At 66.9% G+C, this 43,425-nt stretch carries 38 protein-coding genes and 2 tRNA genes; 12 read left to right on the forward strand and 28 right to left on the reverse strand.

Annotation, left to right across the window (positions count from 1 at the left end; all coding sequences use genetic code 11):
• Positions 1–126: 126 nt before the first annotated feature.
• Entirely contained in the window at positions 127–1,026 is a 900-nt protein-coding gene (locus D7Y61_RS05425; RefSeq protein ID WP_180865435.1) for a LysR family transcriptional regulator, read from the reverse strand.
• Between the two features lie 99 nt (positions 1,027–1,125).
• On the opposite strand from D7Y61_RS05425, the gene D7Y61_RS05430 reads away from it, so the two are divergent.
• Positions 1,126–1,872: a sulfite exporter TauE/SafE family protein gene (locus D7Y61_RS05430; protein ID WP_107433349.1), complete on the forward strand. Its 747-nt coding sequence runs from the start codon at positions 1,126–1,128 to the stop codon at positions 1,870–1,872.
• Between the two features lie 78 nt (positions 1,873–1,950).
• Here the strand turns inward: D7Y61_RS05430 and D7Y61_RS05435 are convergent.
• Positions 1,951–2,035 (reverse strand) — tRNA-Leu (locus D7Y61_RS05435).
• Between the two features lie 163 nt (positions 2,036–2,198).
• Positions 2,199–2,283, reverse strand: a tRNA-Leu gene (locus D7Y61_RS05440).
• A gap of 254 nt (positions 2,284–2,537) precedes the next feature.
• Here D7Y61_RS05440 and rnr point away from each other — a divergent pair.
• From rnr to rlmB, 3 genes are all read left to right on the forward strand, one after another.
• Positions 2,538–4,877: a ribonuclease R gene (rnr, locus tag D7Y61_RS05445; RefSeq protein ID WP_430543698.1), complete on the forward strand. Its 2,340-nt coding sequence runs from the start codon at positions 2,538–2,540 to the stop codon at positions 4,875–4,877.
• Between the two features lie 153 nt (positions 4,878–5,030).
• Positions 5,031–5,513, forward strand: a complete 483-nt coding sequence (locus tag D7Y61_RS05450; RefSeq protein WP_180865437.1) for a GFA family protein — start codon at positions 5,031–5,033, stop codon at positions 5,511–5,513.
• Positions 5,514–5,667: 154 nt separating this feature from the next.
• Positions 5,668–6,411, forward strand: a complete 744-nt coding sequence (rlmB, locus tag D7Y61_RS05455) for a 23S rRNA (guanosine(2251)-2'-O)-methyltransferase RlmB (RefSeq protein WP_180865438.1) — start codon at positions 5,668–5,670, stop codon at positions 6,409–6,411.
• A 172-nt stretch (positions 6,412–6,583) separates the two neighbouring features.
• Here the strand turns inward: rlmB and D7Y61_RS05460 are convergent, their stop codons facing one another.
• Genes D7Y61_RS05460 through D7Y61_RS05470 form a run of 3 tightly spaced genes read right to left on the reverse strand, consistent with a single transcriptional unit; the run spans position 6,584 to position 11,219 of the window.
• Entirely contained in the window at positions 6,584–8,023 is a 1,440-nt protein-coding gene (locus tag D7Y61_RS05460) for an efflux transporter outer membrane subunit (RefSeq protein ID WP_180865439.1), read from the reverse strand.
• Positions 8,020–9,978, reverse strand: a complete 1,959-nt coding sequence (locus D7Y61_RS05465; protein ID WP_180865440.1) for a MacB family efflux pump subunit — start codon at positions 9,976–9,978, stop codon at positions 8,020–8,022. Before D7Y61_RS05465 ends, D7Y61_RS05460 begins: the two co-directional genes overlap by 4 nt.
• Complete coding sequence (locus tag D7Y61_RS05470) at positions 9,975–11,219, reverse strand: efflux RND transporter periplasmic adaptor subunit (RefSeq protein ID WP_180865441.1); 1,245 nt, start codon at positions 11,217–11,219, stop codon at positions 9,975–9,977. Before D7Y61_RS05470 ends, D7Y61_RS05465 begins: the two co-directional genes overlap by 4 nt.
• Before the next feature lie 204 nt (positions 11,220–11,423).
• On the opposite strand from D7Y61_RS05470, the gene D7Y61_RS05475 reads away from it, so the two are divergent.
• The 3 genes from D7Y61_RS05475 (at position 11,424) to D7Y61_RS05485 (ending at position 16,781) form a co-directional block, all read left to right on the forward strand.
• Positions 11,424–12,152, forward strand: a complete 729-nt coding sequence (locus D7Y61_RS05475) for a response regulator (RefSeq protein WP_180865442.1) — start codon at positions 11,424–11,426, stop codon at positions 12,150–12,152.
• Positions 12,153–12,158: 6 nt separating this feature from the next.
• Positions 12,159–13,568 carry an ATP-binding protein gene (locus D7Y61_RS05480; RefSeq protein WP_180865443.1) on the forward strand — a complete coding sequence of 470 codons (1,410 nt, stop codon included), beginning with the start codon at positions 12,159–12,161 and terminating at the stop codon, positions 13,566–13,568.
• 177 nt (positions 13,569–13,745) lie between these two features.
• A complete protein-coding gene (locus D7Y61_RS05485; protein WP_180865444.1) occupies positions 13,746–16,781 on the forward strand; it encodes a ligand-binding sensor domain-containing diguanylate cyclase in 3,036 nt (1,011 codons plus the stop codon).
• Between the two features lie 40 nt (positions 16,782–16,821).
• Here D7Y61_RS05485 and rnt read toward each other — a convergent pair whose 3' ends face one another.
• The 15 genes from rnt to D7Y61_RS05560 all read right to left on the reverse strand — a co-directional run bounded on the left by rnt (position 16,822) and on the right by D7Y61_RS05560 (position 30,011).
• Positions 16,822–17,472, reverse strand: a complete 651-nt coding sequence (gene rnt, locus D7Y61_RS05490) for a ribonuclease T (protein WP_014036542.1) — start codon at positions 17,470–17,472, stop codon at positions 16,822–16,824.
• Between the two features lie 169 nt (positions 17,473–17,641).
• Positions 17,642–18,136, reverse strand: a complete 495-nt coding sequence (locus D7Y61_RS05495) for an HvfX family Cu-binding RiPP maturation protein (RefSeq protein WP_180865445.1) — start codon at positions 18,134–18,136, stop codon at positions 17,642–17,644.
• A 25-nt stretch (positions 18,137–18,161) separates the two neighbouring features.
• The gene (locus D7Y61_RS05500; protein ID WP_180865446.1) at positions 18,162–18,917 is read right to left on the reverse strand and encodes an HvfC family RiPP maturation protein; all 756 of its coding nucleotides are present in this window, start codon (positions 18,915–18,917) and stop codon (positions 18,162–18,164) included.
• The gene (locus D7Y61_RS05505) at positions 18,910–19,785 is read right to left on the reverse strand and encodes an HvfB family MNIO-type RiPP peptide maturase (RefSeq protein ID WP_180865447.1); all 876 of its coding nucleotides are present in this window, start codon (positions 19,783–19,785) and stop codon (positions 18,910–18,912) included. The genes D7Y61_RS05500 and D7Y61_RS05505 overlap by 8 nt, the downstream gene beginning before the upstream one ends.
• Positions 19,772–20,128, reverse strand: coding sequence for a hypothetical protein (locus D7Y61_RS05510; RefSeq protein ID WP_180865448.1), 357 nt, complete (start codon positions 20,126–20,128; stop codon positions 19,772–19,774). Before D7Y61_RS05510 ends, D7Y61_RS05505 begins: the two co-directional genes overlap by 14 nt.
• Before the next feature lie 258 nt (positions 20,129–20,386).
• A complete protein-coding gene (gene phoU / locus D7Y61_RS05515; protein ID WP_180865449.1) occupies positions 20,387–21,094 on the reverse strand; it encodes a phosphate signaling complex protein PhoU in 708 nt (235 codons plus the stop codon).
• A 76-nt stretch (positions 21,095–21,170) separates the two neighbouring features.
• Positions 21,171–22,001 carry a phosphate ABC transporter ATP-binding protein PstB gene (gene pstB / locus D7Y61_RS05520; protein ID WP_180865450.1) on the reverse strand — a complete coding sequence of 277 codons (831 nt, stop codon included), beginning with the start codon at positions 21,999–22,001 and terminating at the stop codon, positions 21,171–21,173.
• A gap of 19 nt (positions 22,002–22,020) precedes the next feature.
• Positions 22,021–22,884 (reverse strand): phosphate ABC transporter permease PstA, encoded by an 864-nt coding sequence (gene pstA / locus D7Y61_RS05525; protein WP_180865451.1) that lies wholly within the window; start codon positions 22,882–22,884, stop codon positions 22,021–22,023.
• Positions 22,884–23,852, reverse strand: coding sequence for a phosphate ABC transporter permease subunit PstC (gene pstC / locus D7Y61_RS05530; RefSeq protein ID WP_180865452.1), 969 nt, complete (start codon positions 23,850–23,852; stop codon positions 22,884–22,886). The genes pstA and pstC overlap by 1 nt, the downstream gene beginning before the upstream one ends.
• Positions 23,853–23,930: 78 nt before the next feature.
• Entirely contained in the window at positions 23,931–25,019 is a 1,089-nt protein-coding gene (pstS, locus tag D7Y61_RS05535) for a phosphate ABC transporter substrate-binding protein PstS (RefSeq protein WP_100471789.1), read from the reverse strand.
• A gap of 507 nt (positions 25,020–25,526) precedes the next feature.
• Entirely contained in the window at positions 25,527–26,543 is a 1,017-nt protein-coding gene (pstS, locus tag D7Y61_RS05540; RefSeq protein WP_180865453.1) for a phosphate ABC transporter substrate-binding protein PstS, read from the reverse strand.
• Positions 26,544–26,773: 230 nt separating this feature from the next.
• The gene (locus D7Y61_RS05545; RefSeq protein ID WP_180865454.1) at positions 26,774–27,985 is read right to left on the reverse strand and encodes an OprO/OprP family phosphate-selective porin; all 1,212 of its coding nucleotides are present in this window, start codon (positions 27,983–27,985) and stop codon (positions 26,774–26,776) included.
• A gap of 196 nt (positions 27,986–28,181) precedes the next feature.
• Entirely contained in the window at positions 28,182–28,871 is a 690-nt protein-coding gene (nth, locus tag D7Y61_RS05550) for an endonuclease III (protein ID WP_180865455.1), read from the reverse strand.
• Entirely contained in the window at positions 28,871–29,224 is a 354-nt protein-coding gene (locus D7Y61_RS05555) for a hypothetical protein (protein ID WP_180865456.1), read from the reverse strand. The genes nth and D7Y61_RS05555 overlap by 1 nt, the downstream gene beginning before the upstream one ends.
• Positions 29,225–29,228: 4 nt before the next feature.
• Entirely contained in the window at positions 29,229–30,011 is a 783-nt protein-coding gene (locus tag D7Y61_RS05560) for an enoyl-CoA hydratase-related protein (RefSeq protein WP_180865457.1), read from the reverse strand.
• A 167-nt stretch (positions 30,012–30,178) separates the two neighbouring features.
• On the opposite strand from D7Y61_RS05560, the gene D7Y61_RS05565 reads away from it, so the two are divergent.
• The 3 genes from D7Y61_RS05565 (at position 30,179) to D7Y61_RS05575 (ending at position 32,841) form a co-directional block, all read left to right on the forward strand.
• Positions 30,179–30,880, forward strand: coding sequence for an FKBP-type peptidyl-prolyl cis-trans isomerase N-terminal domain-containing protein (locus D7Y61_RS05565; RefSeq protein ID WP_180865458.1), 702 nt, complete (start codon positions 30,179–30,181; stop codon positions 30,878–30,880).
• A gap of 258 nt (positions 30,881–31,138) precedes the next feature.
• The gene (locus D7Y61_RS05570; RefSeq protein WP_180865459.1) at positions 31,139–31,942 is read left to right on the forward strand and encodes a CoA pyrophosphatase; all 804 of its coding nucleotides are present in this window, start codon (positions 31,139–31,141) and stop codon (positions 31,940–31,942) included.
• Positions 31,939–32,841, forward strand: a complete 903-nt coding sequence (locus D7Y61_RS05575; RefSeq protein ID WP_180865460.1) for a sulfurtransferase — start codon at positions 31,939–31,941, stop codon at positions 32,839–32,841. Before D7Y61_RS05570 ends, D7Y61_RS05575 begins: the two co-directional genes overlap by 4 nt.
• A gap of 290 nt (positions 32,842–33,131) precedes the next feature.
• Here D7Y61_RS05575 and D7Y61_RS05580 read toward each other — a convergent pair whose 3' ends face one another.
• The gene (locus D7Y61_RS05580) at positions 33,132–33,698 is read right to left on the reverse strand and encodes an N-acetylmuramoyl-L-alanine amidase (protein ID WP_180865461.1); all 567 of its coding nucleotides are present in this window, start codon (positions 33,696–33,698) and stop codon (positions 33,132–33,134) included.
• Between the two features lie 72 nt (positions 33,699–33,770).
• Here D7Y61_RS05580 and D7Y61_RS05585 point away from each other — a divergent pair, with 72 nt between their 5' ends.
• Both D7Y61_RS05585 and rlmKL read left to right on the forward strand, forming a co-directional pair.
• Positions 33,771–34,298: a hypothetical protein gene (locus D7Y61_RS05585; RefSeq protein ID WP_180865462.1), complete on the forward strand. Its 528-nt coding sequence runs from the start codon at positions 33,771–33,773 to the stop codon at positions 34,296–34,298.
• 145 nt (positions 34,299–34,443) lie between these two features.
• Positions 34,444–36,582, forward strand: a complete 2,139-nt coding sequence (gene rlmKL / locus D7Y61_RS05590; RefSeq protein WP_180865463.1) for a bifunctional 23S rRNA (guanine(2069)-N(7))-methyltransferase RlmK/23S rRNA (guanine(2445)-N(2))-methyltransferase RlmL — start codon at positions 34,444–34,446, stop codon at positions 36,580–36,582.
• 120 nt (positions 36,583–36,702) lie between these two features.
• Here the strand turns inward: rlmKL and D7Y61_RS05595 are convergent, their stop codons facing one another.
• From D7Y61_RS05595 to D7Y61_RS05620, 6 genes are all read right to left on the reverse strand, one after another.
• Entirely contained in the window at positions 36,703–37,176 is a 474-nt protein-coding gene (locus D7Y61_RS05595) for a hypothetical protein (protein WP_180865464.1), read from the reverse strand.
• Positions 37,177–37,199: 23 nt separating this feature from the next.
• Entirely contained in the window at positions 37,200–37,529 is a 330-nt protein-coding gene (locus tag D7Y61_RS05600) for a DUF3325 domain-containing protein (RefSeq protein WP_180865465.1), read from the reverse strand.
• Positions 37,526–39,163, reverse strand: coding sequence for a PepSY-associated TM helix domain-containing protein (locus D7Y61_RS05605; RefSeq protein ID WP_180865466.1), 1,638 nt, complete (start codon positions 39,161–39,163; stop codon positions 37,526–37,528). Before D7Y61_RS05605 ends, D7Y61_RS05600 begins: the two co-directional genes overlap by 4 nt.
• Complete coding sequence (locus tag D7Y61_RS05610) at positions 39,160–39,474, reverse strand: DUF3649 domain-containing protein (protein WP_180865467.1); 315 nt, start codon at positions 39,472–39,474, stop codon at positions 39,160–39,162. The genes D7Y61_RS05605 and D7Y61_RS05610 overlap by 4 nt, the downstream gene beginning before the upstream one ends.
• 106 nt (positions 39,475–39,580) lie before the next feature.
• Positions 39,581–41,806, reverse strand: a complete 2,226-nt coding sequence (locus D7Y61_RS05615; RefSeq protein ID WP_180865468.1) for a TonB-dependent siderophore receptor — start codon at positions 41,804–41,806, stop codon at positions 39,581–39,583.
• Positions 41,807–42,090: 284 nt separating this feature from the next.
• The gene (locus D7Y61_RS05620; protein WP_180865469.1) at positions 42,091–43,377 is read right to left on the reverse strand and encodes a DUF445 domain-containing protein; all 1,287 of its coding nucleotides are present in this window, start codon (positions 43,375–43,377) and stop codon (positions 42,091–42,093) included.
• Between the last annotated feature and the right edge of the window lie 48 nt (positions 43,378–43,425).

Genomic DNA, 43,425 nt, shown 5'->3' on the forward strand with positions numbered 1-43,425 from the left:
GGAGAGGACTCGAACCTCCACGGTTTTACCCGCTAGTACCTGAAACTAGTGCGTCTACCAATTCCGCCACCTGGGCGACTCAGGAGACGAATTGTGCGGTACGGCAGAGGATGTGTCAACAACATTTCACACCTTTTTCTGCGGTTGCACGCCCAGGTGAAGCAGCAGGCTGCGCATTGCCGATGACAACTGCGCCCACTCGGCAAAACAGGCGCACAGGCGGCGCTGTGCCCACGCATCGGCGAGCGGTACGGCGACGGTATGCGTGCTGCGCCGATGCTGGCGGGCGATGGTCCGCGGCACGATGCCGACACCAATGTCGTGGCCGACCATGATGCACACGCCTTCGAAGGTCTTCATGCGGATACGCACGTCCAGGCGCCGCCCGATGTCGCGCGCCTGGTCCTCGATGTAGGCCTGCAGTGCATTGCCATCGGCCAGGGCGACGAAGGTCTCGCCGGCAACATCGGCGAAGGCCAGGCTGCGCCGCGATGCGAAGCGATGGTCTGCGGGGAGCAGCATCACCAGTGGATCTTCGGCCACCACATGCTGCTGCAGGCCGGCAGCGTCGACCGCATCACTGATGATGCCGGCCTCGGCCTGGCCAGCACTGATCGCACGCACGACTTCGGGGCTGGTGCGCTCCAGCAGTTCCACGTGCAGGCGTGGGCGTTCGGCCAGCCACGGTGCGAGCCGCGAGGGCAGGTAGTTGGTCAGCGCTGCGGTGTTGGCATACAGATGCAGGGTGCCGCGCGCACCGTGCGCGAACGCCTGCAGTTCACCGCGCAGCTGTGCCTGCTGCTGCAGGATCAAGCGTGCATGGTGGGCGAGCGCGGCACCGGCTTCGGTCAGGCTGACGCCGCGTGGGTGCCGGTTCAACAGCGGGGTACCGGCATCGGCTTCGATCGTGCGCAGGCGCTCACTGGCTGAGCCCAGTGCCAGGTTTGCCTGCGCGGCACCGGCCGTGATGCTGCCCGCTTCGGCAATGGCCAGGAACAGGCGCAGGTCGGCGATATCCATCCGCATGTGATGCCCTCATCGCAACGCCTGAGCCTTCGGATCAGCCGAAGGCGAGGCCGGGAAGACCGCATTGTGCGCCGAGCGGCCGGCCGATCCAATGAAGGCATGAATGAATCGATGTACTTCTACGTGCTGCTGGTGGTGGTGTTCGTGCTGGCCGGTGTGGTCAAGGGCGTGACCGGCATGGGGTTGCCGACAGTGGCGATGGGTCTGCTCGGTGGCGCGCTGTCGCCGGTGGCGGCGGCATCGATGCTGTTCATCCCCACCTTCGTCACCAATGCGTGGCAGCTGTTGTCCGGGCCATCGCTGGGCCACATCGTGCGGCGCCTGTGGCCGATGATGCTGGCCGTGGTGGTGGTGACGCTGGGTTCGGCGGCGCTGCTGGTGCGGGTCGATCGCACCTGGTCGCGCGTGGCTTTGGGCGTGGCGCTGGTGGTCTACGCAGCATATGCGCTGCTCGCGCCGGTGTTCCGCGTACCGCAGCGGCGCGAGCGATGGCTGGGGCCGCTGGTGGGGGCGTTGTCGGGTGTGGTGACCGGCGCCACCGGCGTGTTCGTGATGCCGGCGGTGCCGTACCTGCAGTCGCTGGGGTTGCAGCGCGAGGAGCTGGTGCAGGCGCTGGGACTGGCGTTCACTGTGTCGACGATTTCGCTGACCACTGGTCTGGTGCTGCACGGCGCATTCGGCATCCAGCAGCTGGGGCTGAGTACGCTGGCGGTGCTGCCGGCATTGCTGGGCATGTGGCTGGGGCAGGTGATCCGGCAGCGCATCAGTGCGCGGGTATTCCGCGCCTGTTTCCTGGGTTTCCTGCTGCTGCTCGGGCTGGAGCTGGTGCTGCGGCCGCTGTTGTGATGCCGGCCGCCGGTCGCGGCGATGCCGAATCACGGGCATGAAAAAACCCGCTTTCGCGGGTTTTTCTCATTCTCGACGTGGTGCCCAGGAGAGGACTCGAACCTCCACGGTTTTACCCGCTAGTACCTGAAACTAGTGCGTCTACCAATTCCGCCACCTGGGCGTCGAGGAGCGAGATTATGGGGTGTTGTTACGGGGGTGTCAACACCCTTGTGAAGATCATTGCCGATACCGGGTCGGAGTTCCTTCCTGCAGGAGTAAGAGTCGAGCCTCAGGGCCGGATTACAGGCAAAAAAAATCCCCGCCGAAGCGAGGAGTTTTTTCGTTGGTGCCCAGGAGAGGACTCGAACCTCCACGGTTTTACCCGCTAGTACCTGAAACTAGTGCGTCTACCAATTCCGCCACCTGGGCGTTCCAGAGGCGCAATTGTGAAGATGAATCCGCAGGCTGTCAACGACTTCCTGAATATTTTTCATGCAAGGCCTTCAAGACAGCCGCTGACCCGTTCTGCACGCCATCAACGGCTACCATGTAGGGCGATGACTACCAAAAAACCAAGCAAGGGCGGGAGCAAGTCCCGCAGCCAGGCCCCGAAGAAGGGCGCAAAGGCGGGCGCAGCCCGCACCACAAAGCCGGGCAAGCCGCTGCCGGGCTGGTTCCCCGAATTGAATGAAGGTGGTGCGCTGCCGCGTGGCCGCAAGGTCCGCAGCGCAGAGGTCAGCGCACCGGGCCCGGCGCCGGGCCGCAAGCTGCCGCCGTCCGGCAAGGTGATCGACGATCCCTATGCCGCGCGCGAAGCGGAGAAATACGAACAGCCCATCGCCAGCCGCGAGGCCATCCTGGCCCTGCTGGAGCGCTGCGAAGGGCCGCAGACTGCCGAGGAACTGGGCGTGCGTCTGGGGCTGACCGCACCGGACCGGGCCGAGGCGCTGTCGCGCCGGCTCGGCGCGATGGTGCGCGATGGCCAGCTGGTGCAGAACCGCCGCGGTGGCTTCGCGCCGATCCAGACCCTGAACCTGGTCACCGGCGTGGTGATTGCCAACCCGGAAGGGTTCGGCTTCCTGCGCCCGGTCGAGGGGGGCGACGATCTGTTCCTGCCGCCGTATGAAATGCGCAAGGTGATGCACGGCGACAAGGTGCTGGCCCGCGTGACCGGCATCGACCACCGTGGCCGTCGCGAAGGCAGCATTGCGCGCGTGCTCGAGCGCGGCATGACCCGCCTGATCGGCCGCTTCAGCGTCGAGATGGGGATCAATTACGTGGTACCTGACGACAAGCGCGTGCAGCGCAACGTGCAGGTGCCGCCGGACCAGACCGGTGGCGCGCGCGACGGCCAGCTGGTGGTCTGCGAACTGACCCAGGCACCGGACAGCCGCCGTCCGCCGATCGGCCGCATCATCGCCGTGCTCGGCGACAAGCTGACCGCATCGCTGGTGGTGGAGACTGCCATCCACGGCCACGAACTGCCATTCGAGTTCCCGCAGGAAGTATTGGACGAAGCCGCCTCGGTGCCGATGGCGGTTGAACCGTCGATGATCGGCGACCGCGTGGACTTGCGCAGCACGCCGCTGGTCACCATTGACGGCGAGGATGCCAAGGACTTCGACGACGCGGTGTACTGCGAGCCGAATGCCGATGGTTTCCGCCTGGTGGTGGCGATCGCCGACGTCTCCAACTACGTGCGCCCCGGCACGCCGCTGGACGAGGAAGCGCAGAAGCGCGCCACCTCGGTGTACTTCCCGGGCTTCGTGGTGCCGATGCTGCCGGAGACCCTGTCCAACGGCATCTGCTCGCTGATGCCCAAGGTCGATCGCATGTGCTTCGTATGCGACATGCAGATCGACCGCGACGGCCTGGTCACGCATTCGCGCTTCTACGAGGCGGTGATGAACTCGCACGCGCGCCTGACCTACACCCAGGTATGGAAGGCGGTGGGCGAGGACGATGCCGATACCAAGGCCTGGATGGGTGACCTGCTGCCGCAGGTGCAGCGCCTGCACCAGCTGTACATGGTGCTGTCCAAGGCACGCGCCAAGCGCGGTGCCATCGAGTTCGAAAGCAGTGAAGTGCGCTTCGTGCTGGACAACCGCGGTGAAGTGACCCAGGCCGGCATGCTGGTGCGCAACGACGCGCACAAGCTGATCGAGGAATGCATGATTGCGGCCAACGTCGAGGCGGCGAAGTACCTGCTGTCGCGCCACGTGCCGGCCCCGTACCGCATCCACGAGAAGCCGCCGGAAACCAAGTACGCCGATCTGCTGGAATTCCTCAAGGAGTTCAAGCTGAGCCTGCCGCCGTGGTCGAAGGTGCGCCCGGGCGATTACACCAAGCTGCTGAAGAAGATCCGCGACCGCCCCGATGCCACGCTGCTGGAATCGGTGCTGCTGCGCAGCCAGAGCCTGGCGATCTACAGCCCGGAAAACCACGGTCACTTCGGCCTGGCACTGGAGGCTTACGCGCACTTCACCTCGCCGATCCGTCGCTATCCCGACCTGCTGGTGCACCGCGCGATCAAGCACGCGCTGTCCGGCAAGCCGCTGGACAAGTTCACCTACAACGCGCGCGAAATGGCTGCGCTGGCGTTGCAGTGCTCCGAGCGTGAGCGCCGTGCCGATGAAGCCGAGCGCGAGGTCGACGAGCGTTACCGCGCGGCGTGGATGGAAAAGCACGTGGGTGGCCAGTTCGATGGCGTGATCAGCGGCGTGACCAGCTTCGGCCTGTTCGTGGAGCTGGATGAGTCGAAGGTGCAGGGCCTGGTCCACGTGACCCAGCTGCCGCAGGACTATTACAAGTTCGACGCTACCCGCAAGACGCTGACCGGCGAACGCCGCGGCAGCAGCTATCGGCTGGGCGACCGCGTGCGGATCCTGGTGCTGAAGGCCAGCATGGAAGAGCGCAAGATCGACTTCCGCCTGGTCGAACACAAGGGCGAGGACGAAGGCGATGGCCTGCCGCCGCTGCCCGAACGTGGCAAGCCGGCCAAGCGGAAGAAAGAGAAGTACTGATTTGTAGAGCCGAGCCATGCTCGGCTGCGCGCACACGGTGTGCCGACCAACGGTCGGCACCCACCTCACCTGGTGGGTGCCAACCTTGGTTGGCACATCCCTCACCCGGTAGGTGCCAACCTTGGTTGGCACGCCGTTACGGAGGAACCCACCATGCAGGGCCAACCCGAATACAGCGGCGGCTGCCAGTGTGGCGCGATCCGCTTCCAGGCGCGCGGCGCGCTCACCGACAGTTCGATCTGCCACTGCCGGATGTGCCAGAAGGCTTTCGGCGCCTACTACGCGCCGCTGGTGTCGGTACGCGGCGTGCAGTTCAGCTGGACCCGGGGCCAGCCGCGCTATTTCCAGTCGTCCAATGTGGTGCGGCGTGGCTTCTGCGCCGACTGCGGCACCCCCCTGACCTATGAGGCGCCGGACGGCGTGGCGGTGGCGGCCGGCGCCTTCGACGAGCCCGATCGCCTGCCGCCGACGATCCAGTACGGGGTCGAACGCAAGCTGCCCTTCGTCGACAGCCTGTCCAGCCTGCCGGCCCGTCGTACCGAGGACGACATCGCGGCTCTGGACTTCCTGGCCACGATCGTGTCCCACCAGCACCCCGACCACGACACCCCGCACTGGCCGCCGCGCAGCCGGTAACGCACCCGTAGAGCCGAGCCCACGCTCGGCTGGCAGATCGCCGCGGCCTCAACCCACGGCAGCCGAGCCCACGCTCGGCTCCACAGGGGGGCCGCCGCAGCGCCCGGCCCGCCGATGCTCTACCATAGCCACCCCCTTTCCGGTCCCCGCCCGCATGAGCAAGAACAGCCAGTGGATTGTCGGCGTCAACGCCGTCGCCTCCTCCATCGAGAACGACGCCGAGAACGTCCGCGAAGTGCTGGTCGAGGCCGGTGCGAAGAATCCGCGCCTGACCGAGATCGAGGAAAATGCCCGCCGCAAGGGCATCGACGTGCGCAAGGTCAACAGCCAGGCGCTGGATGGCGTGGGCGGTTCGGTGCGCCATCAAGGCGTGGCCGCGCGCTATGCCGCCGCCCGTACCTACAGCGAGAACGAGCTGGAAGGCTTGGTCACTGCAGCCGAGGGCAAGGCTCTGCTGCTGGTGCTGGACGAGGTGCAGGATCCGCACAACCTGGGCGCCTGCCTGCGTTCGGCCGCCGCCGCCGGTGCGACTGCAGTGATCATCCCCAAGGACAAGTCGGCCACGGTGAACGCGACCGTGCGCAAGACCTCGGCCGGTGCCGCCGATCTGATCCCGGTGGTGGCGGTGACCAACCTGTCGCGCTGCCTGAAGGACCTGCAGAAGCAGGGCGTGTGGATCTATGGCCTGGCCGGTGAAGCCACCTCCTCGCTGTACCAGCTGGACCTGAAGGGCAACATCGCCCTGGTGCTGGGTGGCGAGGCCGATGGCCTGCGCCGCCTGACCCGCGAGAACTGCGATGGCCTGGTCAAGATTCCGATGCCGGGCGAGATCGAGAGCCTGAATGTCTCCGTCGCTGCCGGCGTCAGCCTGTTCGAGGCCGTGCGCCAGCGCGGTTGATCCGCCAGCGGTCTTGTAGAGCCGAGCCCACGCTCGGCTGTCGCGCGCAGCGCGGGCGCGTCTTCCCGATCAGAAAGCAGCCGAGCATGGGCTCGGCTCTACAGAAGTAGCGTGTCGACCCAGGTCGACACCTGCCGGGTAGTCGCCAACCTTGGTTGGCGCTCTCGCGGCTTCACCCCGCGCTGCCGCCCAACGCCTTGAACAGGGTGACGTCGTTGTTCAGCTGGCCCTGGCGCACGCGTGCCAGCGACAGCTCGGCATCGCGCCGGGTCTGCTGCGCTTCCAGCCAGGTGCGCAGGTCGGTGGCACCGACGCGATAGCGCACCTCCTGCGCGCGCTCCACTTCCACGGCCTCGTCATACGAGGCCTGCGAGGCCGCCACTTGGCGCGCCAGCTGCTCGCGTGCGGACAGCGCGTTGTCCACTTCGGAGAGCGCGGTGTACAGCGTCTTGCGGAAGTTGGTGGCGGCGATCTGATAGGCGGTGCCGGCGATATCGGTATCCAGCTGCGCGCGCTGCAGATTGAGGAACGGCAGCGACAGACCCGCGCCCAGCGTGGCCACCGGATTCCGCAGCACATCACCCAGCGAGGTCGCACTGGAGCCGAGGCTGCCGGTCAGGCTCAGCGCCGGATAGTACTGGGTGGCGGTCACCTTGATGGTCTTCAGGCTGTTGCGCAGTCGCAGTTCGGCCGCGCGAAGGTCCGGGCGACGGCCCAGCAGATCGCTCGGCAAGCCTTCGGCGATGCCTGGGCTGCGCGCGCCCAGCAGGTCCTGCGGTTCGTCCTGCTGTGGCCAGGGCGTGCCATCCAGCAACACGGTCAGCGCATTGCGCACTTCCACCCGCTGCTGTTCCAGCGCGCTCTGCGCGGAACGTTGCGACTGCAGGTTCTGCAGCGCCTGGCGCACTTCCAGGCGCGATACTGCACCGGCATCGAAGCGCGCCTGCACCAGTTCGCGGGTACGTTCCAGCCGCTCCAGGTTGGCCTGGCCGGTGGCGATCGACTGGTTGAGATAGGCCAGGTTCCAGTACTGGGTGATGGTGTCGCCGATCACCAGCAGCGCGGTGTTCTGCCGGTCTTCCTCGCTGGCCTCGGCTTCCCAGCGGGCGATGTCGCGCTGGGTGCGCAGGCGGCCCCACAGGTCCACCTCCCAGGCCAGCGAGATGCCGGTGGAGTAGCTGCGACGCCAGTCGTCGGCCTGGTCGGTCGCCCGGTTGGCACTACCGCTGACACCGGAAGAGGAAGGTTGCGGCCATAGCGCGTTGCTGGCCAGGCCGGCCTGCAGGCGTGAGCGCTGCACGGCCAGACCGGCGGCAGCCAGATCGCTGTTGGCGGCCAGGGCCTGCGCCACCAGACGGTCCAGGCGTTCATCGCCGAAGCCGGTCCACCAGCTGTCCTGACGGATGTCGCGGCCGGGAGTATCCAGGCTGCTGCGCGGGTCCTCGGCCGGTGCGTTGAGCGTGGCATTGCCACGCCCGTAGCTGGCCGCTACGTCGGGGGCCTGTACTGGATAGCGACCGACCGACGCACAGCCGGCCAGCGCGAGCAGGACCGCACCGGCCAGCAGCAGACGCGGGGGAGCAGGGAAGGGCAATCGGGTCATCATCTTCATTCGCGGGCCAGGGCCTCGACCGGGTCGAGCTGCGCGGCATTGCGCGCGGGCAGGAAACCGAACGCCACGCCGATCAGGGTCGAGCAGGCGAACGCGGCAACAATCGAGGCGGTGGAGAACAGCACCTGGAAGTCACTGGCGAAGCGGCCGATCATCGAGCCCAGCAGCAGGGCCAGGCCGATGCCGAGCACGCCGCCAAGCAGGCACACCAGCACCGCTTCGATCAGGAACTGCTGGCGGATGTCACTCTGCCGCGCGCCCACGGCCATGCGCACGCCGATCTCGCGCGTACGCTCGGTCACCGACACCAGCATGATGTTCATCACGCCGATGCCACCGACCAGCAGCGCGATCGCGGCAATGGCGCCGATCAGCAGGGTCATCGTGCGCGTGGTCTGCTCGATGGTCTGGCGGATCTCGGCGCTGTTGCTGAGGAAGAAGTCCTCGGTGCCATGGCGCATCGTCAACAGGCGGGTGATCGCTTCCTGTGCGGCATCCATCGGCGTGGCGTCGTCCACGCGCACGGTGATGCTGGAGACGTGGCTCTGGCCAAGCATGCGCGACATCACCGTGGTGTACGGCACCCACACGCTGAGGCTGGTACTGCCACCAAAGCCGAAGCTCTGGCGCTTGGCCACGCCGACCACGCGTGCCGGCACGTTGCCGAGCAGGATCACCTGGCCGACCGGATCGACATCAGGGAAGAACTGGGTCTGGGTGTTCTCGTCGATCACCGCCACCTGGCCGAGGCCCTTCACTGCGTCAGTGTCGAAGAAGCTGCCACTGAGCAGGGTCACGCCCTTGACCCGGAAGAACTGCTCGCCGACACCGCTGACCTGCGCAGTGGACGACTGGTTGCGGTAGCGCGCGGTGACCGAGGTCGACACGCTCGGGGTAGCGCTGTCCACGTAGCTCTGCCTGGCCAGGGCATCGGCATCGCTGGCCTTGAGGGTCTGCACGCGGGCCGAGCGCATGTCGCCGAAGCCGCGGCCGGGATAGACGTCGATGGTGTTGGTGCCCAGCGCACTGATGTTCTGCAGGATCTGCTGCTGCGATCCGTTGCCCAGCGCCACCACCGAGACCACCGAGGCAATGCCGATGATGATACCGAGCATGGTCAGGAAGGTGCGCAGCCGATGCGCGTTCATGGCCAGCAGGGCCATGCGGAAGGCTTCGGTGAAACGATCCCGGGCCGCCCGCCAGCTGTTGCCGCGGGCTACGCCGGTGCTGGCTTCGCGCTGCGCACGGTAGGTCGGTGCATTCGGGTTGGCGCGGTCGGCAATTATCTCGCCATCGCGGATCTCGATGATGCGCTGCGCGTGCTCGGCCACGCTCATGTCGTGGGTGACGATGATGATGGTATGGCCTTCGGCGTGCAGCTCACCGAGGATCGCCATCACTTCCTCGCCGGATTTCGTGTCGAGCGCACCGGTGGGCTCGTCGGCCAGGATCACCTCGCCACCGTTCATCAGTGCGCGCGCGATCGAGACGCGCTGCTGCTGCCCGCCGGACAACTGGCCTGGCTTGTGGTGCATGCGGTCGCCCAAACCCAGCCGCTGCAGCAGCTGCTCGGCCCGCGCGTTGCGCACCGGGCCGGGGCTGCCGGCATACACCGCCGGTACTTCCACGTTGCCGCGCGCGTCCAGGTCGCCCAGCAGGTGGTAGCGCTGGAAGATGAAACCGAAATGCTCGCGGCGCAGTTCGGCCAGCTCATCCGGTTCCATCCTGCCTGTTTCGCGGCCGGCCACCTGGTAGCTGCCACGGGTAGGGCGGTCGAGGCAGCCGAGGATGTTCATCAGCGTCGACTTGCCCGAGCCGGACTGGCCGACGATGGCCACCATCTCGCCGGCGTGGATATCCAGGTTGACGTCGCGCAGTACGGCGATGACGTCATCGCCGCCCGGGAATTCGCGTCGCAGGTCGCGCAGGCGCAGCAGCGGCGCCGTCGTGCTCATCGGCGCGGACCCATGCCCGGGCCGCCGACCCGCATCTGCATGCCGCCGCGGTTGCCGCCGCCGGCACCGGCCGCAGCCGCGCTGGCTTCACCGACCACCACGCGCTCGCCTTCCTTCAGCCCGGACAGGATTTCGGCCGAGGCGCCGTTGTTGATGCCGACTGTCACCTTGCGCGGCTGCGGCTGGCCCTTGTCGTCCAGCACCCGCACCATGCGCTCATCGCCACGGCGCTTCGGTCCCAGCGCCACCGCCGGCACCATCAGCACGCCCTTGGCCTGCTTCAGCAGTACCGAGACCTGCGCGGTCATGTCGATGCGCAGCGTGCCGTCCGGGTTCTCCACGTCGAACAGCGCGTTGTAGTAGACCGCGCTGCTGGAGCTGGAGCTGGAGGAGCTGCTGGAACTGGACGAGTTTTCATTGGCGATCGAGGCCGGCGCCGGATTGATCTGGCGCAGGGTGGCGTGATATTTGCGGTCCGGATCACCCAGCGTGGTGAAGTACACCGGCATGCCGGCCTTGATCTTGACCACATCGGCCTCGGAGATCTCGGCGTTGACCGTGACCACGTCCAGCCGCGCCAGCATCACGATGGTGGGCGCGGTCTGGTTGGCGTTCACGGTACGGCCTTCCTCGGCCACCACCGCCACCACGGTGCCGTCCATCGGCGCGGTGATGCGGGTGTAGGCCAGGTTGGCGCGGGCGGTGCCCAGCTCGGTTTCGCGGCCCTTGATCTGCGCCTCGTAGGACTGCAGCTGGGCGCGGGCGGTCTTCAGCTGGGCCTCGGCGGCATCATATTCCTGGCGCGAGGTGGCCTCGGCGGCCAGCATCTGCCGCTGGCGGGCAAACTCCAGCTCGGCCTGGCGCAGGGTGGCCTGCTGCACCGCCCGCTGGGCGGTGACCTGGTCCAGCGAGGCCTGCGCGTTGAGCACCTGGTTCTGCTGGGTGGTGGCGTCGATCTCGGCGATCAGGTCGCCTTCCTTCACCGTATCGCCCAGCTGCACTTTCAGCGACTTGATCTGGCCCGAGGCCTGCGCACCCACGCTGACCAGCTTGTAGGCGTCGATCACGCCGGTGGCATCGACGGTCTGTTCGATGTCGCCGCGGCTGACCGGGGTGGTCGCCACCGCCGGGGCGGCGGGCTTGCGCAGCAGCCACCAGGCGGCCACGGCAACGATCAGGGCAAGCAGGGCGATCAGTATCAGGCGACCCCGGCGGGTCGCGGGCAACAGGCGGAACGTCACGTCGTGGCTTCACTCTCGGGGCCGCGCTGGCGGCGTTGGTGGGCATTGTGAAGACGGGGCGATGAGCGGCTCAATCCTCGGGGTATGTCTCTATGTAACACTGTCGGTGAATACGCGTAACGACAGGTATCCCGCCCAAGGCTGGATACACTGGTACGCATTGCCCCGGATGCGGTTCAGCTGCCGACACGGGATGATCGCGCCATGGAGACTGAAAACACGATGCATCGACTGCTGATCGTCGACGACGACAACGACATCCGTTCCCTGCTGGCCGAACAGCTCGGCCGTGCCGGTTACCAGGTGAGCACGGCTGCCGACGGCACGGCCATGCGCCAGCTGCTGGACCGCGAGCATGTGGACCTGATCGTGCTCGACCTGAACCTGCCGCGCGAGGACGGCCTGACCCTGTGCCGCGACCTGCGCGCGCGCTCGAACACGCCGGTGATCATGCTGACCGCGCGCGCCGAGCCGATCGACCGTGTTCTCGGCCTGGAAATGGGCGCGGACGACTACCTGGCCAAGCCGTTCGAGCCACGCGAGCTGCTGGCGCGCATCCGCAACGTGCTGCGCCGCACCGAGGCGCTGCCGGCCAATCTGGAGCCGCTGGCGGTGCGCCGTGCGCGCTTCTCGCGCTGGGTGTTCGACCTGGAGCATCGGCATCTGGTGGATCCGGATGACCGTGTCGTGGTGCTGTCCGGTGCCGAGTTCCGCCTGCTGCGGGTGTTCATCGCCCATGCCAACAAGGTGCTGTCACGCGAGCAGCTGGTCGCGCTCAGCAGCGGCCGCAACTACGAGGCGCAGGACCGCGCCATCGATCTGCAGGTCAGCCGGCTGCGCAACAAGCTGGGCGATGACGGCGGCCCGGATGGCCTGATCAAGACCGTACGCAACGAAGGTTACGTGCTGGCCTCGTCGGTGAGCATGGAGTAAGCCACGATGAAGCGCCTGCGCCATTTCCTGTCCTCGATGGTCGGGCGGCTGTTCGTGATCCTGCTGTTGGGCATGAGCGTGGCGGCGATCGGCGCGACCATGCTGGCCACCTCCAAACGGCAGCAGGAGTTCGAGCGGCAGAACCTGAACCGCATCGCTGACCGCCTGCAGGGCTATGTCAATCTGCTCGACGGGAACCCCGAACTGCGCGAGCGACTGCTTGAGATCGGCGGGCCGAGCGTGCGTGCACTGCAGCCTGGTGCTCGCGTGGGACGCGCCGATACCGCGCTGATGGAAGTACTGGAGGATCGGCCCGGCCCGGTGTCGCGTGCACACGTGCACTTCGCCTCGTTCCGTTCCTGCATTCCCAAGCTGCAGGATCTGCTGCCGCCGCCCCCCCCGGGGCACCGCAAGCATCCACGCGAGCGCGATCCTGCCTTCATCCCGCCCAAGTGCCGCGCAGTCGAGGTGACCCTCAATGATGGCACCCTGCTGAAGCTGGCACTGGACTCGCCGGCAGTCGCGCACAACGGCATCCTGGCCGTGGATCCGTGGTTCCTTACGCTGCTGGTGCTGGCCATCGCCGTGCTGGCCTACGTGGTCGCGCGCATGGCCAGTGCGCCGTTGCAGGAGCTGGCTGCCGCCGCCGAAGACCTGGGCGATGACCTGCAGCGTGATCCGTTGCCCCTGCGCGGGCCACGTGAAGTGCAGCGTGCGGCCGAAGCCTTCAATGCCATGCAGCATCGCCTTCAGCGCCACCTGGCCGAACGTACGCAGATGCTGGCGGCGATCACCCACGATCTGCAGACGCCTCTGACCCGCCTGCGCCTGCGACTGGAAAACGTCAGTGACGAGGCCCTGCGCGAACGGCTGATCGGTGATCTTGCGGCGATGCATGCGCTGGTGCGCGAAGGCTTGGAGCTGGCCCGCAGCGCGGAAAGTGCCGAGCAGCGTGCTGCCCTGGACCTGGATTCACTGCTGGAGAGCATTGTTGAGGATGCGGCCGAAGGTGGGGCCGACGTGGTCTTCGACGGTGGCAGCGGCTCGGTGCTGATGCTGCGGCCGCTGGCCATGCACCGCTTGTTCTCCAATCTGGTGGACAACGCCGTGATGTACGCCCAGCGCGTACGTGTGCGTGTCGAACGCAGTGGTGGGGCGATCACCGTGGTGGTGGCAGACGATGGCCCTGGACTGGCCGAGGAACAGCTTGAGGCGGTGTTCGATCCGTTCGTGCGGGTGGAAACCTCGCGTTCACGGGAGACCGGCGGTGCCGGCCTCGGCCTGACCATCGCCCGTGCGCTTGCCGAAAAGGATGGGGCGCGGCTGTGGCTGCGCAACCGTGCCGAAGGTGGGTTGGAGGCGATCGTGCAGTGGCCGGCCAGTGCACAGGTGGTGGCGCCGGGGCGTGCAGGTTGAGCTGGTCCGGGCGGTAACGGTGACGCTGCAGGCCGGGTTTCGCCTATCATCTGCGCATCTCCCCATGTCTCCCACGATGAGCCAGCCCGTTCCCGCCGGCATGCCTTTCCGCGCCGCCTGGCCGTTCCTGCATGCTGCCAGGCTTGGCAGCCCTGCCTGGCCGCCACCGCTGCTCTGATGGCCGGACAGGGGGGCATCGGGCGCTGGGCGGAGCGCTGTGGATCGGATTCTGGTCGAAGGCTGCGGCACGGCCTGCTGTGGATGCTGCTGGCCATGCTGCTGCCGCTGGCGGTGGCTGCACAGGAAGGCGCACCGCCGCTGCGCGACTATGCCATTGACGTGTGGACCTCGCGCAATGGCCTGCCACACAACTCGCTGCGCGACATCGCGCAGACGCCGGAAGGCCACCTCTGGTTCGCCACCTGGGAAGGGCTGGTGCGCTACAACGGCCTGGATTTCACCGTATTCGACCGCAGCACCCGTCCGGGCCTGCGCGACAATGGTATCGGCGCGTTGTTCGTCGATCGCCAGGGCGGACTGTGGATCAGCGATTCACGCGGCAACGTCAGCCACCGCGGCAGCGATGGCCAGTGGCGTGTATGGGAGCACCGGGCCGATACCCCGCAGGTGCTGATCCAGTCCATGCAGATGGACAGCCAGGGGCGCCTGTGGCTTCTGTACGAAGGCAAGGGGATCGGGTATCTGACGCCGGATTCCGGCATCGTCTACCAGGCGCCGGCCGCCGACCTGCCGATGGCGATGAGTTTCACCAAGCTGGTGGTCGACGCGCAGGACCGGGTCTGGGCCGGCACCCTTGACGGACTGGTGCTGCGTGACAACGACGGCGTGCTCAAGCGCGCGCCCGCTGCATGGGGCCTGGGGGCGGGCAGTGGCCTGTCATGGCCGTACCGGGCACCGGATGGCGCCTTGTGGATCGTCGCGGGCGAGCGCCTGTACCGGGTGGAAGACGAGCGGCTGGTGCTGGTGCACCGGCTGCCGGGCCAGCTGCACCTGACGTCGATGCTGCAGGACCGCCACGGTGACCTGTGGCTGGGTACCGAGAACCAGGGCCTGCTGCGGATCTCCGCGCATGGGCTGGAGCGGCTGCCGGCGGGCCTGAACCTGCCGGGCGGTCGCGTGGTGAGCCTGCGCGAGGACGCCGAAGGCAGCATATGGGTCGGCGCCAACGGTGGCCTGTACCGCCTTCGCGAAACGCTGTTCAGCAGCTACACCGAGCGCGATGGCCTCAGTGGTGATTATGTGCGCACCGTGTTCGAGGACCGCGACCGCCAGCTGTGGGTCGGCAGTGCCAGCGGCCTCGATCTGCAGACCGCCGATGGCCGCTTCCGTGCGATGCCGCTGCACAACCGCGGCGGCAAGGCACCTTCGGTGCTCAGCCTGGCGCAGGGCCCGGACGGTGACATGTGGGTCGGTACGTTCGGTGATGGCGTCTACCGGCTCGGTCGCGATGGCAGCCTTCGCCACAACTATGCCGCCGCCGACGGCATGCCGGGCGGCAACATCCGCGCGATCAGCGTTGATCCAGAGGGCGTGGTCTGGGCTGGCACGCAGAAGGGCGTGGTCCGCATCGAGGGAGATCGCGTCCAGGTATCGAGCGTCCCGGGCATGCCCAACGGCCTGATCACCGCGCTTGAACACGACCACCAGAGCAATCTGTGGATCGGCACGATCGAAGGTATCCGCGTACTGCGTGGCGATCATGTGCAGTCGATCGACCTGGCACCCATGGGCGGCGGGCGCAGCGTGTTCGGCTTCCATCAGCTGGGCGATGCGATGTGGATCAGCAGCGACCGCGGACTGTACCGGTGGCAGAACGGCAAACTGGCGCGGGTGGGACTGGAGCAGGGCATGCCGGTGGATGCGGTGTTCCAGCTGGTACCCGACCGCCTCGGCAATGTGTGGATCAGCAGCAACCGTGGCGTACTGCGCACTGACATGGCTACCCTCAACGCCGTGGCCGACGGCCGCGCACCGCGGGTGGTGGTGGAGCGCTACAACGAGATCGACGGCATGGCCAATGCACAGGCCAACGGGAGCTCCGGACCGTCGGCGATCCTGCGCCAGGACGGCACGTTCTGGGTGGTCACCGCCGGCGGCCTGAGCACGGTTGACCCGCAGCGCCTGCAGCGCTTCCGCGAGCGCCCCTCACCACCGGCAGCGATCGAGAGCGTGCAGGTGGATGGTGCCCCCGTGCATTGGGAAGGCCCGGACCGCAACTACATTCCCGGCGGCCGACGCCTGGCCGTGAGCTATGTCGGCCTGAGCTATCTGATGTCCGACCGGATCCGCTACCGCACGCGGCTGGATGGCCTCGATTCGGGCTGGGTCGAACGTGGGCCCCAGCGCAGTGTCGAGTTCGTCGGCCTGCCACCGGGCGATTACACCCTGCATGTGGCTGCTGCTCACCCGGGCGGGAGCTGGGGCCAGCAGGAAGCGGTGTGGAGCTTCACCGTGGAGCCGTTCTGGTGGCAACGCCGCAGCGTACAGGTGCTGGGTGGGCTGTTGTTGCTGGCAGGACTCGTCGTGCTGTACCGCCTGCTGCTGCTGCAGCAGCTGAAAGCCAGCAACCTGCGCCTGGCGCGCCGCGTGGACGAAGCGACCTTCGACCTGCAGGCCAAGACCGTGCATCTGCAGGCACTGAACCAGGAGAAGACGCAACTGGCCGAGCGCCTGGCGCGGCAGGCGGAATCATTCGAGCGCCAGGCGCGCGAAGACGCGCTTACCGGCCTGGCCAACCGCCGCGGCTTTGATGAAACGCTGGCGCGCGACTTCGCCCGTTCGCAGCGCAGTGGCCATCCGCTATGCCTGGTGGTGCTGGACATCGACCACTTCAAGGACGTCAACGATCGCCATAGCCACAGCGTTGGCGACACAGTACTGGTGCAGGTGGCGAAGTTGATCGCGGCCGCCAGCCGCGACTCGGATCTGCCGGCACGCACCGGTGGTGAAGAGTTCGCACTGCTGCTCAACGACACTCGCCTTGAAGAGGCCGCACAGCTGTGCGCGCGCCTGCGTGGCCTGTTCCATGACCACCCCGACTGGGCTGGTGTGGACGGCCTGCGCGTGACCTTCAGTGCAGGGCTGGTGGAACTGGATGCCGATGACCGCACCCCGGCGCTGCTATATCAGCGCGCAGACCGCGCGCTGTACCGCGCCAAGAGCGACGGCAGGGATCGTACGAGCATCGGTTGAGTTCATCCACGCATGGCTCGGCTCTACAGAAAGCGTTGCATTACCGCGGCCAAGCGTTGGCAATGGTGCAGAACAACCGCGCGGTCTGCTCGGTGTCATACACCGCGCTGTGTGCCTCGTTCGCGTCCCAGCCCAGCCCGGCGGCGGTGGCTGCACGCGCCAGCACGGTCTGCCCGTAGGCGATGCCGGCCAGGGTCACCGTGTCGAACACGCTGAAAGGATGGAACGGATTGCGCTTGTGGCCGGTGCGGGCCACTGCGGCGTTGACAAAGCCCAGGTCGAAATGGGCGTTATGGCCGACCAGGATCGCGCGCTGGCACCCGTACTTCTTCATCGCCGCGCGTACCGGGGTGAAGATGTGGTCCAGCGCGGCCTTCTCTTCCTTGGCCAGCCGGAACGGGTGGTCGAGGATGATGCCGGTCACTTCCAGCGATTTCGGGTCGATCTCCAGGCCTTCAGCTGGCACCACGTGGGCACTGGCGGTCTGGCCGGGGTAGAGCAGGCCGTTCTCGTCCATCTCGATCGGCACCGCCGCGATCTCCAGCAGGGCATTGCGCTGGCTGTCGAAGCCGCCGGTTTCCACGTCCACCACCACCGGCAGGAAGCCGCGGAAGCGTTGTGACATCGCGCGCTGCGCTTGGGGTACTGCGGAATCGGGAGCGGCGGCAGGTGCGGGGGTGGGGTCAGTCATGCGTGAATTCTAGCAGAGCGACCCTGAGCGCCCGGTCAGCCTGTGGTGCACGGGTTCCCTGCGCAGGAGCGTGTTGACCAAGGTCGACACCCACCGGTACACCGCGCGCTCAGGATTCCGGTAGGTGCCAACCTTGGTTGGCACGGCCCGCGCCGACCAAGGTCGGCATCTACCGAAGCGCTGGCCGTACCAGCACTGCATCCACGCTCAACCTGCCGGCGCCGGTGAACAGCAGCGGCAGCAGCATTGCCATGAACAGCACCGGCAGCTTGAAGTTGCCGAAACCCTGGTCGCTGATCGCATAGCCCATGGCAAGTTCGCCCAGCGAATTCCATTCCATCGGCCAATGCACCGCATAGGTGGCCACCACGGTCAGCACCAGCAGGCTGGCGGCGGCAAGACGGGTGCCGAAGCCAACCAGCAGGCAGGCGGCGCCGACCAGTTCGAACCACGTTGCCAGTTGCCAGTTGAGCGTGGCGGGCAGCTGGTTGAACGGAAACGGAAAGGCGCCCTGCAGGTCGGCGAACCAGTTCTGGCCGTGCAGCTTCTCGCGGCCGGATTCGAAGTATTCCCACGCCAGCAGCAGGCGCAGGCCGAGCGGGGCCAACCAGGGGGCGAGACGGTCCAGCTGGCCACGCGCGGTGGCCAGGGTCGAAAGCTTCATCGGTGGATCTCCGGGGGAAGAGACGTCAGCAGGGGACTGCGAGCGGGCCGATCACGCCGGCCTGCAGGAACTGCTGCAGCAGCGCGGCACCGGGTTCGGCCAGCGCATCCTCGGCCAGCCCATGCGCGGTGGCCAGCTGCTGCAGGTAGGCATGGCCATCCAGGCCGGGTTGTTCGCCGATGCTGGACAGCAGGTACACCGCCAGCGGGCTCAGCACGGCGAAGCGCACTTCGCCATCGGCCTCGCGGCGGACCAGCAGGCCGGTCGGTTCGGCTGGCGGTTGTGACGGTGCGTCCTCGGCACCGAGCCGGTGCACCGGCCATTGGTACAGCAGCGGCCATGCCAGGGGCGAGCGTTGCAGCGGCACCCGCAGCGGGTCGATGTCGCCCGGCGCCGGCAGCGGTTCGGCGTCCAGTTGGTACAGCGCGGTTTCCACCCACTCGTAGTGGGCCAGCTCGGCCAGCGCCGGGTGTGGCAGCTGCGGCCGGGCCTGCAGCCACTGCACGAACTCGGCGGCCAGTTCGGTGAACAGCGGCGTCAGGCAGCGGTGGGTAGCGAAGTACTGGCGGACCAGCGCGCTCCAGGCCGGTTCGCCGAGCAGGCGCACGCAGACCGGAAAGCCGTTGCTCAACAGCCCCAGCAGGTTGTTGAACAGCAGCCGCTGGTACACCGCCACGCGGCGCGGTTCGAGCCCGGCCGGTGCGGCCACCGCCTGTGGATCGCGCAGGTGTGCGGTGAACGCGTGCTGCTGCGCACGCAGCGTGGCGGGGGTATCAGCCATATGCAGCCTCCGCGTGCGCGGCCTGCAGGCGGCGGATGGTCTGCAGTTCGCCGCGCAGTTCGGCGTAGGGCGGGAAATTGAAATCGCGCTCGAGCAGGGTGGGGCGAGCGCCGATGCGCGCATAGGTGCGTGCCAGCAGCTCCCAGACCGGGTCGATCACCGCACTGCCATGGGTATCGATCTTCAGGTCCGGTGCCTCGTCCAGATGCCCGGCCACGTGCAGGCAGACAATGCGGTCTGCGGGAAGGCCGGCGATGAACGCGTCGGCGTCGTAACCATGGTTGCAGGCGTTGACGTAGACGTTGTTGACGTCCAGCAACAGGTCGCAGTCGGCCTCGGCAAGCACGGCGTTGGTGAAGGCCAGCTCGTCCATCGCCGGCTCCGGTGCCAGGTAGTAGGACACGTTCTCCACCGCGACGCGGCGGCCCAGCAGGTCCTGTACCTGACGGATGCGTGTGGCGGTGTGGCGCACTGCTTCATCGGTGAACGGAATCGGCAGCAGGTCGTACAGGTGACCGTCGTCGCTGCAGTAGCTCAGGTGTTCGCTGTACAGCGGCACGCGGTGCTTCTCCAGGAACTGGCCGACCTGTTCCAGCAGTTGCGTATCCAGCGGCGCGCTGCCGCCCAGCGACAACGACAGACCGTGGCAGCTCAGCGGATGGCGCTGCGCCAGTTCGGCCAGCGCGTCACCGGCGGGGCCGCCAACATGGATCCAGTTCTCCGGCGCGCATTCGAGGAAGTCGAAATCGCCCGCCGGTGCATCGCGCAGCTCCTGCAGCAGCGCCCGGCGCAGCCCCAACCCTGCGGCCGCCGCACGAAGCGGCAACCGCGGGTTGACGACGCTGGCGCGGACGTCAGTGCTTCCCACCGCACTTGCCTTCGCCACACTTGCCTTCGGCCGCCTTCTTGTCGCCGGTCTTGGCCTTGGCGCCAGCTGCCGCACCGGCAGCCTTGCCCTTGTCGGCACCGCACTTGCCTTCGGCGGTCTTGCCGTCGGCACCACACTTGCCTTCGGCATGCTTGGTGGCGTCAGCGGCCATCTTGCCATCGGCGGCCTTGGCGTCGGTGGTGGCCTTGGCCGCCTGCCCAGCCACCAGGTAACCCTGGGCAAGGTCGCTCATGCTCAGGGCCGAAGCACTGGCGGTCATACCCAGGCCGGCGGCCAGGGCGGTGGCAGTCAGCAGGGACAGGGTCTTGTTGGAACTGCTCATCGGTCGTGCTCCTGGGTGGTGTGGGCGGGTGCCCGGATGGCCGGCGGGGATGCCGGTGGAAGTGATGGTGCAGCGATCCTACTCAACGAATCCTCGCCAAGACCTCAAATTTTCGTGAGGTTTGTTACAGAAGCACCTGGACGGTCCGCACCGGGCAAGCCCGGTGCCCACAATGCGGGGGGAATACCCCAAAAAGGAAGGCCGCCGTCACAAGGACAGCGGCCACCCTGGATCCAACTCTGGTGTTGCGGTGCAGCGTCAGATCTGCCCGGTGCTGGAGGTCTCGTCGCGCTTCTCGCGCGGGGGCAACGGCTGCTCGCCGTGCACCAGGAACCACACGTTCTCGGCGATGTTGGTGGCGTGGTCGCCCACGCGCTCCAGATTCTTGGCCATGAACAGCAGGTGGGTGCACGGGGTGATGTTGCGCGGGTCTTCCATCATGTAGGTCAGCAGTTCGCGGAACAGCGCGGTGTACTGCGCGTCCAGGCGGGCATCGTCCTCGCGCAGTTCCAGCGCGGCATCGGCGTCGTTGTCGCGGTATGCCGCGATGGCGCGGCGCACCTGCTGTGCAGCCAGGCGGCCGAGGGCACGCAGGCCCTGGATCTGCGGCAGCGGCGGCACCTTGCCGAGTGCGATCGAGCGCTTGGCCACGTTGGCGGCGTAGTCGCCGATGCGCTCGATGTCGGCCGGGATGCGCAGGCCGGCGAGGATCTCGCGCAGGTCGCGCGCCATCGGGCCGCGCAATGCCAGGCGCATCACGTCGTGGCTGATCTGCTGTTCCAGCGCATCGATGGCTTCATCGTTGGCGATGATGCGATGGGCGGCGTTCTCATCGCGCTTTTCGATCACGTCCATCGACGCTTCGAGCTGGGCGACGGCCATCTCGCCCATGCGCACGATTTCGGCTACCAGGCGCTGCTGCTCTTCGTCGTAGCTCTTGACGATGTGGTCGTTGGGAAGATTCATGGTTGTTCCACTCTGTAGAGTCGAGCCATGCCCGACTGCCGTTGTCTGTAGAGTCGAGCCACGCTCGACCGACGTTTCAGCCGAATCGACCGGTGATGTAGTCCTCGGTCTGCCGCTGCGACGGCTGCGAGAAGATCACTTCGGTGCGGTCGTGCTCGATCAGGTCACCCAGGTACATGAAGGCGGTGTAATCCGACACGCGCGCGGCCTGCTGCATGTTGTGGGTGACGATGACGATGGTGTACTCGTGCTTGAGCTCTTCCACCAGCTGTTCGATGCGGCTGGTCGAGATCGGGTCCAGCGCGGAGGTCGGCTCGTCCAGCAGCAGCACCGAAGGGCGCAGGGCCACGGCGCGGGCGATGCACAGGCGCTGCTGCTGGCCACCGGACAGGCCCAGCGCGCTCTGCCCCAGCTTGTCCTTCACTTCATCCCACAGCGCGCCCTGGCGCAGCGCCTGCTCGACGCGGTCGGCCATGTCGGCCTTGCTCAGCCTTTCGTGGTGGCGGATGCCGTAGGCCACGTTCTCGAAGATGGTCATCGGGAACGGCACCGGCTTCTGGAACACCATGCCGACCTTGCTGCGCAGGCGGTTCATCGGGTACTTCGGCGACAGGATGTTCTCGCCGTCCAGCAGCACTTCACCGCGCGCTTCCAGCTTCGGGTACAGCGCGTAGATGCGGTTGAAGATGCGCAGCAGCGTGGACTTGCCGCAGCCGGAAGGACCGATCAGCGCGGTCACGCGCTTTTCCGGGATTTCCAGGTTGATGCCCTTCAGGGCGTGGAACTTGTCGTAGTAGAAGTCCAGTCCGCGCGCGGCAAGCTTGACCGGAGCCGGCGTGTGCAGGCTCTCGTGCGAGGACGGCACGGCGATGCGCTGCATCGGCACGGCGTTGGAAAGGTCGTTCATGGCGTTATCCACGGAAAGGTCAGTCATGGGAGATACGGTTGCGCAGCAGGATGCCGCGGGCGGCAAGGCTGACCAGCAGCACGAAGACAGTCAGCACCAGGGCACCGGCCCAGGCCAGCACCTGCCAGGATTCATACGGACTGCCGGCGAACTGGTTCATCACCACCGGCACCGAGGCCATCGGCTGGAAGATGTTGTTGTTCCAGTACTGGTTGCCGAAGGCGGTGAACAGCAGCGGCGCGGTCTCGCCGGAAATGCGGGCCAGCGCCAGCAGGATGCCGGTGATGATGCCGGCCGAAGCACTGCGGTACAGCACCTGCACGATCACCTTCCACTGCGGGATACCCAGCGACAGCGCCGCCTCACGCATCTGCGAGGGCACCAGGCGCAGCATCTCGTCGGTGGTGCGCACCACCACCGGCAGCACGATGAAGGCCAGCGACAGGGCACCGGCGAATGCGGAGAAGTTGCCGCCGGTCTGCATCACGTACAGGGTGTAGACGAACAGGCCGAGCACGATCGACGGTGCCGACAGCAGGATGTCGTTGACGAAGCGGACCACGGTGCCGGCCTTGCGGGCGTTGCCGTACTCGGCCAGCCAGGTACCGGCCAGCACACCCAGCGGGGTACCGATGCCGATTGCCAGCGCACACATCACCGCGCTGCCGAAGAAGGCGTTGGCCAGGCCGCCTTCCTGCATTGGCGGCGGCGTCATCTTGGTGAACAGATTCCAGTTGATGCCGGCCAGGCCCTTGGATGCCAGGGTGAACAGGATCCAGCCCAGGAAGAACAGGCCGAACAGGGCGGTGGCGCAGGACAGCGCGATGGCAACGACATTGCCGATGCGGCGGCGCAGGTACAACGAATCAGCGGTAGTGGACATCAGTTGCCCTCCTTGCGGGACAGGCGCATCAGCATCAGGCGGGCAATGGCCAGCACCACGAAGGTGACGATGAACAGGACGAAGCCGAGCAGCAGCAGGGCCGAGCGGTAGGTTTCAGTGGCTTCGCCGAAATCGTTGGCGATCAGCGCGGCGATGGTGGTGCCCGGTTCCAGCAGCGACGGCGACAGGCGCACGCTGTTGCCGATCACGAAGGCGACCGCCATTGTCTCGCCCAGGGCGCGGCCGAGGCCGAGGAAGATGCCGCCGATCACCGCCGAGCGGGTGTAGGGCAGGACGATGTCCCAGCTCACTTCCCACTTGGTGGAGCCCAGTGCATAGGCCGATTCCTTCAGGCGGGTCGGCACGGTCAGGAACACTTCGCGCATCACCGAGGAGATGAACGGAATGACCATGATGGCCAGCACGAAGCCGGCGGTGAGCATGCCGATGCCCAGCGGCGGGCCCTGGAACAGCGGGCCGATGACCGGCATCTCGCCCAGGGTTTCGTTGAGGAACGGGGTCACGTACTCGGTCATCACCGGCACCAGCACGAACAGGCCCCACATGCCGTAGATGATCGAGGGAATGCCCGCCAGCAGTTCGATGGCGGTTCCGACCGGGCCGCGCAGCCAGCGCGGTGCCACTTCGGTGAGGAAGAAGGCGATGCCGAAGCTGACCGGCACGGCGATGACCATCGCGATCAGCGCGGTGACCAGGGTGCCGTAGATCGGAGCGAGAGCACCGAACTTGTTTTCGACCGGATTCCAGTCGGCGGAGAAGAAGAAGCTCAGGCCCTGCATCTGCAGGGCATGGCGGCCGCCCCACAGCATCGACAGCGCGGCGCAGGCCAGGGCGATCAGGACGAAGATGACGGTGCCGACCAGCACCCATCGGAACAGTTTGTCGTTGCGGGCATCACGCGTATCACGCGTGGACGGGGCGGCTACAGGCTGGGCGATGGCATTCATGGGGACGGCAGGGCCAGGAAGGGGCGGGGCGGCACGGCGTGGAAACGGCGGTGCCCGTACGGGGCACCGCCGTGTCCGTCACTTCAGGTCGGTCGCCCAGTAGGCCTCGATCTGCTTGACCAGTTCGGCCGGCAGCGGCACGTAGTGCAGCTCGTTGGCCTGGGCCTGGCCGTTTTCGAAGGCCCACTTGAAGAAGGCCAGGGTGTCCTGGTTGCGCTTGGCGTCCTTCGGCTGCTTCTGCATCAGCATGAAGTTGGTGGCGGTGATCGGCCACGCCTGCTCGCCCGGAGCGTTGGTGATGACCAGGTTGAAATCCTTGGCGCTGGCCCAGTCGGCGCTGGCGGCCGCGGCAGCGAAGGTTTCCGCGCTCGGCTCGACCCAGTTGCCGGCCGCGTTCTGCATGGCGGTGTACGGCATGCCGTTCTGCAGCGCGTAGGCCAGTTCGACGTAGCCGATCGAGCCCTTGATCTGCTTCACGTAGGAGGCCACGCCTTCATTGCCCTTGCCACCCACGCCGTCCGGCCACTGCACCGAGGTGCCTTCGCCGACCTTGCTCTTCCACTCCGGGCTGACCTTGGACAGGTAGTTGGAGAAGTTGAAGGTGGTGCCTGAACCGTCCGAACGGTGGACCAGGGTGATCTTGCCGTCCGGCAGCTTCACGCCCGGGTTGGCGGCGACGATGGCCGGGTCGTTCCAGGTCTTGACCTTGCCCAGGAAGATGTCGGCCAGCAGGGCGCCGCTCAGGCGCAGCTTGCCGGCTTCCAGGCCTTCGATGTTGACCACCGGCACCACGCCGCCGATGGCCGACGGGAACTGCGCCAGGCCGGCCTGGGCCAGCTCTTCGCTGCTCAGCGGCTTGTCGGAGGAACCAAAGTCGACGGTGCCGGCCTTGATCTGGGCGATGCCACCGCCGGAACCGATCGACTGGTAGTTGATCTTGGCGCCGGTGCTGGCGTTGTAGTCAGCCGACCACTTGGAGACCAGCGGGAAGATGAAGGACGCGCCTGCGCCGGACACTTCGGCGGTCACCTTGGCACCGGCGGCGGCCGGAGCGGCCGCGCCGTCGGCTGCCGGCTGCTGTGCGGCCTGCTTGTCGCCACCGCAGGCCGACAGGCCCAGGGCGATGGCCAGGGAAAGGGCGGCAAGGCCGGCCGAGTGCAGTTTCATGGTCACTCCATAGCGGGGTAGAGCCGACGTCGTCGGCGGATGCGGCTATGAAATGATGTTTTTGTTACAGCCGTATTACGACCATGACAGAGGTGTCCTGGATCACGTTCTGACAAGGGTTTCACGGGGTTGGCTGCGATCCGGGAGACCCCCGGGGACCCCGGATCTGCGCACCGGTATGACGGTCGGGGCTCTACAAACGCTCTTGCCTTTGCTCCTGCCTTTCATGACCCCACCGCGCCCCCGATGAACTGTCGAGAGGCGGTGGGCCAGGGCGTGCAGGACCGTCCACGGCATGGATGCCGTGGCCGAGCCCCCAAGGACGGGTTTACGGCGTGTCCTGCACGCCCTGGCTCACCGACTCCCCCACGGATCAGCGAAGGCGCAAACGCTCTTCACGATCAACCCCCAAAACAAGAAGAGCGCGAGATCTCGAGGATCTCGCGCCCGGGTGGGATCGGCGGGGGAGAGAGGACCCGCCGATCCCGTTCCTGCGGGGGAGCGCGCTTACTTCAGGTTCTGCGTCCAGTAGGTCTCGATCTGGCGGACCAGGCTGTCCGGCAGCGGTACGTAGTCCAGCTGGCGGGCCTGGGCATCGCCGTTCTTGTAGACCCAGCGGAAGAACTCCTGGGTGGCCTTGCCATTGGCAGCATTCTTCGGCGTCTTCTGCACCAGAATGAAGTTGGTGGCGGTGATCGGCCAGGATTCAGCGCCCGGCGCATTGGTCATGACCAGGTAGAAATCCTTGGCGTTGGCCCAGTCGGCGCTGGCGGCGGCAGCGGCGAACGACGCGTCGCTCGGCTGCACGAACTTGCCGGCGGCATTCTTCATCGCGGTGTACGACAGCTTGTTCTGCAGCGCGTAGGACAGTTCGACGTAGCCGATGCCGCCCTTGATCTGCTTCACGTACGCGGCAACGCCTTCGTTGCCCTTGCCACCGATGCCGGCCGGCCACTGGACCGAGGTGCCTTCACCGACCGAGCTCTTCCACTCCGGGCTGACCTTGGACAGGTAGTTGACGAAGTTGAAGGTGGTGCCCGAACCATCCGAGCGGTGCACGACGGTGATCTTGGCGCTCGGCAGGGTCACGCCCGGGTTCAGCGCGGCGATGGCCGGGTCATTCCAGGTCTTGATCTTGCCCAGGAAGATGTTGGCCAGCACGGAGCCGTCCAGCTTCAGCGCGCCCGGGGCGATGCCGGCCACGTTCACCACCGGCACCACGCCACCGATCACCGACGGGAACTGGGCCAGGCCCGAGGCGGCCAGTTCTTCCGGCTTCAGCGGAGCATCGGAGGAGCCGAAATCAACCGTCTTGGCCTTGATCTGGGCGATACCACCACCGGAGCCGATCGACTGGTAGTTGACCTTGTTGCGGGTCGCAGCGCTGTAGTCGGCCGACCACTTGGACATGACCGGATAGATGAACGATGCGCCCGCGCCGGTGATATCGGCGGCGTTGGCGGCAAACACGGACGATGCAGCCAGGATGGCGACAGCGGCGCGCGACTTGAAGGCGTGGATCACGGGGAGACTCCTGGGGTGGTAGTCGAAGGGCGGTTGCCCGACGTTTCGGTGCACATTCCATAACGGTTGCGTGACACCCCAGCGTCTGTCATATGACGCTGGTGTGACATGCGTCATGACGGTTGCACCGGCACGTCTGCGTTGTCCGCGCCGGAGTGGCGCGAGCATCGCTGCAACGACGAAGGCACGGCCTGGGCCGTGCCTTCGCGGTGGAACGCAGGTGACTGGACTTACCAGAAGAACTGCGCGCGGGCTTCCAGGATGTTGGGATCGTCGTTGACGAAACCGCGTGCTGCAGAGCTGTACTTCTTGCTGTCGACCATCACGTAATTGAGCATCAGCTTGAAGTTGGAACGCAGGTACCAGTTGGCGCCCACGGTCCAGATATCCATCTTGCCACCCAGCACGCCATCGACGATCGGCGGGCGGCCGGCCACCGGGTTGGCGGCGAGGTTGCCGTCGTTCAGGTCCATGTGGTCGTAGCGCACGCCCAGCTGCCACTGGCCGCCGGCCGGGTTGTTCGGCAGGCCGGTGCCCGGCGTGCCACCCTTGTAGCTCCAGGTCTCGCCAGTGACATTCCACACGCCACTGATGTAGTAGCCATCGCTGGTGTAGTTGTCGTGGTCGTAGCGCTTCGCCTTGCTGGTGTAGTACTCGGCCTGGGCCTTGAACGGACCCTGGAAGTACATCGCTTCGGCGCCGATGGTGCTGATGCGGTCGGTGTCGGTCAGGTTGCCGCTGTCGACCAGGCGGGCGGTGGCGAGGTCGGCATTCGGACGGGCGCGCACGCGCAGGGTGTCTGCATCGGCGTCGTAGTTGACGTAGCTCAGGCCGAAGTGCAGGACCTGGCCCTTTTCATTGATCGGGGCCCAGGTACCGCGTGCGCCGTAGCCGCTGCCGTGGGCCAGGTTACGCGTCAGCTCGCGTCCGAAGGCGCTGGCGGTCACCGACCAGTTGTCCTGGCCGTAGCTGTACGCGCCACCCAGGCGGCGGGCGATGGCATAGGTATTGGTGACTGCTGCCTTGGAAATGAAATCGTTGTTCTTGGTGCTGGACAGTTCTTCCAGGCTGTTGGGCTGCTTGAACTGGCCCAGCTGCAGGAAGTGGTTGGCGTTGCCCAGCAGCTTGTACTTCACATTCGTGTCGAGGAACTTGTCGGCCTTGGCGTCATAGCCGACCACCCACTCCACGTTGCCCGGGCCCTTGCCCTTCAGCACCAGCTCGGCGCGACGCAGTTCGAACTCGCTGTTCTTGCCGTTGCCGGCGTCGCCACCGTTGAGGTCGACCAGGTCGTTGTCGAACCAGTTGCCGTCGGCCTGGACCAGGCCTTCGAAGGTGATTTCCGAACCGCCGATCACGTCGATGGCGACTTCGGCGTGTGCAGCCGGCACATACAGCGCAGCAGCCACGGCCACCGTCAGGAGTTGGTGATGCAGTTTCATGGAGAGAAGCCTTGCAGGCAGGTGGGAAGATGCGCGCAGGCTAGAAGGTAAAGATTGCGTAAATGTGACAGTTCACGCGCGGCAGACATCCACCGCAGGCCCCGTCACGGCAGGGCCTGCCATTGAAACCGCTTACGTATGACGCCCGGATTGCGCCCCGGTTGCAGTAGATCCACGCCATGCGCGGATGCTGTCGTCACTCTGCGAGGGTCTTGTCCTTGAACCGGCAGAGGTCGGCGATCACGCACCCGGGGCAATCCGGCCTGCGCGCTTTGCACACGTACCGTCCGTGCAGGATCAGCCAATGATGCGCGTCGAGCAGGAACTCGGCAGGAATCGCTTTGACCAATCGGTCTTCGACCTCGCGCACGTTCTTTCCTGGCGCAAGCCCGGTACGGTTGGCGACACGGAAGATATGCGTGTCCACCGCCATCACCGGCTCACCGAACGCGGTGTTGAGCACCACGTTGGCGGTCTTGCGGCCGACGCCCGGCAACGCTTCCAATGCGTCACGATCGCGTGGCACTTCACCGCCATGCTTCTCCAGCAGGATCGCGCAGGTGGCGATCACGTTCCTGGCCTTGGCGTTGAACAGGCCGATGGTGGCGATGTACTGCTTCAGCCCGTCCTCGCCGAGCGCGAGGATCTTCGCCGGCGTATTGGCCACCGGGAACAGGCGGCGGGTTGCCTTGTTGACGCCGACGTCGGTGGCCTGCGCCGACAACGCCACCGCCACCAGCAGCTCGAACGGCGAGCTGTACTCCAATTCGGTCTTCGGGTGCGGGTTGAGTTCGCGCAGGCGGGTGAACATCTCCACCACGTCTGCACGCGGCATCGTGCCGCCACGCCGCGCCGGGGCGCGTGCGGTCTTCTTCGTGGCGACCATTACTGCTCCTTGCCGCTGGCGCGGGCCTTGGCCCGGGCGAGGATGGCTGCTGCTGCGGCGGGCAGGCTGGGCTTCACGTCCGGCGCCGGGGCCGGCGTACGCCGCGCGTCGCGTTCGGCTTCACGGCGGGCCAGCCGCACGGCACGCGCGCGGAAACGTTCGCGGGCCGCCCAGGCAACCTGCAGTTGCTGCTGGGCCTGCAGCAGCCGTTGCGGAAGATCCGGGTGGCCGGGCAGCAACTGCGCGTCGTCGGCGCGGGCGGCATAGTCCATCAGGCCGGCCTGCAGGGCGCCATCGAGATCACCTGCCTGGACCCGGGCGAACAGCTGCGCGGGGTTGGGTCGGGATGCCATGGTGTCAGCGGTTCTGGAAGGCCGGCGGACGGCGCTGCAGGAAGGCGCTGGTGCCTTCGCGCATGTCCTCGGTGGCGAACAGCAGGCCGAACTGCGCGCTTTCGTATTCCAGCCCGGCTTCCAGGCTGCATTCGCCGCCCACGTGCACCGCATCGAGCAGGCCACGCAGGGCCAGCGGGGCCGAGCGCGCCAGCTGGCGGGCGACGTCCTGGACGCGCGCGTCCAGTGCGTCGGCCGGCACCACTTCATTGACGATGCCCAGTTCCAGCGCGCGTGCGGCGTTGATCGGCGCGCCAAGCAGGCACAGCTCGAGGGTGGCGGCGCGGCCGCACAGGCGCAGCAGGCGCTGGCTGCCACCAAAGCCCGGGATGAGGCCGAGATTGATTTCCGGTTGGCCGACCTTCGCGCTATCGGCGGCGATGCGCAGGTGGCAGGCCATGGCCAGTTCCAGGCCGCCACCCAATGCAAAACCGTTCACGCGGGCGATGACCGGCTTGGGCATCCGTTCAATCTGGCGCATCAGGGCCTGGCCCAGCAGCGAGAAATCACGTCCCTGAACCGCGCTGAGTGTGTTCATCTCGGCGATGTCGGCGCCGGCCACGAAGGCCTTCGGGCCGGCTCCGGTCAGCACCACTACGCGCACCTCAGGGTCTGCGGCGGCGGCGCTGAACGCCTCGGCCAGGGCCTGCAGGGTCGCGGCATTCAGGGCGTTGAGCTTGTCCGGGCGCTGGACGGTCACGGTGCGGATGGCGCCGTCGTCGGCGACAGCGATCAGGGCATCGGCCACGGGAAAACTCCTGGAACGTTAAAAAAAAGTGATATTGAACTCTGCAAACGCAGACGGGTCATAGCCTGCATCGTGAGTAGCGGTTACACGTTGCGCCCGTTATCCTAACCCGTCGCCTCAGGGCGGCGCAGAACGTCCCTGAGTTACCACCCCTGGAGAACTGTTTGATGAAGTTGCGTTCTATCGCGGTCGCCGTCGCGGCCCTGGCCCTGACGGGCAATGCCTTCGCCCAGGACGTCGCGTCCGAAAAGGGCAAGCTGAGCTACTACTTCGGTTACGACTACGGCAACAACCTGGCTGAGCTGACCGGTCGTGGTGAGCAGCTGGACATCAACTCGGTGGTGAAGGGCCTGCAGGACGCCTACGCCAAGAAGCAGCCGGCGATCACCGCCGAGCAGCTGAAGCCGGCCGTTGAAGCGTTCCAGAAGCGCGAGCAGGGCCGTGCCCAGGCCGCCAAGGCCGAGTACGAAAAGGCTGCTGCCGAAAACAAGACCAAGAGCGATCAGTTCATTGCGGCGAACAAGGCCAAGGCCGGCGTGCAGTCGCTGCCGAGCGGCGTCCAGTACCGCGTGATCGAAGCCGGCAAGGGTGCCAAGCCGACCCAGGCCAGCACCGTGCAGCTGGAAGTGGCCGGTCCGTTCCCGTACGGCCAGCGCCCGACCGAAGCCCGCCCGGCCCAGCAGATCCCGTCGATCAAGGTCAGCGAAGTGGAAATGAAGGCCATGCGCGAGACCCTGCTGCAGATGCCGGCAGGCTCGAAGTGGGAAGTCACCCTGCCGCCGGACCAGGCCTACGGTGCCGACCCGCGCACCCCGTTCCCGCCGAACGTGGCTGTGCAGTTCGAGATCAAGCTGGTCAGCGTCAAGTAAGAAACAGTGTCAAACATCAACGCGCCGGTGATCCCACCGGCGCGTTTTTGTTTGCGCAGTACCTGACGGTAGAGTCGACTGTCAGTCGACTGCTCTTGAAAATGCCCTGGTAGAGTCGACTGTCAGTCGACTGCTCTTGAGTCGCATCGAGAAAACCCCCCGCTCCGCGCGGTAGTCGACTGACAGTCGACGCTACCGGCCGCACGGGCCACCCGCGCAAATTCACTCCAATCGCGCTACTGTTGCCCGGTGCAAACAATGGAAGAAACGGCGCGTGTTGTCGCAAGCCCCTGCATCGGAGTGTGCACGCTGGATCCGCACCGGCAGTGCACCGGCTGCGGGCGGCATATCGATGAAATCGCACGGTGGTCGTCGATGAGCAACGACGAACGCAGTCGCATCCTGCATCGCGTGCAACCGCTGCGCGCGCAGCTCCAGCAATCACTGCGCGGCTCGCTGGCCGATCACGAACGTTTGATGCGCGCGCTGCATCCGTTGGCCGATCCGCCGGCCGGCGATGGCTGGAACCGCAGCGAGCTGATCGACCTGCTGCCGCCTGGGCCGCCAGTGGAGGCGGCCGTGCTTGCGGGTATCGTGCCGCGCGCCAATGGCGCCCAGGTGATCCTCACCCGTCGCACCGAAACCCTGCGCCAGCACGGAGGCCAGGTCGGGTTCCCCGGTGGCCGCACCGAACCCGATGACCGCGACGCGTTGGCGGCCGCCCTGCGCGAGAGCCAGGAAGAAATCGCACTGGCGCCTGGCCAGGTGCAGGCGCTGGGGTATCTCGATCCCTTCGTGACGATCACCGGCTACCGGGTCACCCCGGTGGTGGCGGTGGTCGATCCGGACTTCGTGCCGGTACCGCAGCCCAGCGAAGTGGCCGAAGTGTTCGAGGTGCCGCTGGACTACCTGATGGCTGCCGACAACCTGCGCCAGGTCGAAATCAACCATCGCGGCCGCATCCGTCACGTTCTCGAATACGGCTGGCCGGGCCAGCGCATCTGGGGGGCGACCGCGGCCATTCTCTACAACCTGCGTCGCCGCTTGGAGCAAGTGCAATGAACCCGATCGATCCGCCGTGGACCACCCTGGTCGATGTCACCACCCTGGCCGCTGCGTTGGGCGACGGCATCCGCGTGGTCGACGCACGCGCCACCGCCAGCACCGCAGTGCGCGTGGTCGATGCGCGTTCCTCGCTGGCCGACCCGCAGGCGGGAGGCGGCCAGTATCTGGCAGGTCATATCCCAGGTGCGGTGCATGCAGATCTCAACCGTGATCTGTCCGATGTCAGCCGTGTTGGCCACGGTCGCCATCCACTGCCGGGCAGCGATGCCTTTGCCGCAAAGCTGGGGCAGTGGGGCATCGGCCCCGATACCCAGGTGGTGGTCTACGACGGCAGCGACGGCAGCATGGCCGCCTCGCGCCTGTGGTGGCTGCTGCGCCTGGTTGGTCACAGCAAGGTCGCCGTGCTCGACGGCGGCATCGCCGCCTGGCAGGCCGCCGGTCACACGTTGGCAAGCGGCCACACTGAAGTGACAGCGCTGTCTGCCTACCCGGGTCGTTTCGACACCACCCAGATCGCCAACGCCGATGAAATCACCGCGCGCCTGAAACATGCGCCGGGCTGGCTGGTCGACGCACGCGCGGGCGAACGTTTCCGCGGCGAAGTGGAGCCCCTCGACCCGGTTGCCGGCCACGTGCCGGGCGCAGTCAACCGCCCGTTCGGCCTGAACGTACTCGACGGCCGCCTGCGCGACGCGCAGGAACTGCGCGCCGAACTGCAGGGCGTGATCGGCAACCGCGATCCGCAGCAGGTGGTGCTGATGTGTGGCTCCGGCGTGACCGCCTGCCACCTTCTGCTGGCGATGGAAAGCGCAGGACTGAGCGGCGCGCGCGTCTATGCCGATTCCTGGAGCGGCTGGGTCAGCGACAGCAGCCGCCCGGTCGCCACCGGAGCCTGAGCGATCCGAGCAAAGAGCAGTCGAGCGTGGCTCGACTCTACAAAGGCACCCTCCGATCGATTCGACCCCGTGTCGACCAAGGTCGACACCTACCAACAGCGGCGGAGATCTGTCGAAGGCGGGGTGGGGCCGGTTGCGGGGGTGTCCGCGGCATGGATGCCGCGGCCAAGCCCCCAGGGACGGGTTTACGGCGTCCCCCGCAACCGGACCCACCCCGCCATCCCACGGAATGCTGCTGTTGCCCTTGCTTCGGCCGTTGCCTCTGCGGGTGCAGGGCGCAGCCCTGCCGCTTACCCAACAGGCTGCAGCGGTACCTTCGCCAGCACCCGCGCCCAGGGGAACAACGGCCCCGGGTCACGCTTGCGCGCCACCAACAGCGCCGGATCATCGCTGGCTGGTATCTGCTCCAGATCCAGCTGATCGTGCCCGGCAATCCGCCGCAGCGACGGGTAGCGCGCCACCAGTGCCAGCAGCAGCGCCTCCAGCGCCGCCAGCTGCGCCTCGGTATACGCCTCGTCCATCGCCTGGTGGCGGCTGTCGAACCAGTGCGGATAGCGCCCGGTGTTGACCAGTTCGATGCCCAGCGTGTGGGCGTTCATGCCACGCACGTGATGGGCCACCCGTTCCGGCGCCACGTACTGCACCACGCGGCCATCGCGGTCGATGTAGAAATGGCCGCTGTTGCCGGCGCCGCTGTCGTACAGCTCGCGCTCGCCGTACTCGCGCGCCATCGCCAGATCGGGCAGCTCGGTGCAGTGGATCACCACCATCTCCAGCGTGGCCGGGTCGCGCAGTGGCAGGCGGTCTTGGTAGGGCAGGGGCTGCAGCTGCAGGCCGGGCAGGAGCGGGTTGGGCATCCGGCGATGCTAGCATTGCCGGATGAACCTGCCTCCTCTTTCGCCGCCGACCCGCTCTCACGGAGCGCGCGCATGAGCCGCGGCCACTGCATCCTGTCCCATGGCTTCGAGAGCGGCCCGGAAGCGACCAAGGTCACCGCGCTGGCCGAGGTTGCACAGCGCCTGGGCTGGACCCATGAACGCCCGGACTACACCGACCTGGACGCGATGAGCGAAGTCAGCCGGGTGGGTGACGTGCGCACCCGGCTGCAGCGCCTGGTCGAACGCACCGCCATCGCCGCCCAGCAGGGCCCGGTGGTGCTGGCCGGCTCCAGCCTGGGGGCCTACATCTCCGCCATCGCCTCGCTGCAGGTGCCGGTGGCGGGCCTGTTCCTGATGGTACCGCCCACCACCATGGGCCCGATGCCGGCGCTCGACGCCGCTGCCGTGCCGACCACGGTCGTGCAGGCCTGGCATGACGACGTGGTTCCGGCGGCTGGGGTCATCGCCTGGGCACAGGCGCGTTCGGCGCAGCTGCTGCTGGTGGACGATGGCCATCGCCTGGAACGCCACGTGGAGGCCTCCGCGCAGGCCTTCGAGCGCCTGCTGCGGCAACTGTGAAGCCCGGGCGCACGGCGCGCCCGCCCGCATTGACTACAATGGCAGCCCCGCCGCCCCCGGCGCGGGCCTGCTGGCCGTTTCCGCGGCCCTCCCTTCCGAAAGGCCTGGCGCTTGCGCCGCGCCCGTCCACCTGCGAACCGATCCCGTGAAATTCTTCGTCTCCTGCGCCAAGGGCCTGGAATACCTGCTCGCCGACGAGCTGTCGGCCCTGGGCCTTGGCAAGGCCACCGCCACCATCGCCGGCGTCAACGCCGAGGGCGAGCTGGCGCAGGCCCTGCGCATCGTGATGTGGTCGCGCTTGGCCAGCCGCGTGCTGTGGCCGATCGACGAATTCGACTGCCCGGACGAGCAGGCCCTGTATGACGGCGTGCGCGCCCTGCCGTGGCATGAGCACATCAAGCCGGAGATGACTCTGGCGGTGGACGCGCACGTGTCCGGCGACAAGATCACCCACGCACGCTTTGCCGCGCAGCGGATCAAGGACGCCATCGTCGACCGCATGCGCGACGAAGGCCTGGAACGGCCGTCGGTGAACACCGATCTGCCCGATGTGCGCGTCAACCTGTCGCTGCGCAAGGGCCGTGCCTCGCTGTCGATCGACCTCGGCGGTGGCCCGCTGCACCGCCGTGGCTGGCGCGGTGCCGCCCACGAGGCGCCGCTGAAGGAAAACCTGGCCGCCGCGCTGCTGCTGCGCGCGCAGTGGCCACGCCTGCACGCCGCCGGCGGTGGCCTGCTGGATCCGATGTGCGGCAGCGGCACCCTGCTGATCGAAGGCGCGCTGATGGCTGCCGACGTCGCCCCCGGCCTGATGCGCCACGGCAGCCTGCCGCCCAGCCGTTGGCTGGGCTTCGACAAGGCCGCCTGGAAGGCGATCCAGACCGAAGCACGTGACCGCGAAGCGGCCGGTCTGGCCGCTTTGAAGCCGGTCATCCACGGCAGCGACATCGACCCGGTAGCGATCCAGGCCGCGCGCGAGAACGCCGAAGTGGCCGGCGTGGCCCATGCCATCCGCTTCACCCGTGCCGACGTGGCCGACCTGGCCGCGCCGGAACAGGAGATCGGCGCGGTGGTCTGCAACCCGCCGTACGACGAGCGCCTGGCCGCAGACCCGGCCCTGTACCGCGCGCTGGGCAACGCCCTGCAGAAGGCGGTGCCGCAGTGGCGCGCCAGCCTGCTGTGTGGCAATGACGAACTGGCCTTCGCCACCGGCCTGCGTGCGTCCAAGAAGTACCAGATGTTCAACGGTGCGCTGGAATGCGCGCTGATCGTCTGCGACCCGATTGCCGTACCGGGCCGTGACCCGGCGCAGCCGCGCGAGCTGAGCGAAGGCGCGCAGATGGTGGCCAACCGCCTGCGCAAGAACCTGAAGAAGTTCAAGAGCTGGCGCGCGCGCGAGGACATCACCTGCTTCCGCGCCTACGATGCCGACCTGCCCGAATATGCGGCCGCCATCGACGTCTACGAAGAAGATGGTGGCCAGCGCCGCACCTTCCTGCATGTGCAGGAATACGCGGCACCGGCGGCCATTCCGGAAAACGACGTGCGCCGCCGCCGCAACGAACTGCTGGCCGCCGCGCGCGAGGTGTTCGGCGTGCAGCCGGAACAGGTATCGATGAAGTCGCGCGAGCGCGGCAAGGGCGGCAGCAAGTACGGGCGTTTCGAGCAGCGCGATGAGTTCATCGTGGTGCGCGAGAACAATGCCCTGCTGCAGGTGAACCTGTTCGATTACCTCGATACCGGCCTGTTCCTGGACCATCGCCCGCTGCGCCGGATGATGGCCGAGCAGGTGCGTGGCAAGCGCTTCCTCAACCTGTTCTGCTACACCGGCGTGGCCAGCGTACAGGCGGCCGTGGCCGGTGCGGCCAGCACCACCAGCGTGGACCTGTCGGCCACCTACCTGCAGTGGTGCTACGACAACCTGTCGTTGAACGGGCAGGGCGGCAACCAGCACCTGCTGGTGCAGGCCGATGCCATGGCCTGGCTGGAAGGCGATCGTGGCCAGTACGACGTGATCTTCTGTGATCCGCCGACCTTCTCCAACTCGGCGCGCGCAGATGACTTCGACGTGCAGCGTGAGCAGCTGAAGCTGCTGCGTGCGGCGGTGGCACGATTGGCGCCCGGCGGCGTGCTGTACTTCTCCAACAACTTCCGCCGTTTCAAGCTGGAAGAGAACGCCATCGCTGAATTCGCCCAGTGCCGCGAGATCACCGCGCGCACGATCGGACCGGATTTCGAGCGCAACGCGCGCATCCACCGCGCGTGGGAACTGAAGCGGTTGGGGTGATTCCAGCCGAAMGGGGATGCCGGCCCGCGGCCGGCACTACCCACGTGCGCGCAGAACGGTAGCGCCGGGCCATGCCCGGCGAGCGTGGGCCCGGTAGATCCACGCCATGCGTGGATGGCTCTAGAGCACCAGCAATCGCCCCGGCGCATGGGCCAACGGCCAATGCCCGTGTTCGTACAGCGCAAGCACGGGTTCCCAGTGCGCCGGCAGGCCGAGGTGCGTTTCCAGCAGGCGTTGCCGGAAGGCGAACATCGCCCCGTTGCGCGCCACCAGATGCAGGTCATGCGCACCGCAGCGCAGTGCCGGCAGATCCAGTGCCGAAAGCGCGCGCATCAGCGTGCGGTTGAGTTCGCGTCGGGCGTCGGCCAGTTCGGCGGGACGGGGCAGCGCGCCGTGAAACGGATCCGGATCACCCAGCGTCGTGGGCATCCATTCGAAACCCTCGGTATCGATGGTCCGCAGTGCTTCGGCCAGCGACCGAACGGCAACGACGCCGGTCGTTGCAGGCAGTGTTTCGCCCAACCGGGAAAAGAAGCCGGTTCCAGTCATCCGTTGCAGCACGCTGTCCATGCCGACATTGTAGATCGACGCCATGCGTGGATGCCGCTGTCCTGCCGCTACAGCAACCCCACCACCAGCCCGACCACCGGCAACGCGATCGCCAGCGGGGCAATCCACTTCGGCCGGTACGGATACAGCCCGAACGACAGCGCCACGCCGCCCACGGTCATCGCCCCCAGCCACAGGACAGGACCCATTGCCCAGCCGTGGTCTGCCACGCACAGCGCGAGCGCCACCGTCAGCAGGATCCAGCCCAGCACCCGCCACTGCGTGCGCCGTGCCGGCGCGGCAGCGGCTTTGCCATGTAGGTCGTGCTGGTGCTTCTCCATGGCCAGCGACAGTGCGGTGAACGCGGAGAACGACAGCGTCAGTGCCAGCAGCATCATGCGCGAGCCTCCGCTTCGGTCGCTTCTGCAGCGTCCAGCGCTGCCTTCGGCGCAGCCGCAGCGGCCGCACGTTTCTTCTTTTCCGCAGCGCTCAGTGGCGGCGTCCAGCGCTGCATCCGCCAGCCGCACAGCGCCAGCATCGCGCCGAAGGCGATCATTGACAGGTCGAAGCCGGCCAGCACCCAATCACCGCTGTGCAGCGTGACGCCAAGGTGGGCGTGCGTGGTCAGGGCATTGACCACCGGTACCAGCGCGAACGCGGCCGCACCGAGGTACAGCTGCCATGCCCACATCAGCCGCTTGGGCCAGATGAAGGCGGCCAGCAATGCCGCACCCCAGGCGTAGAAGAACACATTGGCCTCGGCACTGGAGCGCTCGGCGATGTCCAGCGGCAGCAGGCGGTTGCCCCAGAAGTAGGCGGCGAAGGCGATCGGCAGGCCAGCCACGGTGCCGATGTTCAGCGCATCGACCAGGCGCAGGCCGAAGCCGGTGCGTCCACTCTTGGCATGCTTGGGCCGTTCCTTCACTGCCCACAGCACCACGCCGCTGGCCACCATCAGGCAGCCGACCAGGCCGGACAGGAAGAACAGGCCACGCAGGCCCCAGTCGGCGAAGCGCGCCAGGTGCAGGCCGTACAGCACGCCACGGGTGGCGGTGGCGCCACCGGAAGGCGGCGTTTCCTCAAGCAGCGCACCACTGACCATGTTGTAGCGCACCGCCGGGGTGTCAGTGGACAAGCGTTTGCCGTCACGCTGGCGGATATCGATCACTGCATTGGCTGCGCCAGGGTTGGACACGGTGAAGCCGGCCACTTCAACGCCATGCCAGTGCGCACGCGCGCTGTCCAGCAGCTGCGCGATCGGCAGCGGCGTGGCGCGGCCCTCGGCCGGCGCGGTCACCTCCGGCATGCCCCCGAAGGCTTCGCTGAAGAACTTGTCCTCGTCCTGCGGGTAGGCCACCTTCACGCCCCACGGCAGGTACATGATCATCAGGGTGACGATTCCGGTGTAGGTGATCATCGCGTGGTAGGGCAGCGCCATCACCGCACTGACGTTGTGGAAATCCAGCCAGGAGCGCAGGCCCTTGTCCTTGCGGAAGGTGAAGAAGTCCTTGAAGATTTTCTTGTGGGTGATGACGCCGGTGATGATCGCCACCAGCATGAACATCGCACAGAAGCCAACCAGGTAGCGAGCCCACAGCACCGGGATGTAGTGCAGGTCGAAGTGCAGGCGGTAGAAGAAATCACCGCCGCGGGTCTCGCGGGCCTTCAGCGCCTGCCCGGTGTTCGGGTCCAGCGTGGCATCGCCGAACCCCCCGCGGCGGCCACGGCTGGGATCGGCCAGTTCCGGCGGCAACCGCCAGAACATCTGCATGGCCGGGTTGCGCGGCTGCGGCAGGGTGACGAACCAGTTCTCGGCCTGCGCGGCGTTGGCCTGCAGGTAGTCCACCGCGCGCTGCGCGGCGACGTCGATGCTGACGTTGCTGGACGGCAGCTCCGGGCGCATCCAGCGGCTGATTTCCTCGCGGTAGTAGCTGGCCGTGCCGGCCATGAAGATCAGCAGCAGCAACCAGCCGACCAGCAGGCCGGTCCAGGTGTGCAGCCAGGCCATCGACTGGCGGAATCCGTTCTTCATGCCCAGGCTCCCAGCATGCGTGCGATGCCTGCCATCAACAGTGCGGGAGCAAGGATGCCGACCCAGGCGCGCAGCGCGCTGCGGGTGGCGAACGCCCACAGGGCCGCGCAGGCTGCCACCAGAATGGCCAGCAGCATGCCGGTCAGCACGGTCTGGCCGCGCGCGCCTGGCAGGGCCACCGCGCAGAACACGCTGGTCACCGAGGCCAGCGCATAGCCGCCGAAGATCGCCGCCAACGAGCGTGACAGTACGCCCCAGCGCGGGTTGGAGAAGAAGGTGCGGGGGCTGGCGGTTGCGGGCGAGCGGTCCACGGCATTCCTGCAGGTATCGGTGAAAAGAGGCCGGCGCACCGCAGTGCGCCGGAGTTGGCCATCCTTGGCCGGGTGCCGGTCGCAGAACCGGCACCATCCATCCGGGTCAGAGCTTCCAGCGCAGCGTCACGGTGACGTTGCGTGGTTCGCCCCAGTACACGCCGTCATAGAAGCCGACGCGGTTGTAGTACTTCTTGTCTAGCAGATTGTTCACGTTCACCTGCGCGGTGAAGTTCTCGTTGAAGCGATAGCCGCCGGACAGGTTGAGCAGGTAGATGTCACCCTGTTCGATCGCTACACGGTCACGCTTGCCGGTGGTCGCAAAGGTCGCGCTGGGGCGGTTGCTCAGGCTCCAGATGCCGCTCTGCCAGGTGGCACCGCCGCCCAACCAGAAGCGGCCGTCGGCAAAGGCCGGGCGCCAGCTGGCGTTGAGCCGGAACAGGTCGACCGGAGTGGTGGTGTTCTGGCGCACGCCCAGCGCATTGCGGCTGACGGTATGGGTGAAGCCGGCCGACAGATTCCAGTTCTCTCCCAGGCTTCCCTGCGCTTCGACTTCCCACCCCTTGACCTTGTTGCCCTTGCCGGTGGAGCGGTAGGCACTGGCACCGCCGGGCAACGAGTTCTCAGGTACGGAGTCGTCCAGTTCTGCAACGTTGTCCTTCTGGCCCTTGAACACGGCTGCGGAGGCGTTGAGCAGCCCATCGAAGAATTCGGCCTTGACGCCGGCTTCCCACATGTCGCCGACCACCGGTTCCAGGTAGTTGTTGTCCTTGTCGCGGTAGTCCTGCGGCTGGAAGATGTCGGTGTAGCTGACATAGCCGCTGAAGTACCGGTTGAAGTCATAGATGAAACCGGCATACGGGGTAAATGAATCGTCCGGGCTGTAGCCGCCGCGGTCGGTTTCGGCCAGGCGACCGGCGGCATCATGGGTGTAGTCCCAGGTGCGCGTTTCCCAGCTGCCGTAGCGCGCGCCGAGCACGGCGGTCAGCGGGTCGGCCAGTTGCAGGCGCGTCGCCAGGTAGGCGGCCCGTTGACGCAGCTCGTCTTGCGATGCCAGATAGCCCAGGCGGGTGACCTGAAGCGGTGCGACGTCGCCGTTCCAGCTGCGCCAGTCGGGTACCTGGGTATAACCCGTTGGATACTTGGCGGTCTCCGTGGCAGGTACCTCACCCTTGCGCACCGACTGGCCGAAGCCGAACACCAGTTCGTGTTCGCGGCCGAACAGCTGGAACGGACCGCCGACGTTGAAGTCGAACACCTGCATGTCGCCGTTCTCGCCGAAGCTGCCGACGAACGCGCTGATGCCGCTGCCATCGGCGCGCGGATAGCCGGAGGCGCCATACCACACCGCGCCGTCGGTTTCGCGCTTGGAGCGGGTGTAGGCGGCCTTCGCCGTCCAGCCATTGCCCAGCTGCTGTTCAAGGCGCGCGAAGGCGCTCTTTTCGATGATCGGCCAGCTGCTCCAGCGGGCGGACAGGTTGGTGGAGCGGGGCAGGTTGGCCGGCTGGCCATCGGCCCCCCAGTAAGGCACCACGCCCCAGGTCACCCCCGTGGTGCGGGGCGACTGGTACTCGTAGCCGGCTTCCAGCAGCGTGTTGTCGGTCAGATCAGCCTGGACGATGCCGTAGAACACATCCTTGTCCAGCTTGTAGACATCGCGGAATGAATCGCTCTGCTGCTTGGCTGCCACCACGCGCGCGCGGATGCGGCCGTCGAGCGCAATCGGGCCACCGAGGTCGGCTTCCAGGCGCCGGTTGCCCCAGCGCCCGAGCGTCAGGTTGGCGTTCATCTGGAAGCTGTCAGTGGGGCGCTTGCGCACGAAGTTGATGGTGCCGGACGGATCGCCCGCGCCTGTGGTGAGGCCGGTTGCACCGCGTACCACTTCAATGCGGTCGTAGATCACGCTGTCGGTGTTGGTCTTGATGTAGCCACCGAAGGTGTTGAGCATCCCATCAACCTGGAAATTGGTGATGTTGTAGCCGCGCGAGACGTAGTTGATGCGTTCGCTGTCGGTGAACGACACCGCCACGCCAGTGACCTGGCCCATCACATCGGACAGCGAGAACAGGCCCATGTCATCCAGGCGCTGGCGGGTGACCACGGTCATCGACTGCGGCGTCTGGCGCAGCGACAGGCCAAGCTTGGTGGCCGTGCTGGCACGCTTGACCGTATAGCTGTCGGCGATATTGCCGTCAGCGGTGACCTGGACCGTATCCAGCGTGCGCGCGGAAGGATCGGCAGTGCCGTCGGCGTGGGCCAGCGGGGCGATCATCAGTGCGGTCACGGCCAGGGCCAGCAGAGTGGGACGAGGGAGGTTCAGCGGCATTGCCATCGGTGCGATTCCATGCAGGACGAAACAGGCGATGGAATGCGCAGATGCAGCAGCCGTGCGCTCCGCGCACGTCGCCCAGCGAGTCCCATCGACGGTGCGCCACCCGCGCAGAGCGGGCGACCCGGTAGTCGGGGGATGTACACGGGCGAAGGGGCGGGTGGGTGCGTGCTTCCGTGCCCCGCTTGGCTAAGCGTACAACCGATCAGCAAATGATAGGCATTCGCATTTCGTTAATCAAGCGTGATGGCGCCCGCTGCCATGCCGGGCACGCTTAAGGAGGAGCGTCAGAAGCGGAAAAGGACCGTTGCCGCGTGCAGCAGCAGGCCAATCAGCCCGCCGACCAGGGTGCCGTTGAAGCGGATGAACTGCAGGTCGCGGCCCACGCTCAGTTCCAGCTGTTCCACCAGGTGTCGCTCGTCCCAGCTTTTCACGGTCTGCGCGATATGCGTGGTGACGCCCTCGCGCAGGCGCCCGGTGAGGCGCTGCGCACCTTCCAGCAGATGCTGGTTGAGTGCCTCGCGCAGGGCCGGGTCGGCCTGCAGGCTGGCGCCGAGCGAACCCAGGCTGCGCTGCAGATGGCCAACCAGCGCCGAGTCCTCGCGCTGCAGGTCGGCGCGCAGGCTGGCATGGATGCGCGCCCACAGGCCCTGCACGTAATCCTGCAGGGCCGGATGGTCGATCATTTCCTGCTTGAGCTGTTCGATGCGCTGGGCCAGGGCCGGGTCCTCGCGCAGGCGCTGCACGTAGTTCTGCAGCCAGCTCTCGTAGTCCTGGCGCAGCGGATGCTGCGGCTCGGCCAGCACCTGCTGCAGTTCTTCCAGCACCGCCCGCGCCAGTCGCTCGGCCAGGCTGTCGCCGATCTCGTCGATCGGCTTGACCCAGTTCACCGTGCTCGACAGCGTCGGCCACTCGCGCTGGATGTAACGCACGATCAGCTGCGAGGCGCGTTCCTTCACCTCCGGCTGCTCCAGCCAGCGCCCCAGCCGCTGCAGGCCTTCGTCCAGCACGCGCTGGTGGCGTCCGTCGGCGGTCAGCAGGGCCAGCAGCTCACCGGCGGTGGCGGCGGCATTCCACTGCCGCAGTTGCTGCACCACGAAGGCGTGCAGCTGCCGGCGCACCGCGGTTTCGTCGAAGAAGTCCAGTGCCTGCAAGGCCCAGCCGCGGGCCATGTCGGCCAGCATCCGTGAGCGCGCCGGATCGGCCAGCCAACTGCCGAGGCGGCTGGCCGGATCGAACACCTGCAGCTTGGCCAGCAGCACACCCGGCTCCAGGAACTGGTCGCGCACGAACAGGGCCAGGCTGTCGCCGATGCGTTCCTTGCTGCGTGGGATGATTGCCGTATGCGGGATCGGCAGGCCCATCGGCCGCCGGAACAGCGCGACGACCGCGAACCAGTCGGCCAGTGCGCCTACGGCCGCTGCTTCGCAGAAGGCCGAGACCCAGGCCCAGATGCCGCGCTCGCCCTGCCAGTGGCTGACCGCGAAACCGGCGAGCATCAACAGCAGCAGTCCCAGCGCGAGGGCTTTCAGGCGCCGCAGCTGTGCGCGGCGCGGATCGTTGGCAGACGTCATGCCGGAAGTCTACCTGCCAGCGGATGAGCACCGGGTAGTGCCGGCCGC

The organism is Stenotrophomonas maltophilia, assembly GCF_013464485.1.
Lineage (GTDB): Bacteria > Pseudomonadota > Gammaproteobacteria > Xanthomonadales > Xanthomonadaceae > Stenotrophomonas > Stenotrophomonas maltophilia_AW.

Coding starts and splice junctions, on each gene's coding strand:
- D7Y61_RS05425 (WP_180865435.1), bottom strand. CDS start 1,026: ATGCGGATGGATATCGCCGACCTGCGCCTGTTCCTGGCCATTGCCGAA.
- D7Y61_RS05430 (WP_107433349.1), top strand. CDS start 1,126: ATGAATGAATCGATGTACTTCTACGTGCTGCTGGTGGTGGTGTTCGTG.
- D7Y61_RS05450 (WP_180865437.1), top strand. CDS start 5,031: ATGCAGGGCCAACCCGAATACAGCGGCGGCTGCCAGTGTGGCGCGATC.
- rlmB (WP_180865438.1), top strand. CDS start 5,668: ATGAGCAAGAACAGCCAGTGGATTGTCGGCGTCAACGCCGTCGCCTCC.
- D7Y61_RS05460 (WP_180865439.1), bottom strand. CDS start 8,023: ATGAAGATGATGACCCGATTGCCCTTCCCTGCTCCCCCGCGTCTGCTG.
- D7Y61_RS05465 (WP_180865440.1), bottom strand. CDS start 9,978: ATGAGCACGACGGCGCCGCTGCTGCGCCTGCGCGACCTGCGACGCGAA.
- D7Y61_RS05475 (WP_180865442.1), top strand. CDS start 11,424: ATGGAGACTGAAAACACGATGCATCGACTGCTGATCGTCGACGACGAC.
- D7Y61_RS05480 (WP_180865443.1), top strand. CDS start 12,159: ATGAAGCGCCTGCGCCATTTCCTGTCCTCGATGGTCGGGCGGCTGTTC.
- D7Y61_RS05485 (WP_180865444.1), top strand. CDS start 13,746: ATGGCCGGACAGGGGGGCATCGGGCGCTGGGCGGAGCGCTGTGGATCG.
- rnt (WP_014036542.1), bottom strand. CDS start 17,472: ATGACTGACCCCACCCCCGCACCTGCCGCCGCTCCCGATTCCGCAGTA.
- D7Y61_RS05495 (WP_180865445.1), bottom strand. CDS start 18,136: ATGAAGCTTTCGACCCTGGCCACCGCGCGTGGCCAGCTGGACCGTCTC.
- D7Y61_RS05500 (WP_180865446.1), bottom strand. CDS start 18,917: ATGGCTGATACCCCCGCCACGCTGCGTGCGCAGCAGCACGCGTTCACC.
- D7Y61_RS05510 (WP_180865448.1), bottom strand. CDS start 20,128: ATGAGCAGTTCCAACAAGACCCTGTCCCTGCTGACTGCCACCGCCCTG.
- phoU (WP_180865449.1), bottom strand. CDS start 21,094: ATGAATCTTCCCAACGACCACATCGTCAAGAGCTACGACGAAGAGCAG.
- pstB (WP_180865450.1), bottom strand. CDS start 22,001: ATGAACGACCTTTCCAACGCCGTGCCGATGCAGCGCATCGCCGTGCCG.
- pstA (WP_180865451.1), bottom strand. CDS start 22,884: ATGTCCACTACCGCTGATTCGTTGTACCTGCGCCGCCGCATCGGCAAT.
- pstC (WP_180865452.1), bottom strand. CDS start 23,852: ATGAATGCCATCGCCCAGCCTGTAGCCGCCCCGTCCACGCGTGATACG.
- pstS (WP_100471789.1), bottom strand. CDS start 25,019: ATGAAACTGCACTCGGCCGGCCTTGCCGCCCTTTCCCTGGCCATCGCC.
- D7Y61_RS05545 (WP_180865454.1), bottom strand. CDS start 27,985: ATGAAACTGCATCACCAACTCCTGACGGTGGCCGTGGCTGCTGCGCTG.
- nth (WP_180865455.1), bottom strand. CDS start 28,871: ATGGTCGCCACGAAGAAGACCGCACGCGCCCCGGCGCGGCGTGGCGGC.
- D7Y61_RS05555 (WP_180865456.1), bottom strand. CDS start 29,224: ATGGCATCCCGACCCAACCCCGCGCAGCTGTTCGCCCGGGTCCAGGCA.
- D7Y61_RS05565 (WP_180865458.1), top strand. CDS start 30,179: ATGAAGTTGCGTTCTATCGCGGTCGCCGTCGCGGCCCTGGCCCTGACG.
- D7Y61_RS05570 (WP_180865459.1), top strand. CDS start 31,139: ATGGAAGAAACGGCGCGTGTTGTCGCAAGCCCCTGCATCGGAGTGTGC.
- D7Y61_RS05575 (WP_180865460.1), top strand. CDS start 31,939: ATGAACCCGATCGATCCGCCGTGGACCACCCTGGTCGATGTCACCACC.
- D7Y61_RS05580 (WP_180865461.1), bottom strand. CDS start 33,698: ATGCCCAACCCGCTCCTGCCCGGCCTGCAGCTGCAGCCCCTGCCCTAC.
- D7Y61_RS05585 (WP_180865462.1), top strand. CDS start 33,771: ATGAGCCGCGGCCACTGCATCCTGTCCCATGGCTTCGAGAGCGGCCCG.
- D7Y61_RS05595 (WP_180865464.1), bottom strand. CDS start 37,176: ATGGCGTCGATCTACAATGTCGGCATGGACAGCGTGCTGCAACGGATG.
- D7Y61_RS05600 (WP_180865465.1), bottom strand. CDS start 37,529: ATGATGCTGCTGGCACTGACGCTGTCGTTCTCCGCGTTCACCGCACTG.
- D7Y61_RS05605 (WP_180865466.1), bottom strand. CDS start 39,163: ATGAAGAACGGATTCCGCCAGTCGATGGCCTGGCTGCACACCTGGACC.
- D7Y61_RS05615 (WP_180865468.1), bottom strand. CDS start 41,806: ATGGCAATGCCGCTGAACCTCCCTCGTCCCACTCTGCTGGCCCTGGCC.
- D7Y61_RS05620 (WP_180865469.1), bottom strand. CDS start 43,377: ATGACGTCTGCCAACGATCCGCGCCGCGCACAGCTGCGGCGCCTGAAA.